This is a genomic window from Agrobacterium sp. ST15.16.024, from assembly GCF_027956545.1.
GTDB lineage: Bacteria > Pseudomonadota > Alphaproteobacteria > Rhizobiales > Rhizobiaceae > Agrobacterium > Agrobacterium cucumeris.
Genome location: NZ_JAQKGO010000002.1, coordinates 456,943 through 513,215, shown reverse-complemented (window position 1 = coordinate 513,215; position 56,273 = coordinate 456,943). Strand labels below are relative to the sequence as shown.

General features: G+C 58.8%; 53 protein-coding genes (2 of these 53 only partly in view). 23 read left to right on the top strand and 30 right to left on the bottom strand.

Translation table 11 applies throughout. From position 1 onward, the window contains the following. A protein-coding gene (locus tag PL640_RS10890; protein ID WP_142841583.1) for a threonine aldolase family protein crosses the window boundary here: on the bottom strand, positions 1 to 112 show its 5' end (the start). It extends 941 nt beyond the left edge of the window; only the first 112 of its 1,053 coding nucleotides appear in the window; its start codon is at positions 110 to 112; its stop codon lies beyond the left edge, outside the window. Positions 113 to 551: 439 nt separating this feature from the next. Here PL640_RS10890 and gltB point away from each other — a divergent pair, with 439 nt between their 5' ends. From gltB to PL640_RS10875, 3 genes are read left to right on the top strand one after another with little or no spacing between them, the layout of a single operon-like run. Continuing rightward, a complete protein-coding gene (gene gltB, locus PL640_RS10885) occupies positions 552 to 5,231 on the top strand; it encodes a glutamate synthase large subunit (protein WP_405049192.1) in 4,680 nt (1,559 codons plus the stop codon). 8 nt (positions 5,232 to 5,239) lie between these two features. Continuing rightward, complete coding sequence (locus tag PL640_RS10880) at positions 5,240 to 5,398, top strand: hypothetical protein (RefSeq protein ID WP_271361854.1); 159 nt, start codon at positions 5,240 to 5,242, stop codon at positions 5,396 to 5,398. Positions 5,399 to 5,413: 15 nt separating this feature from the next. After that, a complete protein-coding gene (locus PL640_RS10875; protein ID WP_046799952.1) occupies positions 5,414 to 6,868 on the top strand; it encodes a glutamate synthase subunit beta in 1,455 nt (484 codons plus the stop codon). Between the two features lie 199 nt (positions 6,869 to 7,067). Here PL640_RS10875 and PL640_RS10870 read toward each other — a convergent pair whose 3' ends face one another. The 4 genes from PL640_RS10870 to PL640_RS10855 form a co-directional block, all read right to left on the bottom strand. Further along, positions 7,068 to 8,423 carry a sensor histidine kinase gene (locus PL640_RS10870; RefSeq protein ID WP_271361853.1) on the bottom strand — a complete coding sequence of 452 codons (1,356 nt, stop codon included), beginning with the start codon at positions 8,421 to 8,423 and terminating at the stop codon, positions 7,068 to 7,070. Beyond that, positions 8,420 to 9,094, bottom strand: coding sequence for a response regulator transcription factor (locus tag PL640_RS10865; RefSeq protein WP_271361852.1), 675 nt, complete (start codon positions 9,092 to 9,094; stop codon positions 8,420 to 8,422). Before PL640_RS10865 ends, PL640_RS10870 begins: the two co-directional genes overlap by 4 nt. Before the next feature lie 203 nt (positions 9,095 to 9,297). Continuing rightward, a complete protein-coding gene (locus tag PL640_RS10860) occupies positions 9,298 to 10,533 on the bottom strand; it encodes an SGNH/GDSL hydrolase family protein (RefSeq protein ID WP_271361851.1) in 1,236 nt (411 codons plus the stop codon). A gap of 62 nt (positions 10,534 to 10,595) precedes the next feature. After that, positions 10,596 to 11,819 (bottom strand): lytic murein transglycosylase, encoded by a 1,224-nt coding sequence (locus PL640_RS10855; RefSeq protein ID WP_271361850.1) that lies wholly within the window; start codon positions 11,817 to 11,819, stop codon positions 10,596 to 10,598. A 195-nt stretch (positions 11,820 to 12,014) separates the two neighbouring features. Between PL640_RS10855 and galU the strand changes: the two genes are divergently transcribed. Continuing rightward, entirely contained in the window at positions 12,015 to 12,902 is an 888-nt protein-coding gene (gene galU / locus PL640_RS10850; RefSeq protein WP_082185327.1) for a UTP--glucose-1-phosphate uridylyltransferase GalU, read from the top strand. A 54-nt stretch (positions 12,903 to 12,956) separates the two neighbouring features. Here galU and uppP read toward each other — a convergent pair whose 3' ends face one another. After that, positions 12,957 to 14,465, bottom strand: coding sequence for a polysaccharide biosynthesis protein UppP (gene uppP, locus PL640_RS10845; RefSeq protein ID WP_142841577.1), 1,509 nt, complete (start codon positions 14,463 to 14,465; stop codon positions 12,957 to 12,959). A gap of 418 nt (positions 14,466 to 14,883) precedes the next feature. Between uppP and PL640_RS10840 the strand changes: the two genes are divergently transcribed. Both PL640_RS10840 and PL640_RS10835 read left to right on the top strand, forming a co-directional pair. Then, positions 14,884 to 15,249: a PAS domain-containing protein gene (locus tag PL640_RS10840; protein WP_142841576.1), complete on the top strand. Its 366-nt coding sequence runs from the start codon at positions 14,884 to 14,886 to the stop codon at positions 15,247 to 15,249. 60 nt (positions 15,250 to 15,309) lie between these two features. Further along, entirely contained in the window at positions 15,310 to 16,305 is a 996-nt protein-coding gene (locus PL640_RS10835; RefSeq protein WP_271361848.1) for a KpsF/GutQ family sugar-phosphate isomerase, read from the top strand. 14 nt (positions 16,306 to 16,319) lie between these two features. Here the strand turns inward: PL640_RS10835 and PL640_RS10830 are convergent, their stop codons facing one another. The 6 genes from PL640_RS10830 to PL640_RS10805 form a co-directional block, all read right to left on the bottom strand. After that, positions 16,320 to 16,784 (bottom strand): NfeD family protein, encoded by a 465-nt coding sequence (locus tag PL640_RS10830; RefSeq protein WP_271361847.1) that lies wholly within the window; start codon positions 16,782 to 16,784, stop codon positions 16,320 to 16,322. A 2-nt stretch (positions 16,785 to 16,786) separates the two neighbouring features. Further along, on the bottom strand, positions 16,787 to 17,794 hold the full coding sequence (locus PL640_RS10825) for an SPFH domain-containing protein (protein ID WP_271361846.1): 1,008 nt from the start codon (positions 17,792 to 17,794) through the stop codon (positions 16,787 to 16,789). Positions 17,795 to 17,853: 59 nt separating this feature from the next. Continuing rightward, positions 17,854 to 18,888 carry a ferrochelatase gene (hemH, locus tag PL640_RS10820; protein WP_271361844.1) on the bottom strand — a complete coding sequence of 345 codons (1,035 nt, stop codon included), beginning with the start codon at positions 18,886 to 18,888 and terminating at the stop codon, positions 17,854 to 17,856. Between the two features lie 351 nt (positions 18,889 to 19,239). After that, positions 19,240 to 21,162 (bottom strand): 5'-nucleotidase C-terminal domain-containing protein, encoded by a 1,923-nt coding sequence (locus PL640_RS10815; RefSeq protein WP_271361843.1) that lies wholly within the window; start codon positions 21,160 to 21,162, stop codon positions 19,240 to 19,242. A gap of 220 nt (positions 21,163 to 21,382) precedes the next feature. Further along, positions 21,383 to 21,757, bottom strand: coding sequence for an outer membrane lipoprotein Omp10 (gene omp10 / locus PL640_RS10810; RefSeq protein ID WP_046799940.1), 375 nt, complete (start codon positions 21,755 to 21,757; stop codon positions 21,383 to 21,385). 149 nt (positions 21,758 to 21,906) lie between these two features. Then, the gene (locus tag PL640_RS10805) at positions 21,907 to 23,352 is read right to left on the bottom strand and encodes a homospermidine synthase (protein WP_271361840.1); all 1,446 of its coding nucleotides are present in this window, start codon (positions 23,350 to 23,352) and stop codon (positions 21,907 to 21,909) included. Between the two features lie 243 nt (positions 23,353 to 23,595). Here PL640_RS10805 and PL640_RS10800 point away from each other — a divergent pair, with 243 nt between their 5' ends. Further along, on the top strand, positions 23,596 to 24,504 hold the full coding sequence (locus PL640_RS10800) for a GGDEF domain-containing protein (RefSeq protein WP_271361839.1): 909 nt from the start codon (positions 23,596 to 23,598) through the stop codon (positions 24,502 to 24,504). On the opposite strand, the gene PL640_RS10795 is transcribed toward PL640_RS10800, so the two are convergent. Both PL640_RS10795 and PL640_RS10790 read right to left on the bottom strand, forming a co-directional pair. Continuing rightward, the gene (locus PL640_RS10795; protein ID WP_271361838.1) at positions 24,501 to 25,136 is read right to left on the bottom strand and encodes an aminotransferase class IV family protein; all 636 of its coding nucleotides are present in this window, start codon (positions 25,134 to 25,136) and stop codon (positions 24,501 to 24,503) included. The genes PL640_RS10800 and PL640_RS10795 overlap by 4 nt on opposite strands. Positions 25,137 to 25,235: 99 nt before the next feature. Next, positions 25,236 to 27,086 (bottom strand): M3 family oligoendopeptidase, encoded by a 1,851-nt coding sequence (locus PL640_RS10790; RefSeq protein WP_271361837.1) that lies wholly within the window; start codon positions 27,084 to 27,086, stop codon positions 25,236 to 25,238. A gap of 169 nt (positions 27,087 to 27,255) precedes the next feature. Between PL640_RS10790 and PL640_RS10785 the strand changes: the two genes are divergently transcribed. Both PL640_RS10785 and PL640_RS10780 read left to right on the top strand, forming a co-directional pair. After that, positions 27,256 to 28,800, top strand: a complete 1,545-nt coding sequence (locus PL640_RS10785) for a sigma-54-dependent transcriptional regulator (RefSeq protein ID WP_271361836.1) — start codon at positions 27,256 to 27,258, stop codon at positions 28,798 to 28,800. 209 nt (positions 28,801 to 29,009) lie between these two features. Beyond that, positions 29,010 to 30,887: a DUF882 domain-containing protein gene (locus PL640_RS10780; RefSeq protein WP_271361835.1), complete on the top strand. Its 1,878-nt coding sequence runs from the start codon at positions 29,010 to 29,012 to the stop codon at positions 30,885 to 30,887. A gap of 84 nt (positions 30,888 to 30,971) precedes the next feature. Here the strand turns inward: PL640_RS10780 and pyk are convergent, their stop codons facing one another. Continuing rightward, on the bottom strand, positions 30,972 to 32,411 hold the full coding sequence (gene pyk, locus PL640_RS10775; protein WP_062653036.1) for a pyruvate kinase: 1,440 nt from the start codon (positions 32,409 to 32,411) through the stop codon (positions 30,972 to 30,974). Further along, complete coding sequence (locus tag PL640_RS10770; RefSeq protein WP_225244082.1) at positions 32,411 to 32,809, bottom strand: DUF1036 domain-containing protein; 399 nt, start codon at positions 32,807 to 32,809, stop codon at positions 32,411 to 32,413. The genes pyk and PL640_RS10770 overlap by 1 nt, the downstream gene beginning before the upstream one ends. A gap of 279 nt (positions 32,810 to 33,088) precedes the next feature. On the opposite strand from PL640_RS10770, the gene PL640_RS10765 reads away from it, so the two are divergent. The 3 genes from PL640_RS10765 to PL640_RS10755 all read left to right on the top strand — a co-directional run bounded on the left by PL640_RS10765 (position 33,089) and on the right by PL640_RS10755 (position 34,611). After that, positions 33,089 to 33,877 (top strand): N-formylglutamate amidohydrolase, encoded by a 789-nt coding sequence (locus PL640_RS10765; RefSeq protein WP_142841565.1) that lies wholly within the window; start codon positions 33,089 to 33,091, stop codon positions 33,875 to 33,877. Positions 33,878 to 33,892: 15 nt separating this feature from the next. Further along, positions 33,893 to 34,198 carry a DUF1244 domain-containing protein gene (locus tag PL640_RS10760; protein ID WP_271361830.1) on the top strand — a complete coding sequence of 102 codons (306 nt, stop codon included), beginning with the start codon at positions 33,893 to 33,895 and terminating at the stop codon, positions 34,196 to 34,198. 155 nt (positions 34,199 to 34,353) lie between these two features. Further along, the gene (locus PL640_RS10755) at positions 34,354 to 34,611 is read left to right on the top strand and encodes a DUF2312 domain-containing protein (RefSeq protein ID WP_006314683.1); all 258 of its coding nucleotides are present in this window, start codon (positions 34,354 to 34,356) and stop codon (positions 34,609 to 34,611) included. Positions 34,612 to 34,677: 66 nt separating this feature from the next. Here the strand turns inward: PL640_RS10755 and PL640_RS10750 are convergent, their stop codons facing one another. The 5 genes from PL640_RS10750 to PL640_RS10730 all read right to left on the bottom strand — a co-directional run bounded on the left by PL640_RS10750 (position 34,678) and on the right by PL640_RS10730 (position 37,453). Next, positions 34,678 to 35,283: a hypothetical protein gene (locus PL640_RS10750; protein ID WP_271361829.1), complete on the bottom strand. Its 606-nt coding sequence runs from the start codon at positions 35,281 to 35,283 to the stop codon at positions 34,678 to 34,680. Between the two features lie 101 nt (positions 35,284 to 35,384). After that, a complete protein-coding gene (gene ykgO / locus PL640_RS10745) occupies positions 35,385 to 35,510 on the bottom strand; it encodes a type B 50S ribosomal protein L36 (protein ID WP_003497670.1) in 126 nt (41 codons plus the stop codon). A 139-nt stretch (positions 35,511 to 35,649) separates the two neighbouring features. Continuing rightward, on the bottom strand, positions 35,650 to 36,735 hold the full coding sequence (locus PL640_RS10740) for a 5-(carboxyamino)imidazole ribonucleotide synthase (RefSeq protein WP_271361827.1): 1,086 nt from the start codon (positions 36,733 to 36,735) through the stop codon (positions 35,650 to 35,652). After that, positions 36,735 to 37,202 (bottom strand): 5-(carboxyamino)imidazole ribonucleotide mutase, encoded by a 468-nt coding sequence (gene purE / locus PL640_RS10735; protein WP_035216131.1) that lies wholly within the window; start codon positions 37,200 to 37,202, stop codon positions 36,735 to 36,737. The genes PL640_RS10740 and purE overlap by 1 nt, the downstream gene beginning before the upstream one ends. A 47-nt stretch (positions 37,203 to 37,249) precedes the next feature. Further along, positions 37,250 to 37,453, bottom strand: a complete 204-nt coding sequence (locus PL640_RS10730) for a YdcH family protein (RefSeq protein WP_006314698.1) — start codon at positions 37,451 to 37,453, stop codon at positions 37,250 to 37,252. Positions 37,454 to 37,688: 235 nt separating this feature from the next. On the opposite strand from PL640_RS10730, the gene PL640_RS10725 reads away from it, so the two are divergent. Continuing rightward, positions 37,689 to 37,865 carry a YdcH family protein gene (locus tag PL640_RS10725; protein WP_142841561.1) on the top strand — a complete coding sequence of 59 codons (177 nt, stop codon included), beginning with the start codon at positions 37,689 to 37,691 and terminating at the stop codon, positions 37,863 to 37,865. Positions 37,866 to 37,975: 110 nt separating this feature from the next. Here the strand turns inward: PL640_RS10725 and PL640_RS10720 are convergent, their stop codons facing one another. Continuing rightward, positions 37,976 to 38,740, bottom strand: coding sequence for a sulfite exporter TauE/SafE family protein (locus PL640_RS10720; protein WP_142841560.1), 765 nt, complete (start codon positions 38,738 to 38,740; stop codon positions 37,976 to 37,978). A 104-nt stretch (positions 38,741 to 38,844) separates the two neighbouring features. On the opposite strand from PL640_RS10720, the gene PL640_RS10715 reads away from it, so the two are divergent. The 7 genes from PL640_RS10715 to PL640_RS10685 all read left to right on the top strand — a co-directional run bounded on the left by PL640_RS10715 (position 38,845) and on the right by PL640_RS10685 (position 45,841). Continuing rightward, the gene (locus PL640_RS10715) at positions 38,845 to 39,498 is read left to right on the top strand and encodes a thiamine phosphate synthase (RefSeq protein WP_142841559.1); all 654 of its coding nucleotides are present in this window, start codon (positions 38,845 to 38,847) and stop codon (positions 39,496 to 39,498) included. 8 nt (positions 39,499 to 39,506) lie between these two features. Beyond that, entirely contained in the window at positions 39,507 to 40,607 is a 1,101-nt protein-coding gene (locus tag PL640_RS10710) for a tetratricopeptide repeat protein (protein ID WP_271361826.1), read from the top strand. 164 nt (positions 40,608 to 40,771) lie between these two features. Beyond that, a complete protein-coding gene (locus PL640_RS10705) occupies positions 40,772 to 41,572 on the top strand; it encodes an inositol monophosphatase family protein (protein ID WP_142841557.1) in 801 nt (266 codons plus the stop codon). Between the two features lie 200 nt (positions 41,573 to 41,772). Further along, a complete protein-coding gene (locus PL640_RS10700; protein WP_142841556.1) occupies positions 41,773 to 42,792 on the top strand; it encodes a flagellar motor protein MotA in 1,020 nt (339 codons plus the stop codon). Between the two features lie 2 nt (positions 42,793 to 42,794). Beyond that, a complete protein-coding gene (locus PL640_RS10695; RefSeq protein ID WP_271361824.1) occupies positions 42,795 to 43,826 on the top strand; it encodes a peptidoglycan -binding protein in 1,032 nt (343 codons plus the stop codon). A gap of 15 nt (positions 43,827 to 43,841) precedes the next feature. Next, positions 43,842 to 44,096, top strand: coding sequence for a hypothetical protein (locus tag PL640_RS10690; RefSeq protein WP_142841554.1), 255 nt, complete (start codon positions 43,842 to 43,844; stop codon positions 44,094 to 44,096). 98 nt (positions 44,097 to 44,194) lie between these two features. Continuing rightward, complete coding sequence (locus tag PL640_RS10685; protein ID WP_271361823.1) at positions 44,195 to 45,841, top strand: FAD-binding dehydrogenase; 1,647 nt, start codon at positions 44,195 to 44,197, stop codon at positions 45,839 to 45,841. Positions 45,842 to 45,846: 5 nt separating this feature from the next. Here PL640_RS10685 and PL640_RS10680 read toward each other — a convergent pair whose 3' ends face one another. Continuing rightward, on the bottom strand, positions 45,847 to 47,646 hold the full coding sequence (locus tag PL640_RS10680) for an ABC transporter transmembrane domain-containing protein (protein WP_271361822.1): 1,800 nt from the start codon (positions 47,644 to 47,646) through the stop codon (positions 45,847 to 45,849). Between the two features lie 260 nt (positions 47,647 to 47,906). Here PL640_RS10680 and rpmE point away from each other — a divergent pair, with 260 nt between their 5' ends. Further along, positions 47,907 to 48,128, top strand: coding sequence for a 50S ribosomal protein L31 (gene rpmE, locus PL640_RS10675; RefSeq protein ID WP_003506183.1), 222 nt, complete (start codon positions 47,907 to 47,909; stop codon positions 48,126 to 48,128). 153 nt (positions 48,129 to 48,281) lie between these two features. Here the strand turns inward: rpmE and rcdA are convergent, their stop codons facing one another. The 3 genes from rcdA to PL640_RS10660 form a co-directional block, all read right to left on the bottom strand. After that, entirely contained in the window at positions 48,282 to 48,797 is a 516-nt protein-coding gene (rcdA, locus tag PL640_RS10670) for a protease adaptor protein RcdA (RefSeq protein WP_137087995.1), read from the bottom strand. A 403-nt stretch (positions 48,798 to 49,200) separates the two neighbouring features. Continuing rightward, complete coding sequence (locus tag PL640_RS10665; protein ID WP_142841551.1) at positions 49,201 to 49,392, bottom strand: DUF1192 domain-containing protein; 192 nt, start codon at positions 49,390 to 49,392, stop codon at positions 49,201 to 49,203. Beyond that, complete coding sequence (locus PL640_RS10660; protein WP_142841550.1) at positions 49,389 to 50,678, bottom strand: MFS transporter; 1,290 nt, start codon at positions 50,676 to 50,678, stop codon at positions 49,389 to 49,391. Before PL640_RS10660 ends, PL640_RS10665 begins: the two co-directional genes overlap by 4 nt. Before the next feature lie 136 nt (positions 50,679 to 50,814). Between PL640_RS10660 and PL640_RS10655 the strand changes: the two genes are divergently transcribed. Further along, the gene (locus PL640_RS10655; protein WP_003497629.1) at positions 50,815 to 50,970 is read left to right on the top strand and encodes a hypothetical protein; all 156 of its coding nucleotides are present in this window, start codon (positions 50,815 to 50,817) and stop codon (positions 50,968 to 50,970) included. A 56-nt stretch (positions 50,971 to 51,026) separates the two neighbouring features. Here the strand turns inward: PL640_RS10655 and PL640_RS10650 are convergent, their stop codons facing one another. The 3 genes from PL640_RS10650 to PL640_RS10640 all read right to left on the bottom strand — a co-directional run bounded on the left by PL640_RS10650 (position 51,027) and on the right by PL640_RS10640 (position 55,379). Continuing rightward, positions 51,027 to 52,052 carry a class I fructose-bisphosphate aldolase gene (locus PL640_RS10650; RefSeq protein WP_271361821.1) on the bottom strand — a complete coding sequence of 342 codons (1,026 nt, stop codon included), beginning with the start codon at positions 52,050 to 52,052 and terminating at the stop codon, positions 51,027 to 51,029. Between the two features lie 191 nt (positions 52,053 to 52,243). Beyond that, on the bottom strand, positions 52,244 to 53,446 hold the full coding sequence (locus PL640_RS10645) for a phosphoglycerate kinase (RefSeq protein WP_142841548.1): 1,203 nt from the start codon (positions 53,444 to 53,446) through the stop codon (positions 52,244 to 52,246). A gap of 67 nt (positions 53,447 to 53,513) precedes the next feature. Further along, entirely contained in the window at positions 53,514 to 55,379 is a 1,866-nt protein-coding gene (locus PL640_RS10640) for a potassium/proton antiporter (RefSeq protein WP_271361820.1), read from the bottom strand. Between the two features lie 421 nt (positions 55,380 to 55,800). Between PL640_RS10640 and PL640_RS10635 the strand changes: the two genes are divergently transcribed. Next, positions 55,801 to 56,061 carry a hypothetical protein gene (locus PL640_RS10635; RefSeq protein ID WP_271361819.1) on the top strand — a complete coding sequence of 87 codons (261 nt, stop codon included), beginning with the start codon at positions 55,801 to 55,803 and terminating at the stop codon, positions 56,059 to 56,061. Between the two features lie 192 nt (positions 56,062 to 56,253). On the opposite strand, the gene gap is transcribed toward PL640_RS10635, so the two are convergent. Then, on the bottom strand, positions 56,254 to 56,273 hold the 3' end of the coding sequence (gap, locus tag PL640_RS10630; RefSeq protein WP_269699015.1) for a type I glyceraldehyde-3-phosphate dehydrogenase. The gene runs 991 nt beyond the window's last position; the window shows 20 of its 1,011 coding nt (coding positions 992-1,011); its start codon lies off the right edge, out of view; the stop codon is at positions 56,254 to 56,256.

The window sequence follows — 56,273 nt, the reverse complement described above, 5'->3', positions numbered from 1 at the left end:
AGAGATCGAGTTCGCTGGTGCCGTAAGCGGCGGCAAAGCGGGTGGATTCCCGCGAAAGCCGTTCGTTGACGGCCGGATGGGCGCCAGCCCAATTGTCTGAAGCAAAAAACATCTCTGAAGGCTTTCCGATAGCTGAGGGTCTGTTTTGGGGCTGCGTGAAGCGATGACGGGGAAACTTCTAGGACCTAACCTTGCGATTGGCAAATCCGGTAATGAAAGCAATAGCTCGGCCGGTTTTGTGACAAGAAAGTTTCGCGCAATAGGTCAGTATCGAAACTTCACTGCAAAAGGACGGTCTGACTAATTGGATTCGCACCCTTGCCAATTCCGCCGGTTTCTGCCAAAATCCTCGTGAATTGAGACAGCTTTGCTGTCCTAAATTTGATCGAGCCGGGTTGAGTGCGATTTTTGCTGGAAGCGAGAATTCGTGGTCGAGCCGGATTTTCGCATGAAACCATGCAAGTAATTTTGCAGGAGGGACAAACATGACGCACAAGCCGCAGGCAGAGATCGCCGCCGCAACCCTGACCACAGACTGTCCCACCGCGGCTGTGGCCGCACCCGTTTCTGCGAAAGCGCGTTTCGCGGGCGGCCTGCCGGAAAAGCAGGGTCTTTACGATCCCGCCAATGAACATGACGCCTGCGGCGTCGGCTTTGTTGCCCATATGAAGGGCCACAAGTCGCACCAGATCGTCAAGGACGGCCTGTTCATTCTGGAAAACCTGACGCATCGCGGCGCTGTCGGTGCCGATCCGCTGATGGGTGATGGTGCCGGCATTCTCGTGCAGATCCCCGACCGTTTCTTCCGCGAGGAAATGGCGGGCCAGGGCGTGACGCTGCCGAAGGCTGGCGAATATGCCGTTGGTCACATTTTCATGCCGCGCGATCCGTCGCGTATCGAGCATTACAAGAAAGTCATCGTCGACGTCATCGGCGAGGAGGGACAGCAGTTCCTCGGCTTCCGTGATGTGCCGGTCGATAATTCTTCACTGTCCAAGGCCCCGGATATTGCCGGGACAGAACCGCACCATGTTCAGGTCTTCATCGGTGCGGGGCGCGAAGCAGCGACCAATGCCGATTTTGAGCGCAAGCTGTTCCTGATCCGCAAGGTGCTGTCCAACCGCATCTACGACGAGGGCGGCGGCAAGGAGACGCAGGATTTTTATCCCGTGTCGCTCTCCTCCTCCACCATCGTTTATAAGGGCATGTTCCTCGCCTATCAGGTTGGCGCTTATTACAAGGATCTGGCTGATCCGCGTTTTGAATCCGCCGTCGCCCTCGTGCACCAGCGTTTCTCCACCAATACCTTCCCGTCCTGGAAGCTTGCGCACCCCTACCGCATGGTCGCCCATAACGGCGAAATCAACACGCTGCGCGGCAACGTCAACTGGATGGCGGCGCGTCAGGCGTCGGTTTCCTCTGCACTGTTCGGCGACGATATTTCCAAGCTCTGGCCGATTTCCTATGAAGGCCAGTCGGATACCGCCTGTTTCGACAACGCGCTCGAATTCCTCGTGCGCGGCGGTTATTCCATGGCTCATGCCGTGATGATGCTGATCCCGGAAGCCTGGGCCGGCAACCAGTCCATGTCGGCCGAGCGCAAGGCATTCTACGAATATCACGCGGCACTTATGGAGCCGTGGGACGGCCCGGCCGCCGTCGCCTTCACCGATGGCAAGCAGATCGGCGCGACGCTTGATCGCAACGGCCTGCGCCCGGCGCGTTATCTCGTCACCGACGACGACCGCATCATCATGGCGTCGGAAGCCGGCACGCTGCCGGTGCCGGAAGAGCGCATCGTCAAGAAGTGGCGTCTGCAGCCCGGCAAGATGCTGCTGATCGATATGGAAAAGGGCTCCATCGTTTCCGACGAGGAAGTGAAGCACGAGCTTGCCGCCAAGCACCCTTACCGCACATGGCTCGACCGCACGCAGCTCATCCTTGAAGAGCTGAAGCCGGTGGAACCGCGCGCGCTGCGCCGCGACGTGTCGTTGCTCGACCGCCAGCAGGCCTTCGGCTACACCAGCGAAGATACGAAGCTGCTGATGTCTCCGATGGCGACGACCGGCCAGGAAGCCATCGGTTCGATGGGTACCGATACGCCGATCTCGGCCATGTCGGACAAGTCGAAGCTGCTCTACACCTATTTCAAGCAGAACTTCGCGCAGGTGACGAACCCGCCGATCGACCCGATCCGCGAAGAGCTTGTGATGAGCCTCGTGTCCTTCATCGGTCCGCGCCCGAACATTCTCGACCACGAAGGTGCTGCCCGCGCCAAGCGTCTGGAAGTGCGCCAGCCGATCCTGACCAATGGCGATCTGGAAAAGATCCGCTCCATCGGCCACACGGAAGACCGTTTCGATACCAAGACGCTCGACTTCACCTATGATGTGGAGCGTGGCGCGGAAGGCATGCCCGATATGCTCGACCGCCTGTGCGAGCGGGCTGAATCGGCCGTACGCGGCGGGTACAACATCATCGTTCTCTCCGATCGCCAGCTCGGCCCTGATCGTATCGCGATCCCGGCACTTCTGGCGACGGCTGCCGTGCATCACCACCTGATCCGCAAGGGTCTTCGCACCTCGGTCGGTCTCGTTGTGGAAACCGGTGAACCGCGTGAAATCCACCATTTCTGTCTGCTCGCCGGTTATGGTGCCGAGGCGATCAACCCCTATCTCGCCTTCGATACGCTGCTCGACATGCACAAGCACGGCGCCTTCCCGAAGGAAGTGTCCGACGATGAAGTCGTTTATCGCTACATCAAGGCGGTTGGTAAGGGCATTCTCAAGGTCATGTCCAAGATGGGCATTTCCACCTACCAGTCCTATTGCGGCGCGCAAATCTTCGACGCCATCGGCCTGTCTTCGGAATTCGTCGAGAAATATTTCTTCGGTACCGCCACCTCCATCGAGGGCGTGGGCCTGACAGAAATTTCGGAAGAGACCGTAACACGCCATACGGCGGCCTTCGGCAAGGACCCGATCCTTGCCAACACGCTCGATATCGGCGGCGAATATGCCTATCGCATGCGTGGTGAAAGCCACGCTTGGACGCCGGATGCCGTCGCTTCGCTGCAACATGCCGTGCGTGGCAACAGCCAGGATCGCTACCGCGAATTCGCCGGCATGGTGAATGACACGGCGCTGCGCATGAACACCATTCGCGGCCTGTTCAACGTCAAGTCAGCGGAAGCACTCGGCCGCAAGCCGGTCTCCATCGATGATGTCGAACCGGCAGCTGATATCGTCAAGCGTTTCTCGACGGGCGCCATGTCCTTCGGTTCCATCAGCCGCGAGGCGCATACGACGCTTGCCGTCGCTATGAACCGCATCGGCGGCAAGTCGAACACCGGCGAAGGCGGCGAAGAATCCGACCGCTACCTGCCGTTGCTCAACGGCAAGCCAAACCCGGAGCGCTCGGCCATCAAGCAGATTGCCTCGGGCCGCTTTGGTGTGACGACGGAATATCTCGTCAATGCCGACATGCTGCAGATCAAGGTGGCGCAGGGTGCAAAGCCCGGCGAAGGCGGTCAGTTGCCCGGCCACAAGGTCGATGCAACGGTTGCCAAAACCCGGCATTCGACGCCGGGCGTCGGCCTCATCTCGCCGCCGCCGCACCACGATATCTATTCCATCGAAGATCTGGCGCAGCTGATCTACGACCTGAAGAACGTCAATCCGGAAGCCGATGTTTCGGTGAAGCTGGTGTCGGAAGTGGGCGTCGGCACGGTTGCGGCCGGCGTTGCCAAGGCCCGCGCCGATCACATCACCGTTTCCGGTTTCGATGGCGGCACCGGCGCTTCGCCGCTCACCTCGCTCAAGCATGCCGGCAGCCCCTGGGAAATCGGCCTTGCCGAAACCCAGCAGACGCTGGTGCTGAACGGCCTTCGCTCACGCGTGGCACTGCAGGTGGATGGTGGTCTGAAGACCGGCCGCGACGTCATCATCGGCGCTCTGCTCGGTGCGGATGAATTCGGCTTTGCCACCGCGCCGCTGATTGCGGCGGGCTGCATCATGATGCGCAAGTGTCATCTCAACACCTGTCCCGTTGGCGTTGCGACGCAGGACCCGGTTCTGCGCAAGCGCTTCAAGGGCACGCCGGAACACGTCATCAACTATTTCTTCTTCGTTGCCGAAGAAGTGCGTGAAATCCTGGCCTCGCTTGGCGTTACCCGGCTGGACGAGATCATCGGCGCTTCCGAACTGCTCGAAAAAGATGAGATGCTGGCGCACTGGAAGGCCAAGGGACTGGATTTCAGCCGCATCTTCCACAAGGTCGAGGCTACCAAGGAAGCAACCTTCTGGACCGAGCGCCAGAAGCACCCGATCGATGATATTCTCGACCGCAAGCTGATCGAGAAGTCGCTGCCCTCGCTCGAAAACCGCGAGCCTGTCGTGTTCGAAGTGCCGATCAAGAACGTCGACCGTTCCGCCGGCGCGATGCTGTCAGGTGCGCTTGCCAAGCGCTGGGGCCATAAGGGCCTGAAGGACGATACGATCCACGTCACCCTCAAGGGAACGGCCGGTCAGTCCTTCGGTGCGTTCCTCGCGCGTGGCATCACCTTCGATCTGGTGGGCGACGGCAATGACTATGTCGGCAAGGGCCTTTCGGGTGGCCGTATCATCGTACGCCCGCCGGAAAACGCCCGGATTGTCGCGGAAAACTCGATCATTGTCGGCAATACCGTGCTCTACGGCGCGATCACCGGCGAGTGTTATTTCCGCGGTGTGGCGGGCGAGCGTTTCGCGGTGCGCAACTCCGGTGCTGTCGCAGTTGTCGAGGGTGTCGGCGACCATGGCTGCGAATATATGACCGGCGGTATCGTGGTGGTTCTCGGCGAGACGGGCCGTAACTTCGCGGCCGGCATGTCCGGCGGCGTGGCCTATGTTCTTGATGAGACCGGTGATTTCGCCACCCGCTGCAACATGGCGATGGTCGAGCTGGAGCCGGTTCCGGAAGAAGACGACATGCTGGAAAAGCTGCACCATCACGGCGGCGACCTCATGCACAAGGGACGTGTAGACGTTTCCGAGGACATGACGCGCCACGACGAAGAGCGCCTCTACCAGCTGATCTCCAACCACCTCCACTACACGAACTCGGCGCGCGCCAAGGATATACTCGACCGCTGGAGCGAGTTCCGTCCGAAGTTCCGCAAGGTCATGCCGGTTGAGTACCGTCGTGCGCTTGAGGACATGGAGCGGATGAAGATGGGCGTGGCAGCGGAGTAATCCGCCGCGTGAAGATACTACACCAACTGGTCTCGCTGTTGATCGCGGTCGCCGTTCCCACGGCGATCTACTGGACGAGCGGCGAGACCGGATTTGAGTTCATCGTATTGGGGGCGGCTTTCGGTTTCGCTTACTGGTACTGGGGCCCGACAGGCGCTCCGCTTTGATGTGAGGACATAAACGTGGGCAAGGTAACAGGTTTTCTGGAAATCGACCGGCAGGTGGGCAAGTATCAGCCCGCATCGGATCGTATCCGCCATTTCCGCGAATTCACCATTCCGATGTCGGATGCCGAAGTGCAGAAGCAGTCGGCACGCTGCATGGATTGTGGCATTCCCTATTGTCACGGCCCGACGGGCTGTCCCGTGCACAACCAGATCCCCGACTGGAACGATCTGGTCTATAACAACAATTGGGAAGAGGCGATCCGCAACCTGCACTCGACCAATAACTTCCCGGAATTTACCGGCCGCGTCTGTCCCGCGCCGTGCGAGGAAGCCTGCACGCTGAACCTCGAAGATGCGCCGGTCGCCATCAAGACCGTCGAACAGGCGATCGCCGACAAGGCCTATGAGCTGGGTTTCATCGTGCCGAAGCCGGCGACGATCCACACCGGCAAGAAGGTCGCCATCATCGGTTCCGGCCCTTCCGGCATGGCGGCCGCTCAGCAGCTTGGCCGCGCCGGTCACGAGGTGCACGTTTATGAGCGTGAATCGAAGGCCGGTGGCCTGCTGCGTTACGGCATTCCGGATTTCAAGATGGAGAAAAACTTCATCGACCGCCGCGTCGAGCAGATCAAGGGCGAAGGCGTCACCTTCCATTACGGCGTTAATGTCGGCGTTGACGTGACCGTCGAGGCGCTTCTGGCTGATCACGATGCGGTGCTTTATTGCGGTGGTTCGGAAACTCCTCGTCCTGCCGGCATCGGCGGCGCGGATCTGCATGGTGTCTACGACGCCATGCCGTATCTCGTGCAGCAGAACCGTCGCGTCGGCCGTGAAAACATCGACAGCGTCGGCTGGCCGGCCGATCCGATCCTCGCCGGTGGCAAGCATGTCGTCGTTGTCGGCGGCGGTGATACGGCGTCCGACTGCGTCGGCACCGCCTTCCGTCAGGGCGCGGTGAAGGTCACGCAGCTCGACATTCGTCCCATGCCGCCGGAAAAGGAAGATAAGCTGGCGGTCTGGCCTTTCTGGGCAACCAAGATGCGCACCTCGTCCTCGCAGGCCGAAGGCGCCATTCGCGAATTTCAGGTGGCGACGCTTGAGTTCGTCGGTGAAGACGGCGTGTTGACCGGCGTGAAGTGCTGTCAGGTGGATGATCGCCGCAAGCCGATTGCCGGCACGGAATTCATCATCAAGGCTGATCTCGCTTTCATCGCCATTGGCTTCTCCGGTCCCTTCACCGATAGCGTGCTGAAGGAAATGAACGGCAAGCTGGCGCTCAACACCGACCGTCGCGGCTCCACCAATGTGATCGCCAACGAAACTGACTACAAAACCTCCGTCGATAAGCTGTGGGCGGCGGGCGACGTTCGCCGCGGCCAGTCGCTGGTGGTCTGGGCGATCCGCGAAGGCCGTCAGGCGGCGCGTGCGATCGATGAAGCCCTGATGGGTGCAAGCCTGTTGCCACGCTGATCGGTTCGATGTGGGCGTAAGCCGCACGAAGAAAAACAAAAGGCCTGTTGTGCGAAACACAACAGGCCTTTCGCTTGACCGGACGACCAAAAATGCGATTGGGGTGTCGCATTCTTGGGGACAGGCAAAATATCGCGCCTGTGAATTACACCGGCATTACGGGTTTTTTCGAAAAGCAGCTTTTTTGAAAAACGGTGTGTCAGCAATAGGGAAGGCTGATACGGAAACAGGCGCCCCCCGTGGGTGAATCACTGATAGTGATCTCTCCGCCATGGTAACGGATGATTTCCTGAACGAGATTGAGACCGAGCCCGGTACCGCGATCTTTCGGCCTCAAACGGTGGAATGCATCAAACACCAGCTCCCGGTCCTCTTCTGGAATCCCACTGCCCTCGTCGCATATGTCGATAACGCGATTGGCGGCGACCTTTATGGTGATCGTTCCGCGATTGCCGCCATGTTCGATGGCATTCTGCACGATATTCATAAGGGCGCGTTGCAATGAGGCGTCATCGGCCAGAGCAAGGATTGGTTCTTCTTCCGGCTCGAAAGAAAGCTCATAGCCTTGGGAGATGGCAAGCGGCGCCATGTCAGCAACGACCGACCTGCACAGGCTGACAAGATCAAGCGGAATAAGCGGCGCTTTCTGTCCGCCGAGACGCTGCAGATCAAGCAATTGTTCGGCCAGAACGGCAATACGGCTGGCATCGGCCAATATCCTGCTCCGGGACGGGCCGTCCAGCAACGTTTCAACGCGGGTCTGGAGAATGGCGACGGGGGTTCGCAATTCATGGGCCGCGTCGAGAATGAAGCGCTTGTGCCGTTCGTAACCATCGTCCAGCCGTTTCAGCGCGCCGTTGACGGCATGCACAAGCGGCTGCACCTCTCTTGGAATATCGCCATCCGGCAATCGATATCCGCGCTTGTCGATATCGATGGTCTCTGCCGTGCGTGCAATGGCGGAGAGGGCGAGAAATTCCCTGCGAATGATCCAGGGAATGGTCACGATCGTGACAATCGACATGAGAATGAGGATCGGCATGATCAATATGTTGGAAAACAGCAGGACGGGGAATGTCATGCTGAACGGTCCGCCTTTGCCGATCATGGCGAATTCACCGGCCGGCCCGGAAACGCGGCGAACGATGGCAATACGCACGACGGCGAGATAGGAATAGGACAACGCCGCCTCGCGTATATCCGAGAGCCTGATATCGCTAAGCTGCTGACCCATGTTGCTGAATGCTTCGGGGACTTGCCCACCCTGTATGACCTCTCCCGTTTCGCTGACGGCGGCGAACCAGAAGTCGGGTGTGCTACTGCGCAATTGCGTGAATTCACTCGTTTCCTTCAGAACCAGCCGGCCATCCTTGTCCCGCACCAGCGCATTGGCGGTAATCTGGGCTGCCTGTGGACTGAGCAGTGCGCTGCTTCCGCCGCCGGTGGACAGATAGGCGACGAAGCCGGCGCTGACGATGAAAAGGCTGCCGATCTGGAACAGCAGTAATTGAATGGTCAGGCGGCGCTTGAGCGATTTTCTCTTGGCCGGTTTCATGATGTCGCTCTCAAAAGATAGCCGACGCCGCGAATGCCATGGACCTCCACCCCCGCATCGGCGGACAGCAATTTGCGGCGCAAACGGGAAATGTGGGAATCAAGGGCATTGGACTGGATTTCATCATCGAAATTATAAACGGCTTCCTCCAGCAGCGAACGTAGAACCGTTCTGCCCTGCCGCCGCAACAGCGCTTCAAGAATGAGCAGTTCCCGCCTGGTCAGGGCAAGAAACTCGCCCGCTATGTGGACTTCACGGGTTTCGAAGCAAAATTCCAGCTTGCCCAGCTTCGCCGTCATCGTCACCGCGCTGGCGGGTCGTCGCATCAGGGCGCGGATGCGGGCGAGAAGTTCTTCGACGGCAAAGGGCTTGGCCAGATAATCATCCGCACCGAGGTTCAGGCCCTTCACGCGGTCGGCAAGTGCGCCCTGCGCCGTCAATACGATGATCGGCGGGGTGACCGGTAAAACGCGCAGATCCTCTATAAGCTGGATACCGTCTCCATCGGGCAATTGCCGGTCGAGCACGACAAGATCGTGGACACCGTCCATGATGGCATGACGGGCAAGGTCGAGCGTGCCGACATTGTCCACGATGATATCGAACCGGTGAAGCGCGGCGGACAGGGCTGCTGCCATTTCGCGTTCGTCTTCAACTAGCAGCAGGCGCATGAATTGGTCTCGGCAAAATCTTGACGCGGCTCACGTGGGCCGTGCATGAAGTAAAAATGACAGCTTTGTGGTGGTAACGAAGAAATATCGCCATACAGAATGCGGCTACAGGCCGCATCTCTGCAGAACTTCCGTTACCTTGCCATTTTCGCATTGCCTAAACATTACGCCCGGCCGCGTTTGTGGTGCCGGTGGAGAAGCGCCTATTGTCGGGCTTGCACATTCTCCGGGACGACCCGATAGTCATCGATGCGGCCCGCCGGCGCATCGGCCATTTCGCCACGCTTGGTCAGCCGTTCACGTGGCGATTCCACCACCGAGACCCGTGTCGGCCCGGCTGTCAAAGGTGCATCGCCCAGCAGCTTGTCGCCGCCATCGAGATTGGGATCGGTAAGGCTGATCGGCTGCGTGCGCACCTGCCCCGCATCGATGCCAAGCGCCGGCAGCGAGGTGAGCGCCGGAAGATTGCTGCCATCTAGCTTCACGAGATCCGGGCCGGCGCTATCGAGGTGTCTGCGCACGAATTTCTCGACGTAGAAGGCGAGCTTGCGCTTGCCGGCCTGTGTCATGCCGATGCCATCAGCCTCGCGCAGACGGGCCTGCTGGCCGTTCATGTCGTAACCTGTGATGACGAATTTTCCGCCTTCATCGACGAATCCGTCCCATACATCCACGAACTCACCGCCATATTTTTCGACATGGCTGCGATAGAGCCGGTTGAAGCCGACAAGATCGGCTGTAAGCGAGGGGGACTGGAAGGCGGGAAGGCCAACCCAGAGCAGTGGCACTTTCGGCCGGCCGGCAAGGGTCAGGAGTTCATCGATCCGCCGTTCATATTCCTTGAACCAGACATTGGTACCGAATTTCTCCCGGATATCGCCGATCTGCATTTGCTGGCGATCGTTCGAGCCCATCATGATGACGATGGTGGCCGGATTGGTCTCGCTTATGAATTGCGGCAGATTGGAAAACCAGTCGTAATAATCCGTGCGGACGAGACCGGAAGAACCATTCGCCCGCACATCGACGGCAATTGCCGGCGAACTGGCAAAGGCATTGACGAGCTCTTCCCCCATGCCGCCGGCCAGGAAGTCACCGATAACGAGAACGCGTCGTGCATTTTCAAGCTTGGCGGCCGGCTCCGGCTTTGCGGTTCGCATCTGAACCACCGAAGGTGCCTTTCGCGCGGGTTGCGGACGTGTGACCGATCTTTCGCGCGGGGCAGAGGGGAAATCCCGCCGGCTGCGGGGCTGGTATTCACGTCCGGATGAGCCATCGCGGCCTACCGGCCTGCCGAACAGCATTTCGAACAGGGTACGCCGCTGTTCCTGGGCAAAGGACTGGGATGGAACGAGCGGCACGCAAAGGGCAGCAGAAAGAATGATGGCGCAGATGCGCCATCCGGTCTTTTTGCTATTCACCGTTGGTTTCCCATTCATAACATCGACCTTTCCGGATGCTTCGGCGGTGGTGAACCCCCGCCGAATTCGCCGGCATATTATCAATTGCGCAGGGCTCTCAGCAATCTCTGCGACGGCTGGCCGTCATTTTCCATGCCCATGCGCGACTGGATGGCGCTAATGGCGGCTTTCGAACCGGAGCCGAAATTACCGTCGATCTCGCCGTCGTAATAACCGAGTTCCTTCATGCGGGTCTGGAGCTCGAATTTTTCGCGAATGTCGAGCGTGCCATCCGGGCGCGGCCATTTCTGCTGCATGCCGCCATAACCGGCAATTTCATCCGCGAGCAGGCCGACGGCCAGCGCATAGCTGTCCGATGCGTTGTATTTCTTGATGGTGAAGAAGTTTTTCATCATCAGGAAGCCCGGACCGTTTGCTCCACCCTGCAATTTCAGCATGGCGCGATCGGAGCCGCGGGTGAAATTCTTGCCGTTCGGGCGGGCAAAGCCGAGCTTTGCCCATTCCGAAATCGTCTTCGTCTGGCCTTCGTAACGTGCGCCGCCGCGCGGCACGGCGGTTTCATAACCCCAGGTCCGGCCGGGTTCCCAGCCGTTCTTGGAAAGAAGATTTGCGGCTGTCGCCAGCGCATCGGGAACCGAGTGCCAGATGTCACGCTTGCCATTGCCGTCGGCATCTACCGCGTAAAGCAGATAGCTGGTCGGAATAAACTGGGTGTGCCCCATCGCGCCCGCCCAGGAGCCGGTCAGCTGTTTCGGTGTGACATCGCCCGCCTGAAGGATTTTGAGGGCGGCGATCAATTGCGTGCGCGCGAACTTGGCGCGCTTGGGATCGGAATAGGCAAGCGTCGCAAGAGCCTGCGGGATGTTGTGCAGCCGCTCCGGCTTTTCGAGAACCGCGCCGTAATTGGATTCCATCGACCAGATGGCGAGAATGATATGCTTGTCGACATTGAAGTTGCGCTCGATCCAGTTCAGGGTCGTCGCATGCTTCATCTTCATCTCGCGGCCAATCCGCACCGTATAGGGGTTGACGCGGGAATCGAGATAATCCCAGACCTGGGTGGTGAATTCCGGCTGAAAGGTTGCCTTGCGCAGCGCATCCGGGTCCGGTTCGCTAACGCCGGCGAAGGCCTTCTGATAGGTCGCCTTGCTGATGCCTTCTTTTGCCGCTGTTGCGTAGAACTGGTTGATCCACTGTCTGAATCCGGCGTCGGCATGGGCCGAAACAGGGGTCAGGGAGATCACCAGGCCTGCAACCATCATGCAGCCGAATTTGCGGACATCTGAAAGGATCATCTTTGTCATCGTCAGTCTTTCGTTCTCTCGAATGTCATTTCGATTGCGAAAACGCATCGGGCATCAGCAGGGATAACAAAAGAACGTCAACAAATTCTTTACCATTAATAGATGGTAGCGTCACCCTTTACAAAACGTTGTTATTTTTGAAATAACAACAGCGTGCGGGGATTGTGATCAAGTTTTATCTCTCAGGAGGGATATGTGGTAGAACAGAAAAAAATTCGGAAGGCCGTATTTCCGGTCGCAGGTCTCGGTACCCGTTTCCTGCCCGCAACCAAGGCGGTTCCGAAAGAAATGCTCACTGTCGTTGACAAGCCGGTCATTCAATACGTCGTCGATGAGGCGGCGGAAGCAGGCATTGAGCATTTTGTATTTGTCACCGGCCGCGGCAAGGCGGTGATCGAAGATTATTTTGATATTCAATTTGAACTCGAACAGATGCTGCGTGAGCGCAACAAGAATGCCGAGCTGACATTGCTGGCCGGCCTTCTGCCCAAAGCCGGCACGGCAAGCTTCACGCGCCAGCAGGTGCCGCTTGGTCTTGGCCATGCGGTCTGGTGTGCTCGCGATATCGTCGGCGACGAGCCTTTCGCCGTGCTGTTGCCGGACATGATCATGCATTCGCAGAAAAGCTGCCTGAAAGGCATGGTCGAGCTTTACGACCAGACTGCAGGCAACGTGATCGCGGTGCAGGAATGCGCTCCCGACCAGACCCACAAATACGGTATCGTTGGTGTGGGCGATGCCGTGGGCGAAGGTTTCAAGATCACAGAAATGGTCGAAAAGCCTGCCAAGGGTACGGCGCCGTCGAATTTCTACATCAACGGTCGTTACATCCTGCAGCCGGAGATTTTCGACATTCTCGAAAATCAGGAGCGTGGTGCAGGCAATGAAATCCAGCTGACGGACGGCATGCTGACGCTTGCCCAGTCGCAGGAGTTTGCCGGCTATCACTTCCGCGGCCAGACTTTCGATTGTGGCGCCAAGGACGGCTTCATCCTCGCCAACGTCGCCTTCGCTCTTGAACGTGGGGATATTCGTCCGGCGATCGAAGAGCCGATCAAGGCGCTGATCGAGGGACTGAAGTAACAGACCAGAACACGACAAAATCCCGGCCTTCGCGCCGGGATTTTTGTTTGGTGATTACCGCTTCAGGACAAGTCCTGCACCGACGCGGAATTCGTTGCTGTCATAAACCGGCGTCCACTGGTAGCTGACGTCGGCGGTCAGGTCGAGATAGCGGTTCAGCCCCCATGTCAGGCCGGCACCTGCCGTATATTCCACGGCATTCTCGATGTCGGAGGAGGGGAATGTGCGGTGCACGATCTGTCCCGTCAAACGTGCGACCAGATTGTTGCGTAATTCGTGGGTAAGCCCGGCATCCAGCCGATAGGAAATCCAGCCGCCCTGCGGACCGCCGGCAAAATCCTCAATCGTCGTGCGCAGGCCGAGATTGACATTCGTTCCGCGCTGCGGCGACCAGTTGAGTTCGCCATCCAGCGTCAAGGCGCCGATGGAGGCAAGACGGTCGTCATCATATTGCTTGCGCAGATAACCGATGGCGGCCTCGCCACGGGTCTTTTCGCCGAGATCGACCTCGGTTCCGATCTTCGCACCATAGGAATTGGAGGAGCGGGCGTAGCCGGAATTATCCAGCCGACTGTCATATTTGGTCTTTCCCGCATTCAGTTCCAGGAACGGGATCAGCGCCGGCGACAATTCGTAACCAATGCGCCCGCGCAGGTTCGCACCGTTCTGGTCGCGATCGCTGAGGCTGATCGGCCGGCCATCAAGGCCTTTCGCATCCGTATAGACCGTGCGGGAGAGATCGAGCGCCGCAAGCCCACGCAGCTTGCCGAAGTCCCGCTCTATCGATGCGCCAGTCGTGAAACGATGCTCACCGCCCTGCACGGCGGCGCCGGTCAAAGCATTGGGGTCCGTCGTGTCTTCGCGGCTGAACTCGTAACCGGCTTTGAGATTGGCCTTCGTCTCTTCGCCGAGATCGAGGCGCAGATCGGCCTCTATCCGCGCCCGGGGCTCTTCGCCATCCTTGTCGCCACCGAAGTTTCTCTCCCAGGCGCCGTCGCCCGTCACGGTCAGCGCGTGGCGGGACCAGTCGCTGGTAAGCGTGCCGCGGATGCCTGTTGTCAGATAGTTGCGTCTGGAGGGACCACCGGTATTTGTCTGTTTTTCCGTGTTGATGGTCTGGCTGATTGCGGGACGCAGCAGGAATGTACCGAGCCGGATGCCGGGGGTCTGGCCAGGCTCAGCTGCTATCTGCGGATTTTCACCGCCATCCACCGTCGGCTCATAGGGGTTTTCAGCCTCGGCATAGGGTTGGCCCGCATCGTCCTGCTGTTCGTAAATCGGGTCGCCGGGATTGTTCGAGGGGCGCCAGAGCTGCTGTGGCGCAGGCGCGGCGGCCGCAGGTGCAGCCTGTTCTGCATCCGCCGCTGCTCCAACGCCCGTTGCCGGGGTGGCCGAAGTTGTTCCGTCGCCGGCGGGAGCGGTGCCGGGCAATAAGGGGGTGGCTGTAACGGTGGTTTGGGCGAAAAGGTTTGTCGTGGTGGAGCAAAGAAGCGTGCAGGCAAGCAACAGGGTTGCTGCTTTCCGCGACGTCTGCAGACGTGTGGCGGCGCCCTTCACATTCATTCCTCTTCACCCGGCGAATTTGGCCGATGCCGGATCGACAATTCGCCAAAACACTTCCCCGGGCCAAATGAATGAGAGGCCGATGAAATGACGTGGACAAACCAGGGACCCGACAGGCGACGCAAGTTTTAACATCGCTTTAACAATAGGTTTTTTATGGTTAACAGTTGATAAAGATCGCTGGGATTTCAGCGTTTTGGCTACCGCGTGAAAATCGGTGAGGCTCGCGCTCACGGTTTGCAATCAGAATTCTGCCAGCCGGAGGAACGGAAAACCGTACCGCAGTGCAAAATATTTCTAATATGATAAGATTTAAACGTTTCAATTTGGCACGGAATCGCCCTATGATTTAAGGGTAATGGGCTTTCTATTGCTTGGTAAATTCTTTGATTTTTATTTTATGTGACAGCGTCGTTTCATGAATTCCGTTTCGAACATCAAGCAGGTCGGTTTTTATTGCTGGGATATTACCAACGACCGATTCTATCTGGATGAGGTCTGTGCGGAACTCTTCGGAATTCCGTTAAGACAGGCGATGCAGGGTATCAGCATTTTTCAAATGCTTGAAAAAGTGCATCTGGATCATCGAAATCGTGTGATCGAGACCGCCTTGATCACCCTGAAGGCGGCAAGCTTTTACAATCAGGAATATGCCGTGCGCCGGGACGATGGTTCGGTGTCATGGGTAAGGACAGTCGGGCGATATCTGGTCGATGAAGAAAACATTCCTTTCAAGCGGCTGGGAACGATCGAGGAAATCTCTCCGCCGGACCTGCGGCACTAAAAAGCAGCACTGGCCGGCTGAAGAGTGGACTTATTCCGGGTGAAAGAGTAACAGTCGGCCATGATTACGCGCGCCGTCAAACTGGTCGAAGACAATGCCATCTCATCCGCTGTGCGGACGATTTCGATGGAGCGGGCTGGTCTTGCCGCCCTTGAGGCCGCTCTCACCAACGGTCTTTCCGAGCCTTTCTGCAAGGCGATTGAGGCAATCGGCCAGTCGAATGGCCGTCTCATCATCACCGGGGTCGGTAAAAGCGGCCATATCGGCGCAAAGCTCGCCGCCACTTTCGCCTCCACCGGCACACCGGCGTTTTTTGTACACGCGGCCGAGGCCAATCATGGCGATCTGGGCATGATCGGTGGTGACGATGTGGTTCTGGCGATCTCCAAAGGTGGTGAAAGTGCTGAACTGCGCAGCATCATCAACTATTCGCGCCGCTTCTCCATTCCGCTGATCGCACTCACCTGTTCCGAGACTTCATCGCTGGCGAAGGCCTCCGATATCGTGCTACTGGTCCCCAATGAACAGGAAGCCTGTCCGCTTGGTCTTGCACCCACCACTTCCACCTTGATGCAGCTGGCGCTGGGCGATGCCCTTGCTGTGGCACTTCTGGAGGCCCGCAATTTCACTGCCGGTGATTTCCGGGTGTTTCATCCCGGCGGCAAACTGGGCGCCAGCCTGACACTGGTCAGCGATATCATGCATACCGGCGATCGTGTGCCGCTGGTGATCAGGGGAACAGCCATGCCGGAAGCGGTCGGCGTTCTCTCCCGTAAGCATTTCGGCTGTGTCGGCATTCTGGATGAGGATGGCCGTCTGTGCGGCATCGTCACCGAGGGTGATCTGGCCCGCAACCTGTCGCGCAACCTCGCCGAATTGACGGTGGACGATATCATGACCCGTACTCCGAAGACGGTCAAAAAATCGGTGCTGGCGACCAGCGCGCTGGCGACACTGGAAAAATTCCATATCGGTGCGCTGATCGTGGTGGATGATGACAACAGGCCGATCGGCCTTGTGCATTTCCACGATCTGTTGAGAATAGGCGTGGCCTGAGGCCACAGGGCTTTCTATCGGTCTATGGGCTCGATCGTCAGCGTGCGGCCGCGTGCTGACGCAATCCTCACGCGGGTTCCGGCCGGGAGGTCTTCGCCATTTACCGGCCACCACGTGTCGTCCAGCCTTATCCGGCCACGTCCTTCGACAATTGGCTCCTGCAGCGTCGCGGTGCGGCCAACAAGGCTTGCCTCGCGCTGATTGAGGAACGGTTCATCGGTGACGGCCCGGTTCCTGCCGAAATATTTCCGGCCGAGCAGGGCAAAGACGACGGAGAGCGCGGCAAACAACACCAGCTGCAATTGCCAGGCCCAATATGCCGCATCCCATAAAAGCAGCGACACCGCGCCGATGACCAGCGCGGCAAGGCCGATCCAGATCAGGAAAACGCCCGGAGCGATAAGCTCGGCGGCCAGCAGCACAAAGCCGACGATCCACCAGCTCCATGGTCCCAGCTCAGTGGCAAGCCGTTGCAGCATCGTTATCTCTCCGATGAGGAACCGAAGGGGGAAGGCCGGGTTGGCGGCACGGAGCGGGTCGGGGCCGGGGCGGATGGCGCATCGCCCTTATCACCAAAAACCTCTCTCGCAATGGTGCCGATGCCGCCGAGTGAACCAATCAGCGCCGAGGCTTCCATCGGCATCAGCACGATCTTGGAATTCTTGGCCGTGCCGATTTCAGCCAGCGCCTCGGTGTATTTCTGGGCAACGAAATAGTTGATGGCGTGAACATTGCCGGCGGCGATGGCTTCCGACACCATTCGGGTGGCATTAGCTTCGGCTTCTGCCAGACGCTCACGGGCTTCGGCGTCCCGGAATGCTGCCTCGCGCTGGCCTTCGGCTTCCAGAATGGCGGATTGTTTTGCGCCTTCGGCGCGCAGAATCTGGGCGTTGCGGGCGCCTTCGGCTTCCAGCACCTGCGCGCGTTTTTCGCGCTCGGCCTTCATCTGCCGCGCCATGGAATCCACGAGATCCTTCGGGGGCGCGATGTCCTTGATTTCGATGCGGGTGACCTTGATGCCCCATGGTCCCACTGCCTCATCGACAACGCGCAGCAGGCGGTCATTGATGGCATCGCGGTTCGACAGCAACTCGTCGAGGTCCATCGAACCCATCACCGAGCGGATGTTGGTCATGGTGAGGTTTTCGATCGCCATCTGCAGATTGGAAATCTGGTAGGCAGCCTGTGCGGCATTGAGCACCTGATAGAAGGTGACGGCATCGGCCGAGACGCTGGCATTGTCGCGGGTGATGACTTCCTGCGTTGGAATATGAAGCACCTGCTCCATGACATTCATTTTCGAACCGATGCTCTCGAAGAACGGCACGATGAGGTTCAGGCCGGGTTCGAGTGTGCGGGTGTAACGCCCGAACCGTTCAACCGTGTAACGATGCCCCTGCGGCACGGTCTTGATGCCGGCAAACAGCACCAGAATAACCAGAACAACCGCCGCTATGACGACGATGTCGAAACCGCCCAATGCAATCATTACTTTCCCTCCAAGGATCAGAACCATCTGGGTTTTACCCCAGTAGCGTTATGGCAAGATTACACCCAGCCTTGCAACTCCTGTCTTACAACCTTTTCGAGAACGTTCATGCCCTCGGCGCTGTCGTTAAGACACGGAATATGGGTGAATTTCTCGCCGCCATTGTGCAGGAAGATTTCTCCGGCTTCACCGGCAATTTCCTCCAGCGTCTCAAGACAATCCGATACGAAGCCGGGGTTCATGACGGCGATGCGCTTGATGCCCTCGGATGCCAGCTTTTCCACGGTCTTGTCGGTATAGGGCTGCAACCACTCTTCCGGCCCGAAACGCGACTGGAAGGTGATCATGAAATTCTTGTCGGTCCGGCCAAGAGCCTCCCGCAGCAGGCGGGCGGTTTTCTGGCAATGACAATAATAGGGGTCGCCCTTTTTGAAATAGGATTGCGGAATGCCGTGGAAGGAGGTGATCAGCATCTCCGGCTCCCAGTCCAGCGTCGCCAGATGGTTTTTGACGGAGGTTGCGAGCGCCTCGATATAGGCCGGATCGTCGTGATAGGGCGGCACGGTGCGAATGGCGGGCTGCCAGCGCAGCTTCATCAGATGTTCGAATGCCTTGTCGTTCACCGTTGCCGTGGTCGATGCGGCATATTGCGGGTAAAGCGGGAAAAGCAGGATTTTTTCGCAACCCTGCTCCTTCAACGCATCGATTTTCGAGGCAATGGAAGGCTGGCCGTAGCGCATCGCCCAGTCGACGACGACGTTGGGCAGATCCGTCAGCGCCTCAGCCATCAGTTCGCCCTGGCTGCGGGTGAAGGTGCGCAGGTAACTTTCGTTACGCTCGTGGTTCCAAATTTCCTCATAGGCCTTGCCAACTTTCTGCGGGCGCTTGTTGAGAACAATGCCGTAAAGGATCGGATACCAATAGAGGCGCGACCACTCGATGACGCGCTTGTCGCTCAGAAACTCCGCCAGATAACGGCGCATCGACCAGTAGTCCGTACCGTCAGGCGTGCCGAGATTGACGAGCAGGACGCCAACCTTGCCGAACGTTATGCGGGGATGGTCTACGGGGAGTGCGGATAGTTCTGTCGCCATGAATGACACCCTGAAACTCGGACTGTTTGCGTGAGAGCTTTTCCGTCTGGAATAGGGGCGGAAAGGCTCAATCTTCTGTCTATGCATACCGGATGCGAACCGTGATGGCTTTTGCCGGAAATGCCCGAGCTATACGCCCGTGCCGTCGATTTGTTCACGTGTTCTAGACGAATTTTTTCAGGATTGAACCACCAACGGGTGTGATTTGCTCATTCAATGAGCGGTCACGCTGCTTTTTGATAATTCGCAGTGCACAACATACTGTTTTTTATGGAAAAATAAGAAGCCGGCCCCTTGGCTGAGGGCCGGCTTCCAGTCTGCGGCAAATTGCCCTGTCTTGCGGCTTCCGGCTTATTGAGCCGGAAGTTCGAGTTCTTCGCCGATCTCGATATGGTTCGGCCGTTTCAGAGTGTTCGCCTTGGCAATTCTGGTCCAAAGCGCGCCGTCGCCATATTTTTCCGCTGCGATCTTCCAGAGAGAATCGCCCTTTTCGACAACATATTTGCTGGCTGCTGCGGCTGCGGCCGCAGGCGTCGGGGCAGCGGGTGCAGCAGGCGCCGGAGTTGCGGTGGTGGCGGGTGCCGGTGTCGTGGCAGCAGGTGCTGTCGCAGTGGGTGCGGGAACTGCCGGTGCCGGCTGTTTTACAGGCGCAACGTAATCCGCCGGCGTTACATCGGTGATACGTCCGTCGGTTTGTGGCTTATAGGGGCTGTTGGCACTGATATAGGTCGCAACCGCATCTTCAAGGCTCGGGCCGAAGTCATAGGGATTAACGGCTTTGGTCGCGAAAACCTTGTAGCCGTCGCCGCCCGAGCGCATGTAGTTGTTGGAGACGACGCCGTAGGTCTTGTCCGGATCGAGCGGCACGAAGCCGTTGCCTTCCTTCACCTCGACGGAAACGACGCGACTGCCGGCAGGCTTGGAACGGTCGAACGAATATTTGAGGCCGGCGACCTGGGCGAAGCGCCCGGCCCCTTCCTCGATTTGGCCGGCGCCATTTTCAAGGGCGGCCACAACGTCGGAGCCTTTCAACTGGAATGTGGCGATGGAGTTCTGGAACGGCAGAACCGTCAGGACTTCGCCCATCGTTACTGTGCCGGCATCGATGGAGGCACGCAGACCGCCGCCATTCTGGATGGCGATGGTGATGCCCTGGTCCTTGACGCGATCCAGCAACGCGTCGGAAACGAGGTTGCCCATCGTGCATTCCTTGGCGCGGCAAACTTCCCGTGAACCGTCGATGGGAGCTTCAGAAGAACCGATTTCCTTTTTCTTCATTTCCTCGAGCGGGCCGGCAAGTTCCGTCACGCGCTTGGTGAAGCCCTCGTCGGGCGTGACGGAAGCGTCGAGAAGCTTCGGTGCGCCTTCGGCGGATTTAACCACACCGTTGTCATCGAAGGTCACCGTCAGGTCACCGAGATATTTCGAATAGGCATAGGCAGTGACGATCGGGACATCGATCCCGGACGGGTTCTTGACGAGAGTGGGATAAGCACCGGCAGCCTTCGGGTCAGTGCTGGAAAGCAGGGTGTGGCTATGGCCGCCGACGATGACGTCGATTCCGTCCACAGCGCGGGCGATTTCCTGATCCTTGACATAACCGACATGCGAAAGCAGCACGATCTTGTTGACGCCCTGATCCTGAATCTCCTTTACGGCGCCCTTCAGATAGGTGACCTCGTCTTCGAAGCTGATCTTGTCGCCAGGGGACGACGTCTCATTGGTGTCGGTCGCAAGCACGGAAACCACGGCAACCTTCTGGCCGCCCAGATCCTTGATGACATAACCCTTGTATTTGTCGGCAAGGATGGAATCGGTCGCTGCCTTGGTGTTTCCGGAAATGATCGGGAACTTCAGCGCATTGATGAATTTCAATAGCTCTTCCGGGCCGTCATCGAATTCATGGTTGCCGATTGCCATCGCATCGAAACCGATGCCGTTCATGAATTCCGCGACCGGTCCGCTCTTGTACTGCGTATAGAACAGCGAGCCCTGGAACTGGTCGCCGGCGTCGAGAACCAGAAGATTGGCGTCGCTGCCCAGTTCACCCCGGCGTGCGTCGATCGCGCTCTTCACGCGGGCAATGCCGCCGAAGCATTCGTTCTTTTCCGTTTCGGCAGCAGAGCAGGTTGAGTCGAATTTGTTGATCGCTTCGATGCGTGAGTGCAGGTCGTTGATGTGAAGAATGTTAAGTTTGTAGTCGGCCAGAGCGACCCCGGCTGAAAGCGTTATTGCGGAAACGCTCAGCATGCCCAGTCCCAAAATTCTTTTCATCGTCCCTCTCTCCTGTCTGAAACATAATACGGGCTTGCCGATCATCATCCGCCCGTGCTCCGATCATTCTTTAATCTGAAAGTATGTCAGGCTTTCAAAGCCGGATGTTTCCATTTAGCGGCCATTGCCGCAAGCGAAATTATGACAGGTGCGCAACAAAGAAAAACGCACGCCGGAAGCGTGCGTTTAAGAAAGCCATCTCGTTGAAAAGGCAGCTATATCAGCCTTGGCGCGTCAGCGAGAACTGGCTGTTGCTGTCTGTCGTGCAGTTCAATTGTGAAGGCGAGACGAGGGCGCAGTTGACGCGCGACTGCGTGTTGCGCACCAGCGATGTCATGTTGATTTCGTAGAGCGTCGGCGAAATCGTCACATAGGTGCCGGAGGCCAGAAGCGTGTTGGTGTCTGTCGAACGGGTGGAGAAGGCGCCATTCTGGAAGGTCGACACGATGCCGTTGCGATCGATCCAGCGGCCATCGACGGCCGGGCCGCGGGAAAGCGAAGGCGCCATCGAGGTCTGCTGCGAGGGACCCGGCGCGACGCATGAAGACACCGCGATGGCGGCACAAAGCAAAGCAGCGCTTGTCTTGAAGTTCATGAGCCTGTTCTCCTGCGATTCGATGAAACTTTCTGTGTTTCGACCATGCCGTGAAGCGTTCCTTATTTCAAGGCAACGTTGCTTGCTCTTGCTGGTTCCTCATATGCCGCATGAAAGCATCCATGTGACAAATATGAGACGTGGCGTCCTCACCGCACCAGAATGTTGCGGAACTGCCAGGGGTCGGAGGTGTCGATATTGTCGGGAAACAGGCCGGGGCGGCCGTCGAGCGGCGTCCAGTCCGTGTAGTGTCCTTCAACCGGGCCCAGATAGGGGCGCTGCACCTCCAAGCATCGGCGATAATCCATTTCATCCGCCTCAACGATGCCGACCTGCGGATTTTCGATGGCCCAGACCATTCCGGCCAGCACCGCTGAACTGACCTGCAGTCCAGTCGCATTCTGGTTGGGGGCGAGCGAACGCGCCTCCTGCAGGCTCAGCCGCGAGCCGTACCAATAGGCATTTTTGTCGTGGCCATAAAGCAGAACGCCCAGCTCGTCGGCGCCATCCACCAGCTCATCTTCGCCCAGCACATGTTGCACCGGTTGCGGAATGCCGCCATTGCCGAAGAGTTCGTGCAGGGAAAGGATGGCGTCGTTGCAGGGGTGATAGGCATAATGACAGGTCGGCCGATAGGTCACGTCGCCATCGTCATTGCGGACGGTGAAGTAGTCGGAAATCGAGATCGCCTCATTATGGGTGACCAGAAAGCCATATTGCGGTCCCTGTCCCGGACACCATGTCCGCACCCGCGTATTGGCGCCTGGCTGGTCGAGATAGATCGCCGCCTTGCTGCCCTTCTTCTGTTTTTTCGCGTTTTTCGGCATCCAGTTTTCATGGGTGCCCCAGCCGAGTTCGGCGGGCTGAAAACCCTCGGCGATAAAACCTTCCACCGACCAGGTGTTCCAGAAAGCGCCGAAGGGTTTTGGGTCCTTTGCCCGCTGCGTATCGCGCTCGGCCACATGCACGCCCTTGACGCCGAGCTGCTTCATCAGCTTTGCCCAGGCTTCCCGGTCATGCGGTTGCGGCTCTTCGATATCAAGGCCGGTATCCTTGGCGAGATTGATAAGCGCCTGCTTCACGAACCATGACACCATGCCGGGGTTCGCCCCGCAGGTGGAAACGGCCGTCGTGCCGCCCGGCTTGCGCGCCTTTTCCTTCAGCATGGTCTCGCGCAGCGAATAATTGGTTCTGGAGGCATTGTCGGCATCGGCGTCGAAATAAAAGCCGGGCCATGGCTCAACCACGGTGTCGATGTAAAGCATGCCGTGTTTGCGGCAGAGCCGCATCAGATCGACGGAGGCGGCATCGACCGAAAGATTGACGCAGAAGCCCTGGCCCTGAACGCCCTTGAGCAGCGGCTTCAGAACTTCCTTGTAATTCTCCTTGGTCAGATGCGTGCGGATGTGGTGAATATTCCTCTCGGCCAGAAACGCGGCGATATCTTCGCGCGGATCGATGACGACGAGCCGGGTCTTGTCGAAATTGAAATGACGTTCGATCAACGGAAGAGTACCGCGCCCGATGGAGCCGAAGCCGATCATGATGATGGGGCCGTCAATATCGCCGTAAATCGGATGGTTTGCGTCCGTCATTCGTCAATTTTCCTTTTTCAGCCAATAAGTAAGCTAGATCACAAAAGCGTGCCACAATAAAGGGCAGGTGGATGACGGACATATGACGGTCGGGGTGAAAGCAGCCATGCACGCGCATTCTGCCTCTTCGCATTTTAGAGACTGCGTTTATAATCAAGTTCTTCTTTTCGTCTTGAGACCAGCTGCTGGGGGGCTTTGGCCGATGACGACAGGGAGTTTTTGCCATCACAGGAGAATTGCCTGTTGAACAGTTTCATCGAGCGTGTCGCAGCGCTTCAAAGTGCCACCCCCGTTCTGATTGCCCTCTACGATTCCGAAGACCGGCTGCGGCATGCCAACCCGTCGTTTCGGGAAAGCTTTCAAATTACCCCGGAAGAATTTCCGACGTGGGCGGATATCATGCGGCTGAACCACCGCCTGCAAACCGGTGTTGTCGTTCGACACAGGGATTTCGAAGGCTGGCTCCTGTCGGCGCAGTCCCGGCGCGGCAAGCTGCCTTATCGCGCCTTCGAAATGGACATGTATGACGGCCGCTGGTTCTGGATGACGGAAACGGTGCAGCAGGATGGCTGGATGCTGTGCATTGCCAGTGACGTGACCGAATTGCGCCAGGGTTACCGTGCGCTGCGGCAGGACCGGGATCTGGCGGTGCGCGCCTCGCAGACGGATGAGTTGACGGGAACGGCGAACCGCCGTTTCGTTTTCGCCAAGCTGGCACTACAGGTGGAACGGGTCGGCAAGGGGCTTGAAGGACCCTTTTGCCTCTGCACGCTCGATATCGATTTTTTCAAGCAGATCAATGATCGTTTCGGCCATAAATGTGGTGATGCGGTGCTTCGCGATTTTGTCGGCATCGCCCATTCCGTCATCCGGCGGGTGGATTGTTTCGGCCGGATCGGCGGTGAGGAATTCATGCTTGTCCTGCCGCGCAGTTCGGTCGCCGAAGGCCGTGAGATTGTCGAGCGGCTGCTGCAAAAGGTCCGTCTTTCAAGACCTCTGGCCGAATTTCCCGATTTCTCTTACAGCTGCTCGGCTGGCATGACGACGTATCGGATGGCGGAAAGCGCCGATGATGTTTTTATGCGCGCCGATCAGGCTCTTTATGCGGCCAAGGAAAAAGGCCGCGACCGGCTTCTGGCGGTGACTGTTTAAACCAGTTCCGCCGCAATCAGCCCTTGCAGCGAATTACCGACGAAGAGCTTCCGGCCGGTAATATCTTCCGGTTTCAGCGCCTGTCCGCGCGCCTTGCGTTCGCGGATCAGGTCGGCACGCAGCACGCCCGGCAGGATGCCGCTGTCGAGCGGCGGCGTCAGCAACTGCCCGTCCGGCATTTCGACAAAAATGCTGGTCGATGATCCCTCGCACAATTCGCCGCGTTCATTGAGCAGGAGAACTTCATCCGCCTCTTCGGCTGAAAACTCGGCGCGGGCGGCATCATAGGGCTCGCGACGCGATGATTTGTGGCGATAGAAGGTATCCGTAGAATCAAGCCTGGTTTTTGTCGCGATACGAACGCGCCAGACCGCATTTGTTTGTACGGGGCTAAAATCGGCCGTCTCGATATCGAGTTCGCCCTTGTAGTTCATAACCAGCCTGACGCAGAGCGGTTTTTCGCCGCCCACCGTCTTCTCCAGCGCCTGAATTGCGTTGGCCGGGGCGCGAAAACCGAGCGCATCGGCCGACCGCAGCAGCCGGCGCATATGCTGGTCGATGCGCTGAAAGCCGGTTTGCGGCTCCCAGCGCAGGGTTTCCCTCAAGGTCAGATCGGCAGGTTTGCGTTTCATTGCCTGTGCTCGTCGCCTGTCATCATGGTCGGTTTCTGCGCCGGCACTATCAACCGGCAAAGCTTGTCCGAAATAGGATAGCCTTGCCGGCTGGCGGGGTTAAGCCTCTTTATTGTCCAGCGCTTCCAGTTCGTCGATCAGTCCTTCGATCATCGAAAGGCCCTTGTCCCAGAAGGAGGGATCGGTGGCATCGAGGCCGAAGGGCTTCAGAAGCTCGGAATGGTGTTTGGTCCCGCCGGCTTTCAGGAGTTCGAAATATTTCTCCTGAAAGTCCGTCTCGGCCTTCTGGTAAACCGCGTAAAGCGAGTTCACCAGGCAATCGCCGAAAGCGTAGGCATACACGTAGAAGGGCGAATGGATGAAATGGGGGATGTATGTCCACCATGTCTCGTAGCCTTCGGAAATGCGGATTGCCGGGCCCAGGCTTTCGGCCTGCACGGAGAGCCACAATTCGCCGATCTGTTCGGAAGTCAGCTCCCCCTGCTTGCGGGCAGTGTGCAGCTTGCGCTCGAATTCATAAAAGGCAATCTGGCGCACGACCGTGTTGATCATGTCCTCGACCTTGCGGGCGAGCATGGCCTTGCGCTCCCTGACATCCTTCGTGTCGTCGAGCAGCTTGCGGAAGGTCAGCATTTCACCGAAGACGGAGGCGGTTTCGGCAAGCGTCAGCGGCGTTGCGCACATCAAGGCACCCTGCTGGCCGGCCAGCACCTGATGCACGCCGTGACCAAGTTCATGGGCAAGCGTCATGACGTCACGCGGTTTGCCGAGATAGTTGACGAGCACGTAGGGGTGGGCCGAAGGCACGGTCGGATGCGCGAATGCGCCCGGTGCCTTGCCGGGACGGGCGGGGGCATCGATCCATTCCTCGTCAAAGAAACGGCGGGCGATATCGGCCATCTCAGGCGCGAAATTGCCGTAGGCCGAAAGCACGGTGTCCTTGGCCTCATCCCATGGAATAATCGTGTTCGATGTATCGGGAAGCGGCGCGTTGCGGTCCCAGTAATTCATCTGCTCCATGCCGAGCCACCTGGCCTTCATGGCGTAATAACGGTGCGAAAGACGCGGATAAGCTTTCTTCACGGCGGCGGCCAACGCATCGACCACTTCGCGCTCGACACGGTTGGCCAGATGGCGGCTATCGGCAATATCCTCGAACTTGCGCCAGCGGTCGGAAATATCCTTGTCCTTGGCAAGCGTGTTGGTGATGAGGGTGAAGACCCGCAGATTATCCTTGAAGGTAGCGCTCAGCGCTTCCGCCGCCTTCTTTCGGGTCTCTGGCTCCGGCTCCTGCAACATGTTGAGCGTCACTTCCAGCGGAAGGCTCGCGCCGTCGATGTCGAAACGCAGATCGGCCATCGTTTCGTCGAACAGGCGGTTGAAGGCAGCAGCACTGGTCATCGATTTTTCGAGGAACAGCTGCTCCAGCTGGTCGTCCAGCTGATGTGGCTTGTCCTTGCGCAAATCCACCAGCCACGGCCGGTAGTGTCCTGCAGCGGCGTCGTTCACCATGCAGGCGTCCATCGTCGCGTCGTCGATGCGGTTGAGTTCAAGCGTGAAAAACAGAAGATGTGCGGAAATATCCGTCAGCTTCGCCTGGGCATCTCCATAAAGCTTGCCGTTTGCCGGGTTCGATGTATCGGAAAAATAGGTCAGTCCGGCAAAGGAGCCGATGCGACCGATAAGATCGTCCAGCGCCTCATATTCCTTCAGCGCAGTACCGATGCCTTTTTCGCCCGTGGCCTTTGCAGCCGCCTCAAGCTTGCCCTTCCACTTATCCTCAAAAGCGGTCGCCATGGCCGCCGCCTTTTCGATATCGCCCTTATATTCCGGTGAATCGCCCGACGGGTAAAGATCCGAGAGCTTCCAGCCGGGCAGGTCTCCGAGCACGGGACCGGAGGTTTCGGCAAGGGAGAATGCGGGTTGCGGGGTGAGGCGATTGAGGGTCATCGAACACGTCCTTCTGATTATGCTTGCGAAGCATATGGGGCCTTTGTTTCCCGCAGCAATGGATAAAATGCAAGCAAATCTCAAAACTGGATGTTCAAGTCTCCCGTGCCAGAGTGCGGCACAAGGGACCGCATGACGCAGGTCCATAAACCGGAAACCGGAGCCAAAAATGACCGCGCATGTTCTCGTGATAGACGATGATCCCGTCCAGCGCCGCCTGCTCAAAAATGCGGTGGAACGTTATGGGCATATGGCCTTGCTTGCCGAAAACGGCAGGGCGGGGCTGGAGCTGCTCAAGCAATATAGCGGTGAGATCAATGTCATCGTCCTCGACCTCATGATGCCGGAAATGGACGGTCTTTCCTTTCTGAAAGCCGTTGGCGAACTCGGCACCGATGTTCCCGTCATCGTTCAGACCGGGCAGGGCGGCATCGATACCGTCGTGCAGGCCATGCGCGCCGGCGCTTTTGATTTCGTCGTCAAGCCAGTCTCGCCGGAAAGGATCGGCGCGGCCATTTCCAATGCCCTCAAACTGGACAGGAGAGAGGCAAAGGCCCGCACGGGCAGGCGTGGACGGAGCAATGCAGTGAATTTTACCGATATCGTTTCCGCCAGCCCGGCAATGCTGAGGGTGATAGAACTGGCGCAGCGCGCCGCCCAGTCCAGTATTCCCGTGGTGCTGGAAGGCGAATCGGGTGTCGGCAAGGAAATGGTCGCCCGTGCCATCCAGTCGGCAGGCGACAGGGCGAACAAGCCGTTCATCACCGTCAATTGCGGCGCCATCCCGCATAATCTGGTGGAGAGCATTCTCTTCGGCCACGAGAAGGGCGCTTTTACCGGTGCTACGGAAAAACACATCGGCAAATTCATGGAAGCGGATGGCGGCACGCTGTTCCTCGATGAAATCGGCGATCTGCCGCTGGACGTGCAGGTGAAGCTGTTGCGTGCCGTTCAGCAGGGCGAAATCGAAACCGTCGGCTCGGCGCGGGTGCAGAAGGTCAATGTCCGGCTGATCTCCGCCACCAACAAGAACCTGATCGAAGAGGTGAAGGAAGGCCGTTTCCGCGAAGACCTTTATTATCGCCTCAACGTTTTCCCGATCACCATTCCGGCGCTGCGTCGTCGCAAGGAAGATATCCCGCATCTGGCGCGGGTTTTTGCCGAGCGTTTTTCCGCCGAACAGAAATTGCCCAATCCCGTCGGCCTTGATGCCAGCGCGCTGGCGCTTCTGACGGCCTATGATTGGCCCGGTAATATTCGCCAGCTTGAAAACGCGGTTTTCCGCGCCGTTGTCCTGTCGCAGGGCGAGGAACTGGCGGATACCGATTTTCCGCAGATCGCGTTGCAGCTGCCGGAGTTCGCAGCGATGGACGATGCGGGTGACGCCATCCGGTCCCCATCCGGGTCGTCGCTGAAGCTGGCCGCCTATTCGCCGCCGCCTCCGCTTGCCGAAAGCCACGCTGTTGTGGAAGAAGCAACGGATGTTTCCACCACCATATACCGGGGCGGAAACCTGATCTCGAGCATGGACGAGGCGGGCAATATTCGAAAGCTGGCCGAGATCGAAGAGGAGCTTATCCGCTTCGCGCTGCGTTTCTATCGCGGGCAGATGAGCCAGGTCGCCAGAAAACTCGGCATCGGCCGCTCGACGCTTTATCGAAAACTGAAGGATTACGGCATCGATCCCGACGATCCCCTTCGAGATGCCGCATGACGCCGCAAATGGCGCATTGCCCGGCAGATCGTGAAATTTGTTAACTTCTGAGCAAGGATATCCGCTTACCGTCTATAAACCTCTTGTTAGTGGCTGATTCACTATATAGAGGAAGGTTGCATGTGTGTGGCAATTTTGCCATCGTGTCACCGTATTTGACGTTCATTTGAGGCAATGTGACATAAATTGTCTTCCAGGCGGGGATCGAATTGCCATATCTGCATCGCAATAACGCGCTTTCGACAAAGATTGCGCGCGGCTTGATCAAGGATATATGCACGAAGCTGTCGGCGCGCGCTGTCACCTTTGCCTGCCTGATGCTCGCCGCCATGCCTTTCGTGGGTGTTTCGGCGACGGAAGCCGCCGCCGAAACGCGCAGCCTCAAACTGTATTATATCCACACCCGCGAGAAGGCGGTCATTACCTTCAAGCGCAATGGAAAATACGACCAGAAGGGCCTGCAGGAGCTGAACCGCTTCCTACGCGACTGGCGTCGCAATCAGCCGACGCGCATGGACCCGCGCCTTTTCGATCTCGTCTGGGAAGTCTATCGCCGCAGCGGCGCGACCGATTATATCAATGTCGTCTCGGCCTTCCGTTCGCCGGAGACCAACGGTCTTTTGCGTTCGCGCACCAAGGGTGTCGCAGAAAAAAGCCAGCATATGCTCGGCAAGGCCATGGATTTTTACATTCCCGGTGTGAAGCTTTCGACCCTGCGTGAAGTAGGCATGCAGATGCAGATCGGCGGCGTCGGCTTTTATCCGAGCTCGGGCTCTCCCTTCGTGCACATGGATGTCGGCGGCGTTCGCGCCTGGCCGCGCATGAGCCGCCAGGAACTCGTGCGTATCTTCCCGAAAGGCAACACGCTGCACGTTCCATCCGACGGCAAGCCGCTTCCCGGTTATGAGCAGGCGCTGGCGGATTACAAGAAGCGCGTCAACTCCTCCTCCGTTCAGGTTGCATCCAGCGCCGGTGCCGGCCCCGCTTCCTCTGGTGGTGGTGGCAAGCGCAAGACGCTGTTGCAGGCGCTGTTTGGCGGTGGTGGTGATGAGGATGAAGATCCCGATAGCATCGCAGCGCCGGCGCCGGCGGAACGCCCGGCCGTCGCTCGCCCGGCAACGCCGCAGCAGGCAGCACCTGAGCCAGAACCGACGATTGCGGTTGCTTCCGCCCAAGCTCTTCCGGGCGTGAACGATGCACCGCTGCCGACGGCTCGCCCCGCCTTTGGTAATCAGCCGCCGGCCAATACCGGTCTTGCCACTGCACTTTACTCCCCGGCTCGCAATGCCGCGCAGGATGCCCTGCAGGCCGCGACGACGCCAACGCCGGCTTCCGCTCCGGCCGAACGCCAGCAATTTGCCGATCTGGCTGAAGTCTCCGTGCCCGTGCCCACACTTCTCGGCCCGCGCGGCATGAGAGGCGATGCGGAAGGATCGATCCTGACGGCTTCTGCCGATGGTGCGACCCCTGCGGCAACCGGTGAGCTTGCCTCTGTTCCGGTTCCCGCCAATCGCCCGGCCGTGGCTGAAGCCCTTCTTGCTGCCGCCAATGCCGATCCGGAAGGCGAAGACGATCTCGCCGAGGCGCGGCAGGATACGCTTTCTCCGACGGTGGTTGCAGCGCTTGAACAGAGCGGTCAGGCCGCGCGTTCGCAGGTCCAGTCCGCTGCCATGCCGACCGCCGCGCCCTTCCCTGCTGCCGTCAACCACAAGGTCACCGTTGCACCGGCTGAAACCGCCAAGGCGGAGCCGCAGGAAGGTTTCGGCGATGCCTTCGATCTGAAGCCTGCCATCAATGGCGGCCTCACTGCCGGCTTGCCGACCAAGGGCTCGCGCCCGAGCAAGCAGGATGCTGCCGTTTCCCACCAGGCGATGGTCGGCGGTGGTCGCCTGACGCAGGATTCGATCTCTGACTGGGCGCTCAACCAGAACAAGGGTACGACCGGACGCTCGGTAAAGGCGCCGCGGGTTATCGCCAACCGCATGCTCAGCCACGACATGTCGGCTTCGGCCACGTCGGCAAGCTTCAAGCCGGGTGCGGCAGCAATCGAGTCCAGCCGCTTCAGCACACCGGTGAAGATGCACTAAACCCTGTTTTTTCTGATAGGGCCAAAAGCCCAAAAAAAACCCCGCCGTTGCCGGCGGGTTTTTTAATTCCTGGATATTCGTTTATCAGACGCCGCTCTGGCCGTCCGAGCCGATATAGGCGATACGCACCATATTGGTGGCGCCGGGGGTGCCGAGCGGCACGCCGGCAGAGATGATGATGCGGTCGCCCGGCTTGCCGAAACCTTCGGAAACAACAATGCGACAAGCGCGGTTCACCATGTCGTCGAGATCGCTCGCATCACCGGTGACGACGCAGTGCAGGCCCCAGACGACCGACAGGCGGCGTGCGGTCTGGATGATCGGCGAAAGGGCAATGATCGGCACCTGCGGCCGTTCGCGTGCTGCACGCAGACCCGTCGTGCCGGACGAGGTGTAGGTAACGATCGCCGACAGTTTCAGCGTTTCGGCGATCTGGCGGGCGGCGAGCGAAATGGCGTCGGCGCCTGTCGGCTCCGGCTGGGCGCGCTGCGCATAGATGATGTTGGAATAATGCGGATCCTGTTCCACGGTGCTGGCGATGGAAGCCATGGTGGACACGGCTTCGACCGGATAATCGCCGGAGGCGGATTCAGCCGAAAGCATGATGGCGTCAGCGCCTTCAAAGACGGCGGTGGCGACGTCGGATACTTCCGCGCGGGTCGGAACGGGCGCGGTGATCATCGATTCCAGCATCTGCGTGGCGACGACGACCGGCTTGCCGGCGCGGCGGCAGGCGCGCGTCAGCTGCTTCTGGATGCCCGGAACGGCTTCAAGCGGCATTTCGACACCAAGATCGCCGCGTGCGACCATCAAGGCGTCGGAAAGCTCGATGATTTCCTCGATGCGCTCGACGGCCTGCGGCTTTTCGATCTTCGACATCAGGCCAACGCGGCCGCGCGCGATCTTGCGCACTTCGGCAAGGTCTTCAGGACGCTGGACGAAGGAAAGTGCAACCCAGTCCACCTCGTTGGTGGCGAGAACGGCATCGAGATCGACGCGGTCCTTATCGGTGAGGACGCCGACGCCGAGCAGGGTGTCGGGAAGGCTGATGCCCTTGCGGTCTGAAATCTTGGTGCCGGAAACAACAGTCGTGACGATGCTCTTGCCGTCGCATTTTTCAGCGCGCAGATGCAGCTTGCCGTCATCGATCAGCAGGCGGTGGCCTGGCTTGACCGCTTCGAGAATTTCAGGATGCGGCAGGAAAACGCGGGTGTTGTCGCCGGGCGTGTCGTTGTTATCCAGCGTGAAGGTCTGGCCTGCAACGAGATCGACCTTGCCTTCGGCGAACTTTCCGACGCGCAGCTTGGGACCCTGCAGGTCGGCAAGAATGCCGATGGGGCGACCGTTACGGCTTTCGACCGAGCGGATACGCTGAATGAGCGTCCGCATCACGTCATGGCTCGCATGGCTCATGTTGATCCGGAAGAGATCGGCGCCGGCGAGATGCAGCTTTTCGATCATCGCCTCTTCCGAAGAGGCGGGGCCGAGAGTTGCAAGAATTTTGACTTTGCGGTTACGCTTCATCAGTTTTGATTTCCCTGTGTGCCTGGCGTATCGGAAAGCTGGACCATCCAGCTGCCCTGTCTGCCCGTGTCATATTCCTTGAAACCCATTCTCTGGAAGCTGCGGGCATAACAATCATCTACGCCGCCGATCTTGAACTCGTTTTCCGCCACGCACATGTTGACGTCACCGGTCCAGCGGCCGCCATGGGCGGCATCTTCGGCATAAAGATAATAATAACGCGATTGCAGCTCACCCTCGATCAGCGTCGCGCAGGTCGAGGAGGGGACCTGCCACCAGCCTTCACTGACCCAGCCCTCCTGTGCCCGATAGCCGATTGCGACCCCCACGAGATTTTGCGTGCTGTTGCAGACGCGAAAATCCGCATGCGCGGTTTCCACGAACACAAACGGGGTCATAAACAATGCCGCTGCGGAAAAAAGACGGGCAAGGTGCCTGATGTGGCGAGGACGAGCGAGAGATGACTGAGTCACGGCTTCCATCCGGATTCCATGGTTATAATGAACACACTTCTTGGCGTGGCCGCCAAAGAAAGTCAACGCGAGTTTAATCGATTATATTGTTCGTGGGATCGTGAGTGCGGTAAGGTAGATGGCTGTTCTTCCGCCGAAACTTGCGCCCGGCCTCAAGCCATGCCATCAAGCTTTTCTCCTCAATCCTGCCCCAGAAAATCATCGATGAACGACTTCATACCTTATGAAATCATAGAAGGCGAATATGACAAAGGCATGGTTCTTCTGGCGGACCATGCGATGAACCTTCTGCCGGCACACTACGGCAAACTTGGCCTTCCGCAAACCGCTTTTCATCGCCATATCGCATTTGATATCGGCATAGAAGGGTTGACGCGGTCGCTCGCGGCCCGTCTTGGCGTGCCGGCGGTGCTCGGACGGTTTTCGCGGCTGCTGATCGACCCGAATCGCGGCGAGGATGACCCCACCCTCATCATGAAAATTTCCGACGGGGCAATCATTCCCGGCAATCACCCGATTTCGGATGAGGAATGGCAAAGACGCATCGAGATTTTTCACCGCCCGTATCACAATGCCGTTGACCGCGTGCTGACCGGCGTTGCCGAAGCCTCGGGTGAAGCGCCGCTTGTCCTGTCGCTGCATTCCTACACGCCCTTCTGGAAGGAAACGCCGCGCCCCTGGCATGCGGCGGTTCTGTGGGACACGGATAACCGCGTGGTTGACCCGCTCCTGGCGCATCTGCGTGCGACCGGCGACATTCTCGTCGGCGACAACGAGCCCTATGACGGGGCGTTGAAGGGCGATACCATGTATCGCCACTGCATGATGAAGGGCATACCGCATGCGCTTCTGGAGGTTCGGCAGGATCTGATCGCGGATGAGGAGGGGATTGCGGCTTGGTCCAACCGTCTTGCTCCCATTTTCGCCGCAATGAACGACGATCCGGTTTTGCATGAATATCAGCTGTTCGCCTCCCGCACCGGCCCCTATTGAGCCTGGAGTTGCCCCATGACGAAAGAGAACGACACACAGCAGATCGAGTTCGAGGCGGCTGCCTTCCGCCGTCTGGTGCAGCATCTTCGTGAGCGCCACGATGTGCAGAATATCGATCTGATGAATCTTGCGGGCTTCTGCCGCAATTGCCTTTCCAACTGGTATCGGGAAGCGGCTGAGGCGGCTGACGTTCCGCTCAGCAAGGATCAATCCCGGGAAATCGTCTATGGCATGCCCTATGATGACTGGAAGGAAAAATATCAGGCGGAGGCGAGCGACGCCCAGAAAGCCGCCTTTGAGCAGAACAGACCGAAGGAATAACCCCCGATCGACGGAAACGACTTGACGTGAAGCCCGGCAATGGGCAGTTCACAGGCCTGAATTTGTGCCGCCCGGCTGGCGGCGACCGGCGAAAGTTTTAGCCCGGATACAATGAACAGGGCTCACGCGAAAGAGCCGCCACTACGAAGGATGATATGATGGACGAAACGAGCACCACCGAAACCGTCGCCGCCGCCGAACTGCGCCAGTTCATCGAACGCGTCGAGCGTCTCGAGGAAGAAAAGGCTGCCATTCAGGGCGACATCAAGGATGTCATGGGCGAGGCGAAGGGTCGTGGTTACGATACCAAGGCGATCCGCACCATCATCCGCCTGCGCAAGAAGGATGCCAACGAGCGCATCGAGGAAGAAACCATCCTGCAGACCTATATGGCGGCACTTGGCATGGAATGATCGGCTGACGGTCACTCAATAAAAAATCGCCGCTTTTGCGGCGATTTTTGTTTGGCCCCTTGGAACTCAGCCGCGTGTGCCGGCAAGCTTCTCGGAAAGATCGATGGCCTGTTTGCGGGCGTCCTTGTCAGCTGGATAAAGCGCCAGATAACGCTCCCATGCCTTCAGCGCCAGCTCCTCGCGGCCAGACGCTTCGAGGATGTTGGCAAGGCTCGCCAGCGCTGGAAAATAACGCGGCTCCTTTTCCAGCGTCAGGTTGATATCCGCCATCGCCTTGCGGGTGTCGCCATCGGCAAAATGCACCATGGCGCGGCGATAGGGCGCCTGCACATAACCCGGATCGAGCAGAATGATCTGATCGAGAAAATCATAAGCCGCGGCGTTGCGCTTTTCGTCGGAGGCTTCGCCTGCCCATTGCATCAGGAGATTGATCGTCGCGCTGCCGGAATCGTTCCATTCGGACGCAATCTGGTTGGCGATGCTGCGCGCCTTGACCGCATTTCGCTCTTTTTTCAACGATGCAAAAAGCGTGTCGATGGTTCCGGCCGGTGAAGGCGCGGCTTGCGTGGCCGCAGGCGTTTGTCCATCCGCGGCATGAGCGATGGAGGTCAGTCCTGATAACAGGAGACCCTGAGCGACGATAATAGCCATGCAAAAACGATTTGGGCGCATGGGCTAAAGATTAACCCGCCTGCGCCCAATATCAAATGCAAAGTTTTGCTCTGTCAACAAAGTGATCCGCGACATTGATCGCGAACCGCAGTCGCAGTCAATCAGCCCTGACGAGCCTTGAAGCGCGGGTTCTGCTTGTTGATGATGTAGACGCGGCCCTTGCGGCGAACCAGGCGGTTATCGCGGTGACGGGCCTTAAGCGCTTTAAGCGAATTCTTGATTTTCATTTTACTGGTCCGCAGTTTTGCACGGCTTTTACCGTGCTTATTCAAACAATCAAAAGCGCGCAACGGGGCGCGCTCTTTTCGGTTGGCAGGCAAATACCCGTTTGACCCCTGCCTGTCAACACTTGCAGGTGTTTTTGCCTTAAAAGACTGAGGCTTTTCCTGTGTGCAAAAGCTCGGTCACGTGGCCCATCTTGCGGCCGGGACGTGCTTCCGTCTTGCCGTAGAGGTGCACGAGACAGTCTTTTTTCGACAGCCATGTAGGAACATCATCAATGTCGTCACCGATGAGGTTGGTCATGACGCAATCCGAATGACGGGCCGCGCTGCCGGGCGCAAGGCCGGACACTGCCCGTATATGTTGCTCGAATTGCGAGATCACACAGGCGGCTTCGGTCCAGTGGCCGGTATTGTGCACGCGCGGCGCCATTTCATTGGCAACCAGAGAGCCATCGGACAGCACGAAGAATTCGATGCCGATGACGCCGACATAATCCAGCGCCGCCAGAAGCTTCTCCGCAGACTGGACGGAAACTGTCGCAGCCGCTTTCGAGAGCGCTGCCGGCACGGTCGATGTGTGCAAAATGCCGTTCAGATGGACGTTTTCAGCCGGATCGTAGCAGACGACGGTGCCGTCCCTGAAGCGAGCGGCGATAATCGATATTTCCCGCTCGAAGGCGACGAAGCTCTCAAGGATGAGCGGCACGCCACCGAGCGCTTCGAAAGCACCCGTGCTGTCCTCGCCACCGCGGAACAGGCGCTGTCCTTTGCCGTCATAGCCCATGCGGCGGGTTTTCAGCACGCCCTTGCCACCAAAAGCTGCCAGTGCGGCCTCCAGTTCTTCCTGGCTGTCGATGGCGCGAAAATCGGCCGTCGGAATGCCGCAACCGTTGAGGAAGCGCTTCTCGGTCAGCCTGTCCTGCGAGGCGTTGAGCGCCTGTGGCGGCGGATAGACGGGAACGGAGGCGGCGAGCGTTTCGGCTGCCGCCACAGGCACGTTCTCGAATTCATAGGTCACGACATCGCAGCGACGGGCGAGTTCCGCAAGGGCGCTTTCATCGTCATAATCCGCGACGATCTGGTCGTTGCAAACCTGGGCGGCCGGGCAATCAGCCTGCGGCTCCAGCACGATGGTGCGGTGGTTGAGGCGCGCGGCCGCCATTGCCAGCATGCGGCCAAGCTGCCCGCCGCCAATGATGCCGATGGTCAGATCATTCATCTTCGCCATCACTGGGCGCTGTCCATCGGATATTCGGCGACGGCTGCCGACTGGCGCGCGCGCCATGCATCCAGCCGGTCGGCCAGATCCTCGTCACTGAGCGCCAGAACCGCAGCCGCCAGAAGTGCGGCATTGATGGCGCCTGCCTTGCCGATGGCAAGTGTACCGACGGGAATGCCGGCCGGCATCTGCACGATGGAGTAGAGGCTGTCCTGTCCGGACATGGTCTTGGACTGTACCGGAACGCCGAAGACAGGCAGCGGCGTCATGGCGGCCGTCATGCCCGGCAGGTGGGCGGCGCCGCCAGCACCTGCGATGATGACCTTGAAGCCTTCGTCTTTGGCGCCATTGGCGAAATCATAAAGCCGGTCCGGCGTGCGGTGGGCGGAAATGATGCGCGCTTCATATTCGACATCAAGCGCATCAAGCGTATCGGCGGCGTTCTTCATAGTCTCCCAGTCCGACTGGCTGCCCATGATGATGGCGACGGGGGGTGTTTCTGCTGTCACGTGATTTCTCCGGATCAGGCGATGATATCGGGAATGACCTGATCTTCGATCTGGGTCATCTTGTCCTTGACGGCCAGCTTCTTCTTTTTCATGCGCTGTATCCGCAGCGCATCGCAGCTGGTCTGGATCATCGCGTTGATCGCCGCGTCATAGTCCTCATGCTCCTGGCGCAGCCGCGCCAGCGTGAGCCTGATGTCCGCCTGGTCCTGATCGGGCATCTTGTCATCCCCATTTTATGCCAGCCGGATAGCCTCCGGCGCGTATGTCATCGTTCACGAGCCTCTATCATCAAATCGCGGTAACGGGAAGTTATCCCTTGCGACCAAATTGCCCACTTATTGCCTTCATTTCGCCTTCGACAATATCGTTAATCCATGTCACATTGTCGTCGCAAACCTGAAACTCCAGCGATGGAGAGCTGGAGGTAGGTTTAAAAAAGGAAGGACGTGCCGCATGACCATTCAGGCTCATATTGCATCGCTCGAAAAGAAACACGGCGCTCTGGAGGAGCAGCTCGAAAGTATTCTTGCTTCCCCGTCTTCGGACGATACGGAGATTGCCGACCTCAAACGTCGTAAACTGCGCCTGAAGGATGAATTGCAGAGGCTCAGAGCCTCCACTAGGCATTGAATGGAATAAGCTACACCGCAGCCTTTGATGAAATGAAGGACTGACGGTTTGTTCTCTTTCGGCCCCGGCAGCACCTGTGGTGCAGTCGGGGCTTTTTATTGGCTGGCAGGCTAAAGCGGCAACCCGTCCCATAGCAGCTTCGATGCGGCGACAAGCGCCATCGTATACATGAGCGGATAAAACACGGATGGTTTCATGTATTTCACCACTTTGGCGCCAGCGAGTGTCGCCAGCATCGCCACGGGCAGCAGGCTTGCCGATGTCTTGAGGTTGGTGGCGTCAAGCGCGCCCAGCGCAAAATAGGGGATGAGCTTGATCGCATTCATGATGGCGAAGAAACGCACGCTCATGCCGGTATAGGTTTTGGGATCGAGTTTTAGCGGCAGGACGTAGATCTGGAAGGGCGGCCCGCCCGCGTGGGCGACGAAACTTGCATAACCCGACAGGCTGGACCAGAGCGTCGCGGCCGCCGGTCGTTGCGGTTTGGCCGGAATTGCCTGGCCCCTTCGGCTTTTGAAGCTCTCGTAAAAATAGCGCATGACGAAGAGGATGGTTACCGAGGCGACGACAAGGCGCATGGCGTCTGCCGATATGAGGCTGGAGGTGGCCCAACCGAGCGTGATGCCGGCGATTGCGCCCGGTAACATGATGAGGAGCGTTTGACGATGGTTATGGTGCCGCCACGCCCAAAGCGCCACGAGATCCATGACGATCAGGATCGGCAGGAAGATCGCCGCCGCCTGCACGGGCGGTATCGCCAGTGCCATAAGCGGCACGCCCATCAGTGCCAGCGCACCGCCCAGCCCACCCTTGGAAAGGCCGACAAGCACGACTGCGGGAATGGCGACGAGAAAAAAATGAAAATCGGTCAGCATGGATGGATGGTTGATCCTTTCGCCGGTCCGGTTTATCGGATTTATCATATCAAAACGAGTGCAGATCGCTCCGGAAGTGTCTTCTGCCTGAAATGGACGAACCGATGACCATAGTTGAAGACCGTTGCCGCCTTGTCCTGATCGTCCCGCAATCGGGCGATGCGCAAAAGCAGGCGGCAGATTTGGAAGACGCATTGCGGGGCGGCGATGTGGCCTCCGTCATCATTCCGCAATACGATCTGGATGACGCGTCTTTCCAGAAGTGGGCCGAACTCATTGTGCCGACCGTTCAGAAAGCGGGTGCTGCCGCTCTCATCGCCGGCGACAGCCGTGTCGCCAGCCGGGTGAAGGCGGACGGCCTGCATGTGGCTGGTAATGCCGAGGCGCTTGCCGAGGCCGTGGAAAACTTTACGCCGAAACTGATCGTCGGCGGCGGCAATGCGGACGACCGCCACAAGGCTCTGGAGATGGGTGAGGCCAACCCGGACTACGTCTTTTTTGGCAAGCTGGAAGGTGACATCAAGCCGGAGGCCCATCCCAAAAACCTGGCGCTTGGCGAGTGGTGGGCGTCGATGATCGAAATCCCGGCCATCGTCATGGGCGGCACGGATCCGTCCTCGGTGGTTGCCGTGGCTGAAACCGGCGTGGAATTTGTGGCGATGCGCAGCGGCGTTTTCGACAATGACGCCGGTGCCGCCCAGGCGGTTTCTGAAATCAACGCTTTGCTTGACGAAAAAGCGCCACGGTTTGGCGGTTGATACAGGCGATGTTCATGCGCTCGGTTCCTTTCTGCTTTTCCGTTTCGCTGCTGGCGCTTGCTTTTGGTGCACCGGCGGGCGTTGCCTTTGCTCAATCCGGGCCGCAAAGCGAGAGCAATGCGCTCTCCCGCCAGATGGAAGATGAGGCGCAGCCTTCCCGTCAGGGCAGGGTGCAATCCGAGGAGCAGAAGGATCTGCAGCCGTCGCAGGGCGTCAATGTCTATCAGCGCATGGGCGCAGACCTGCCGGCACTGCCGCCTGAGAAGGAATTCAAGGGCAGGATAGATGAGGCCTACGGGCATTTCCAGCGCGGCGAATATGTGCAGGCGCTCGACAAAGCGCTGAGCCGCGCGCAAAACGGCGATGCGTCCGCGCAGACGCTGGTGGCCGAAATGATGTCGCGCGGCCTCGGTATCGCCCGCGATGAGAAGACCTCGGCCTTCTGGTATCAGCAGGCGGCGCAGGGTGGCGATCCCGTCGCCATGTTCAAATTCGCCCTGATCCTGATGGAAGGCAAATTCGTTACCCGCGACAAGGTCAAGGCCGACGATTTCATGCGCCGGGCGGCGGAAGCCGGCAATGCGTCCGCCCAGTTCAACTGGGGGCAGATACTGGTTTCGGAAAATCCCGGCGCCAAGGGCCTGCTGATGGCCATGCCATTCTATGAAAAATCCGCCGAGCAGGGCATTGCCGACGCGCAATATGCGGTGTCGCAGATTTACTGGTCGGTCAAGGATGTGCCGGCAGACAAGAAGGCCAAGGCGCGGGACTGGCTGATGCGGGCCGCAAAGGCAGGATACGATACCGCGCAGGTCGATCTCGGCATCTGGCTGGTCAACGGTTTCGGTGGCGAGAGAAATCTGGAAGAGGGCTTCCGCTGGCTTTATGGCGCGGCGCAGCGTGGTAACGTCATTGCGCAGAACAAGGTGGCGCATCTTTACATTCAGGCGCTCGGCACCCGGCCAGATCCGGTGGAGGCGGCCAAATGGTATGTACTCTCCCGCCGTGCCGGTCTGAAGGATCCGGCTCTCGAGGATTTTTATCTTGGCATCACCGACGAGCAGCAGAGAAAGGGGATAGAGGCCGCAAATCGTTTCCGCCCGACGTGATGCAGGCCCGATCTTCCGGTGCCGGCTGGCCGGTGCGGGCTTTTTGCCTTGAATTTCCGCGCGTTTTGTGGTCTTGAACCGAAAACTTTCAATTCAAGAAAATAATGACGTGCCTGCCCGATGCGCTTTCGGGCGGTTCGCAAGCTTTCCAGGAAACAAATTCGATGGCCCGTTCAGCCCTTCTCAATGTCATGGTTCAGGCCGCCATCAAGGCGGGTAAGTCTTTGTCGCGTGACTTCGGTGAAGTGCAGAACCTTCAGGTTTCGGTCAAGGGACCGAGCGATTTCGTCTCGCAGGCGGACCTGAAAGCCGAAAAGATCGTGCGCGACGAGCTGATGAAAGCCCGCCCCACCTACGACTTTCTGGGCGAGGAAGGCGGCGAGGAAAAGGGCACGGATGGCGCGCATCGCTGGATCGTCGATCCGCTTGATGGCACCACCAACTTCCTGCACGGCATTCCGCATTTCGCCGTTTCCATCGCGCTCGAGCGCAATGGGGAAGTTGTCGCCGGCGTGATCTTCAATCCGGCCACCGACGAACTCTACACCGCCGAGCGTGGCGGCGGCGCGTTTCTCAATGATCGCCGCATTCGCGTTGCTGCGCGTAAAGCGCTGACCGATTGCGTCATCGGCTGCGGCGTTCCGCATCTTGGCCGCGGCAATCATGGCAAATTCCTCGTCGAGCTTCGCCACGTCATGGGCGAGGCCGCCGGCATCCGCCGCATGGGCGCTGCAGCACTCGATCTCGCCTATGTGGCAGCGGGCCGTCTGGATGGCTTCTGGGAAGCCGAGCTTTCTCCGTGGGATATGGCAGCAGGTCTGGTGCTGATTCGTGAGGCCGGCGGTTTCGCTTCCGACATCAAGGGCGGCACGGATATCTTCGGCAGCGGCACCGTTGCAGCCGGAAATGAATATATCCACAAGTCGCTTGTGGAAGTCGCCAACCGCCCGATACCGGGCCGCTGATCGATTTCGGCAGAAAACCTGCCGTTTAATGCAAGTTTCAGGCGCCCGGCGAACCCTTGCCGGGCGTTTTTGTTTTTCTGCGCACGGTCCGCTTCCGGTTTTGTAAAATGCCTGTGACGAAAGACCGGCTTTTCGCTTCAAATCGTCGCAATTTTCAAATAGCTTCCGCTAGATACGTGACCGAAGGGAATGCGAACGTTATGGCGGATTCGGAGTTACTTGATCTCGGCGTCGAGAAACCGGTGACCACGCGGCAATACAGCCACAAGCTGTCCAGCCCCACACCGTTTCTGTGGACGATGGTTCTGTTTCTGATCCTCGTCGGCTTCCTGGCGGCCATTCTTTACCGGCAGGCGCACACCGCCTTCATGACCAATCCCGGTCTCAACGGCTTCATTCTCGGCGTTTTGGCCATCGGCATCATTCTGGTGTTTACCCAGACCATGAGCCTGCGCTCTGAAGTGCGCTGGTTTAATGCCTTCCGCGCTGCCGGCAGCGTCGAAAAGGTCGGCCGTGCGCCCAAACTGCTTGCCCCCATGAGCACGCTGATCGGCAAGCGCGGCGAGGTTAGGCTTTCCACCGTCACGCAGCGGACCATCCTCGATTCCATAGGGACGCGTCTTGATGAATCGCGTGACACATCGCGTTATCTCGTCGGCCTTCTGGTGTTTCTCGGTCTGCTCGGCACCTTCTGGGGCCTGATCGGCACCATCGGCGCCATCAGCAATGTCATCCAGTCGCTTGATCCGAGCGCCGGCGACAGCAATGATATTCTAAGCTCGCTCAAAGCGGGTCTCACAGCACCGCTTGCCGGCATGGGAACGGCGTTTTCCTCATCGCTTCTCGGTCTTTCGGGTTCGCTGATCCTCGGTTTTCTCGATCTTCAGGCTGGCCGCGCCCAGAACCGCTTTTATACACAGCTTGAAAACTGGCTGTCTTCTGTCACGGATACGACGGTGGAGGGCCCAAGGGAATTCAAGGCTGAAGCCGGCGCCATGGTCAGCACCGAGCGTTCGCTTGCGGCCATGACCAGCCTTGCCGAAGGCATTCAGGGCCTCGTCAAGAATATGCGCAGCGAACAGCAGATGCTGCGCGACTGGATCGAGGCGCAACAGGAAGAATCGAAATCGCTTCGTCGCACGCTCGACCGGCTGTCGACGCGCATTGACAGCGAAACAAAATCCTCCGGACGCACCCGGCACGATAACGGGAGCGAGTAGCCATGGCGCTTGCGCGCAACCGCCGCCGCGACAGGGGTGTGGATTATTGGCCGGGTTTCGTCGATGCGCTGTCGACGCTGCTCATGGCCATCATGTTCCTGCTGACCGTCTTCGTGCTGGCGCAGTTTGTCCTGTCGCGGGAAATTACCGGCAAGGACGAGGTGCTGACGCGCCTCAACAGCCAGATTGCCGAATTGACCGAACTTCTGGCCATGGAAAAGGGCAACAAGCAGGATATTGAGGACGCGCTGGCAAGCCTGCAATCGACGCTCGCCTCGTCGGAAAATGAGCGTTCGCGCCTGCAGGCGCTTCTCGATGCGGGATCGGGCAGCAGTGCCAACGCCAATGCCCGGATCGGCAGCCTGACCGGCGAGCTGGATGACCAGAAGCAGGCCAACTCCCGTGCGTCTGCGCAGATCGAATTGCTCAACCAGCAGATTGCGGCGCTGAGGGCGCAGATCGCTTCAGTGGAAGCCGCCCTGCAGGCATCGGAAGCCAAGGACACCTCGTCTCAGGTCAAGATCGCCGATCTCGGCCGCCGCCTCAATCTCGCGCTGGCACAGCGGGTGCAGGAACTGAACCGCTATCGTTCGGATTTCTTCGGCCGGCTGCGCGAAATCCTCTCGGATCGCGAAAATATCCGCATCGTCGGCGACCGTTTCGTCTTCCAGTCCGAAGTGCTGTTTCCTTCCGGCGGAAATGACCTCAATCCAGCCGGGCAGGCGGAAATGGAGAAGCTGGCGGCCGCGCTTATCGATCTCGCCAAGGAAATCCCGGCCGAGATCAACTGGGTCCTGCGTGTGGATGGCCATACGGACAATGTTCAGCTTTCCGGTTCCGGTCGTTTCCGCGACAATTGGGAACTTTCCTCGGCGCGCGCCACCTCGGTGGTGAAATTCCTGATCTCCAGGGGCGTGCCGGCAAACCGGCTGGTTGCCGCTGGCTTTGGCGAGTTTCAGCCGATTGCCGAAGGCGATACGCCGGAAGCCCGCCAGCAGAACCGTCGTATCGAACTCAAGCTCACCGAACGCTAGTCCTACGGAGAACATATGACATTCTCAGATGAGCCTTATGCTGTAGCACAACTGGCAATGTCACAATTGAAGTCGGCCATCTATCTTTTGTTGAAAAGCGACAAGAGTGAGGGAATGAAGAATTCCGAGATCGGCCGTTCACTTGGAATCTACACGGGCCACGTAGAGCACGAAGGCCATATTTCACGTACTTTGCTGTCCATCATGGAGGCAGAGGGTGTGGTAGAGCAGAACAAAGAAACGAAGCTTTGGTCACTCAAGAAATTTTAGTCCGCACTGCTTTCAACATCTCCCACATGCGGCCATTGTGCGTTAATTTACAGTTTACGTTCGCGTAAAGGTAATTCCGTCATGTCTGGGAGGGGTTGATGGAGCGATATGATGTGATCATCGTCGGTGCGGGGCTTGCCGGGCTGGTGGCGGCGACTGAGGCGGTCGAACGAGGACTGAGCGTCTGTGTCGTGGATCAGGAAGGCGAGCAGAACCTTGGCGGACAGGCCTTCTGGTCGCTGGGTGGTCTGTTTTTTGTTGATAGCCCCGAGCAGCGTCGGATGCGGGTGCGCGACAATCTCGATCTCGCAAGGCAAGACTGGTTCGGTTCGGCCGGTTTCGACCGTCCCGAGGATCATTGGCCGCGCCGCTGGGCGGAAGCCTATCTGAATTTTGCGGCTGGCGAGAAGCGCGAATGGTTGCACCGGATGGGCATGCGCTGGTTTCCCGTGGTCGGCTGGGCTGAACGCGGCGGAGCGCTTGCCGATGGTCACGGCAACTCCGTTCCGCGGTTTCATGTCACTTGGGGAACCGGCCCTGGCGTGCTGGCGCCTTTTGTCAAAAAGGCGAAGGCCATGGCGGCAAATGGTCGGCTCACCTTTCGTTTCCGCCACCGCGTTGACCATCTGGATATGACCGATGGCCGGGTGACTGGCGTTTCCGGCGCGGTCCTTGCAACGGATCCGGTGTTGCGTGGGCAACGGAGCAGCCGCGAAGTTGAGGGTGATTTCACCCTTTCGGCCTCGGCGGTTATTGTCAGTTCCGGTGGCATTGGCGGTGATCAGGAGCTGGTAAGGCGTAACTGGCCGGTGGAGCGGCTGGGCAAGCCTCCGGCAGATATGGTCTGCGGCGTGCCGGCACATGTGGATGGCCGCATGATCGCGATCACCGAGGCGGCGGGCGGCGCCGTCATCAACCCAGATCGCATGTGGCATTACACGGAAGGTGTGAAGAACCACGACCCGATCTGGCCGGGTCACGGTATCCGCATCCTGCCCGGCCCCTCATCCTTCTGGTGCGATGCGGATGGAAACCGTCTTGCCGCCCCCGCCATGCCGGGCTTCGATACGCTCGGCACGCTAAAAATGCTGGGCGAGCGCGGCAGCGGTCATAGCTGGTTCATTCTGACCAAGGCGATCATCAAGAAGGAATTCGCGCTTTCCGGCTCCGAGCAAAATCCGGATCTGACGGGCAAGGATGTGCGGCTGCTGCTCAAACGGTTGGGCAAGGAGCCGCCGGGACCGGTGCGGGCTTTCATGGAGCGCGGTGAGGATTTCGCTGTCCGCGACACGCTGGAGGAGCTTGTGGCGGCGATGAACGCCATCAGCGGCGACGAGCGGCTGGATATCGATCATATCCGCCGGCAGATTGAAGCGCGTGACCGGGAAATCGTGAATGGTTTCAGCAAGGATGCGCAGGTGACCGCAATCCATGGCGCACGCCGTTATCTCGGCGACAAGCTGATGCGGACGGCGAAACCACACCGCTTGCTCGACCCGGCGATGGGGCCGTTGATCGCGGTGCGCCTGCATGTGCTGACGCGCAAAACGCTTGGTGGCCTGCATACCGACCTTGAGGCGCGGGTGCTGGATGCTGCCGGTGAGCCGGTGCCGGGACTTTATGCCGCCGGTGAAGTGGCCGGTTTTGGCGGCGGCGGCATGCATGGCTATAATGCGCTCGAAGGCACATTTCTTGGCGGCTGTCTGTTTTCAGGCCGCATTGCGGGGCGCAGCGTACTGGCTTAAACGGCTCAGGCCTGGGCGCGCAGCTCATCCGGGCTGGTCTGGAATTGCAGCCGGGCCAGTCGTGCATAAAGGCCATTCTGGCGAATGAGGCTCTGATGCGTGCCTTCCTCGATGATGCGGCCGCCATCCATCACCAGAATGCGGTCGGCTTTCAGCACGGTGGCCAGGCGGTGGGCGATGACGATGGTTGTGCGCGTGTTCATCAACTCATCGAGCGCCTTTTGCACCAGCGTTTCGCTTTCCGCATCGAGCGCCGAGGTCGCTTCGTCGAGAAGCAGGATCGGCGCGTCGCGTAAAATGGCGCGGGCAATGGCGATGCGCTGGCGCTGGCCGCCGGAAAGCGTCACGCCGCGCTCGCCCACCTGCGTGTCATAACCATCGGTGAGGCGTTCGATGAAACTGTCCGCCTGCGCGGCGACGGCGGCGGCGCGGACCTCTTCGCGGGTCGCCTCCGGCCGACCGAAGGCGATATTATCGTGAATGGAGGAGGCAAAGATCGCCACATCCTGCGGAACGATGGACAGGTGCGCGCGCAGATCGGTCAGGCTGACATCGCGAATATCAGCGCCATCGACCGTGATGCGGCCCTGTTGCGGATCGTAAAACCGCATCAGCAGCGAAAACACCGTGCTCTTGCCAGCACCGGATGGGCCGACAATAGCCACCGTCTCGCCGGCGCCGACCTTGAACGAAAGGCCGGAAAGGGTCGGGCGTCCCGCCGCCAGCGGATAGACAAAATCGACATTTTCGAATTCCGCCTCGCCTCGCGGCGGCTCAACCATGGCAACAGGCGCTGCGGGTTCGATCACGGGCGACCGCTCATTCAGCAGCTCGGAAAGCCGTTCGGCAGCGCCACCCGCCTGTGCCAGCTCACCCCAGACTTCCGAGAGCTGGCCAAGGCCGCTGGCGGCAATCACCGAATAAAGCACGAACTGGCCGAGTGTTCCTGCCGTCATGCCGCCGGAAAGGACGCTCTGCGCGCCATACCAGAGAATGCCGACAACGCTTCCGAAGACCAGCGCAATGGCGACGGCGGTGAGGATGGAGCGGGCGCCGATCGCTGCGCGTGCACCCTGATAAGCCGCTTCCACGGAGGCGCCGTAACGGGCATTCGCCAGCGCTTCGGCATTGAAGGACTGTACGGTGCGGCTTGCGGCAATCGTCTCGGACGCATAGGCGGCGGAATTGGCCAGCGTATCCTGCGTCGTGCGGGAGCGGGCACGAACAGACCGTCCGAAAGCGATCAGCGGAAAAACGATGAAGGGAATGGCGAGCAGCGCGAGGCCGGAAAGGCCGGGGCTGGTATAGATCATCATCACCACTGCGCCACAACACATGATGATGTTGCGCAGCGCCACCGAGGCCGATGAACCGAAAGCCGAGCGGATCTGCACCGTATCTGCGGTCAGCCGCGAGGTCAGTTCACCGGAGCGGTTACTATCGAAAAACTGTTGCGATAATGTAGTGAGGTGGGCAAAGACATCGCGGCGCAGATCAGCGACAACCCGCTCACCAATCGTCATGACATAATAATAACGCATGGCGCTGGCGAGCGCGAGCAGGACGGCAATCGCCAGAAGCACCGCGAAATAGCTGTTGATCATGCCGCCATCCGGCGTCTGGAAACCGTGGTCGATGATGCGGCGAACGGCAAGCGGCAGGGCCAGTGTGGTGGCGGAAGAAAGAACAAGCGCAAAAAGGGCCGCCGCCATCAGGCCGCGATAACGCCTGAGATAGGGGAACAGGCTGAGAAGCGGTTTCAGGCTTCTCTGTTTTGCCGCTTTCTGCTCTTCTATGTCTGCCACGTGCCTGATGCTCCTCGTTCCATGCCATTTTCGGCCTTTTAGGGAGAAGATTTCCGACGTGCGGTAAAATTTCTGCCCTGGCGGCCATCTCCTTTCACAAGGGTATGGCAGGCTCTTGTTATCTCGGCGACCTTCATGTATAGGCTCCGCATCGAATTGGGAAGCCATAGCCCATCTGGTCTATGGCTTCATTTATTGAAATGGCTCAATTGACGCAATTGCGGCAATGGACCGCACGTCACTTAACCAGGAAGATTGTCATGAAGGCTGATATCCATCCCGCTTACCACACGATCAAGGTGGTCATGACCGATGGCACCGAATACGAAACCCGCTCCACCTGGGGTTCGGAAGGCGCTGTCATGAACCTTGAAATCGACCCCAAGTCCCATCCGGCATGGACGGGCGGCAACCAGCAGCTTATGGACCGCGGTGGTCGTGTTTCCAAGTTCAACAAGCGTTTCGGCGGCCTCGGCCTCTGATCCACTTGCGGACGGATCGTTTAAAAAAGCCCGGTTTTGCCGGGCTTTTTTGTTGCCCTGTTTTGGTGGCGGCATTCACTCGACATAATACCAAAACAAAAAAGCAGGCCGATGAGCCTGCTTTTCAAATTGTCCGGATAAGGTCGTCTTTTCTCAGTTGATGGAGAAAGCCGTGCGCAGGAGATTGAGCTGCGCCTGCACGCTGTTTTCGTTGTCCGGCACCTTGGTGGCTTCGGACGGACGGTATATTTCGCGGTCGAGAAGGGCGATGCGGTTCTGGAGACGCAACGACCGTTCGATGAGGTCACGGAAAGATTCCGGCAGGTCGTTCCAGCCGGGCGCATTTCGGTCGACATTGAAGCTGTCGAGACGCACCTTGCTCTTTTCGCTCAGAACCTGGTCCCGCGTCATTTCGCCATTGTTGACGGCGCGCTGCAAAAGCAGCCAGGAGGCCATCTGCATCAGGCGAGTGGTGAGGCGCATCGATTCTGCTGCGTAAAGGACCGATGCCATGCGTGGCAGAACCTTCGAGGCAACGCGGCCGGCGCCATCGAGATAGCTTGCCGTTTCCTCAACCAAAGTCATGCCCTCAGTATAGAGGGTTTTGAACTGGTTGGAAGCAGCAGCGCGCCCCGCAAAGCTTATGGTATTTAAAACCTGTTCCGACATTTCTTTAAATCCCTGCTCACGCACCACACTGTCAGGCAACGAAGACTCGGATGTTTTGTTCCGGCCTTTTAGTGTTTTCAGGATGGTATCTTTACCCGAAATGCGCAAGGCAATTATTAAAGAAGGGTTAATACCCACAGTTTTACCGAAAACGGTGCGCGGTAAAAAAAGAGCCGCGAAAGCGGCTCTCAAGGTAAAACAGGGAGAAAAATCAGACCAATTCGCCGTATGGAGAAGATGCCTGAGGTCCAGAAGAACTGGACATGTATAGTAATCTCTCAGAAAGCTTAATTTTTGGTTAATGGTAAACGAAAGACTGCGCCAGAATATTCATTCCCGTTTACCATCAACGCTGCAGCTTGCTGCCGAAGAGCGTTGCCTGCGGGTTTTTCTTGAATTTCTGTCAGGATCGGAAGAGGTTTTCCGCCGCCAGTCGGCCGGCGGATTTTCGGGTCCTCTCCTCCTCCAGCCGGGTGATTTCGGCCTGCAGAAGATCGATACGGCTACTCAGCTCATCGACTGAAAGAAGGCTGAGATCGCTGCCGATCTCATGCGCCACGGGTTTTTGCGGGCGGTCATCGTCAAAGAGGCTCATATGCCTGCTCCTTTTTCCACATAGTCGCCATCGTCTTCGGAATATTGCGGCGCGCGCGGGTCAAGCGCAATACTTTCCGGCGTAACAAGCGGTGAAGGTGTGGTTGGCATCATCGTCGAGAAATTGTCTTTCTCGTCGGTTGAAAGGGCGGCGCGCTGACGGCTTCTGATGATGGCATATGCTGTGATCAGCACGTGGGCCACGGCCGTGACCAGAAACAGGGCATAGGGACCGGAATAGGTCATGACCGCGCCGCCGAGTGTCGGGCCGATAATGGTGCCGATACCGTAAAGCAGCAGCAACCCGCCGGAGACCTTCACGAAGTCTTCCGAGGCGGCATAGTCGTTGGCGTGGGCCACGGCAATGGGATAGAGCGCGTTGGCAGCGGCACCATAAACGGCGATCATGGCAATCAGTACATAGACATCATGTGGTTGTACCGCCGCGACGGCAAGGCCCGCGACCGCGCCGAGCCCGGCCAACCCGGCCAGTACGTAACGGCGATCTATCCGGTCCGAGAGGCGACCCGCCGGAAACTGCGCCAGCGCGCCAACGAAAATGGTGACGGAGACCATGATGGCGATCATGGTCGGGTCAAGACCGGCCCGTGCGCCGAAAACAGCGCCAAGTGTACCATAAGCGCCGTTGGCGATGCCGATCATCAAAATGCCGACGAAAGAGACCGGTGAATTGCGGTAGAGCGCCGGTAAATCCAGACTGACCTTCTGCAAGGGTTGGGGGCTCGCCGCCTTGGAAAGCGTGGCTGGCAGAATGGCGATGCAATAGATGATGCCGCAGATCATGAACAGCGAGGTATTGCTGATGTCGCCCATCGGCACGATCATCTGCCCCGCCACGACGCCGAGCAGCGTTATGGCGATATAGAGCGAAAAGATCATGCCGCGGCTCTCATTGGTGGCGCGCTCGTTAAGCCAGCTTTCGATGATCATCGAGGTGCCGGCGGTGCAGAAGCCGGTAAGTGCGCGCAGGGCAATCCACCAGACATCATCGACGATCAGGCCGGTCATCAGCACCGTCAGGCAGATCAGCGCGACGAAGGAGCCGAAGGCCCTCACATGGCCTGCACGGCGAACGATGGCGGGCGCCACGAAGCAGCCGATGACGAAGCCGGCCGCCCAGGAGGTGCCGAGAAAGCCCAGGATTTCATTGGAGTAACCTTCCGCCGAACCGCGAACCGGCAGCACGAGGCCCTGAAGGCCGTTCCCGAGAAAAAGAAACAGAGTGCTGGATAAAAGAGCGAATACGGGTAGAAGATTTCTGCTCATGAAGACACTCTCATGCGTTCGGACGGACGGTCGGACAGGCCATAGAACGGGATTACCCGAATGAGTTGCACTCTTCTGGTGAACGGTAAAAATGTCCAGCCTGTGACGATGCAGAAATAAAGAAAAGGCTCAATAAATGACAAAGGCGATCGGGCTTTTTTTACTGCTGGCGATGGTGGTCCAGATCATCCGGCCTTTGGGTCTGCCGGGCCTTAAGAAAAGAGGCGATTGCTGGAAGATAGCGGTGGCCGCCTTTGTCATCTGGTCGGCGACGCTTCTGCTGCGCCCGTAAAGAAAAAGCCGCCCAGCGGGGCGGCTTTGATTGTTCTGACTGCCTGTCGAATGGCCTTATGCGGCCTTTTCGAGTTCCAGTTTCCAGTTGCCCTTGGCGGCAAGGCTGTTCATGGCGGCGCGGTGCGTGAAGGCGCGCTGGCCGGCAGCGACATTCTCCTGTTTGCCGCCCCAAGTCTTGAGTGCGGTGTCCTGGAGCGCGCGGCCATACGAATAGGTCAGCGACCAGGGCAGGTCGTAACCGGAATTCATGGCGGAGAGATGCGCGGTCGCTTCTTCGGAGGACTGGCCGCCGGAAAGGAAGGCGATGCCCGGGACGGCGGAAGGCACGGTGGCCTTCAGAACCTTGACGGTCTTTTCCGCCACTTCCTCGACCGAAGCCTTGCGGGCCTTCTTGCCGTCGATGATCATGTTCGGCTTGAGGATCATGCCTTCAAGGTTGACGCGGGCGTCGAACAGATCCGCGAACACGGTCTGGAGGACCCATTGCGTGACTTCCGCACAGCGATCGATGTCGTGCGTGCCGGGTTCGCCGTCCATCAGCACTTCAGGCTCCACGATCGGGACGATCTCCGCCTGCTGGCAGAGAGCGGCGTAACGGGCGAGCGACTGGGAGTTAGCCTTGATCGAACCCCAGCTCGGACGCTGCTCACCGATGGTGATGACGCCACGCCACTTGGCGAAACGGGCGCCGGCCTCATGGTACTTGCGCAGACGCTCGTAAAGACCGTCGAGGCCTTCGGTGATGAATTCATGCGGGTGGAAGGCCATCGGCTTTGCACCGATATCCACCTTGATGCCCGGCAGGCTGCCGGCGGCCTTGATGATGTCAACGAAAGGCGTGCCATCGGCAGCCTTCTGGAACAGGGTTTCTTCGTAAAGGATGACGCCTGAGATGTATTTCTTCATGGCGTCGTCGGAGCGGAACAGCATCTCGCGATAGTCGCGGCGGGCGGTCTCGGTGGACTCCAGATTAATGCTGTCGAAACGCTTTTTGATCGTTCCTGTGGATTCGTCGGCGGCGAGCAGGCCCTTGCCGTCGGCGACCATTTTGATTGCAATGTCTTCGAGACGTTCGGTCATTTGCTATTCTCCCAAGGCACAATAAATTCCCGATAACAGAAGTTCCAGGGCAGGGAAATGGCACGCTAACTCATTGAAACGATTGAAATGATTTCAATCGTTTGAAACTTTTCCTCCCATGTGCACTTACCAAAAAACAAGGCCGGGCAAGCAGGGCTTGTCCGGCCTCGTGTCAGGCAAGTGAAATGAGTTTACTTGGCAGCGGTCAGGATGGCAACGCCCGGCAATTCCTTGCCTTCCATCCATTCGAGGAAGGCGCCGCCTGCCGTCGAGATATAGGTGAAATCGTCGGAAACACCGGCATGGTTGAGTGCCGCGACTGTATCGCCGCCACCGGCGACGGAAACGAGTTTGCCCGATTTCGTGCATTCGGCGGCGTGTTTTGCCGCTGCAACGGTCGCCGCATCGAAAGGCTCGATTTCAAAGGCGCCGAGCGGGCCATTCCAGACGAGTGTTTCCGCGCGGGAAATCCAGGCCTTGATGCTTTCAACCGATTTTGGCCCGACATCGAGAACCATGGCGTCAGCGGGGATGGCGTTGATATCGACCGTTTCATTGGCCGCACCGGCCTTGAACTCGCGGGCCACCACGCCATCTTCCGGCAGGACGATCGCGCAGCCGGATGTCGCGGCCTCGATCATGATCTGTTTTGCGGTTTCCGCCAGATCGTGTTCGCACAGCGATTTACCGACCTGCGCACCGCGGGCGGCAAGGAAGGTGTTGGCCATGCCACCGCCGATGACGAGCGCATCGACCTTCTTGACGAGGTTCATCAGGAGATCGATCTTGCTCGACACCTTGGCGCCGCCGACGATGGCGACCACCGGACGGACCGGCTGGCCAAGGCCCTTTTCCAGCGCCTCAAGCTCGGCCTGCATCGTGCGGCCGGCATAGGCGGGCAGGTGGCGCGCCAGGCCCTCGGTGGAGGCATGGGCGCGGTGAGCGGCGGAGAAGGCGTCGTTCACATAGATATCGCCATTGGCGGCCAGTGCCTCGACGAATGCCGGATCGTTCTTTTCTTCGCCCTTGTGGAAGCGGGTGTTTTCCAGAAGCAGGATATCGCCATCGTTCATCTTCGCGACCGCGTCCGCTGCCGGCGCGCCAATGCAATCGGTCGCGAAGGAAACGGCGTGATCCAGCACTTCCTCGACGGTGGGGACGATCTGCGACAGCGACATGTCGGCCACCGGTTCGCCCTTCGGCCGGCCGAAATGGGCAAGCAGGATGACTTTCGCGCCCTTGCCGGACAGTTCCAGAATGGTCGGTGCAACCCGCTCGATACGGGTCGCATCCGTTACTTTGCCATCCGCAACCGGCACGTTGAGATCAACGCGGACGAGAACGCGCTTTCCGGCAATGTCGTTAAGGTCGTCGATGGTCTTGAAAGCGGGCATGGGTCGATCCTGATTTGTTGCGAGTTCGGCACGGACCATACTATGCCTGATTGCCGACGCAAGCCGGTTAGCCCTCATTTTCTCTCACGACGTTCGAAGGTGCGGCAGTGTCTTCGATGGCGTTGCCGGAGCGCGATTGACGCCGTTGCGCCAGGTGGTCGCGCACCCGGCGGATGATCTCGCCGAAGCTGATGAAGATCGGCAGGCTGGTTGCCGGCTCGACTGGTTCCAGTGAGATACCGATGCCGGTGATGGCCTCATGTTCGTCCAGCGTCCGGACGATGAGGACAATGGAGCCGAGGCGGACGCGGTCGGCATAATCGGCTTTTCCGGAAAGGCGCGCCTCGATCAATTCCGCAATGCTCATCGCCTGTTCGGCCTGAGAAATCAGGCCGGGACCATAGGCCGCATCCAGCTCCTTGGCCGGTCGGGCGGGGGAGATAAGGAAGGTGCCGAAGAAATCGGCATCGTCATCGGCAACCGGCAGGGCGCTGGCGAACAGCCGGTCGATCAGCCGCGAGTAACCGGGTGCAATGAAAAGATAGACGAGGTCGTTTTCCCGCAGCCGGCCGGCATATTGGTAACGGATCGACTTGCCGTCGCGCACCACCAGCGAAGGCATCGCCCAGCGTGGAATGCGCTCGCCCTGCATGATGGCGCTGCCCTTGGCGACACGGTAGGAGATCAGTTCGTGATTGGCGGTGCCGGGAAGGTCGACTTCCAGCTTGTCGACGTCGCCCATGCGCGGCGGCACGATTAGCCCGAGCCTTGTCGCCACCGGCTTGATCGTCCAGCCCTGCACCAGGAGCGATACCAGAACGATGATGAAGGCGGCGTTGAAATAGATCTGCGCATCATCCAGCCCGCCAAGAATGGGCATGATGGCAAGCAGGATGGAAACCGCGCCACGCAGGCCGACCCATGCCACGAAGGATGTTTCCTGCTGGGTATAGCTGAAGGGCATGAGGCTGAGCCACACCGCGAGCGGGCGGGCGACGAAGATCAGGAAAAGTGCCAGCAGCACGGCCGGGATGGCGATTGCCGGAAATTGCGACGGCGTGGCGAGAAGGCCGAGCATCAGGAACATGATGATCTGCGCAAGCCAGGTCAGCCCTTCATGGAAACGCCGTATGGTCTCCTTGGCGAAAATCCTGCGGTTGCCGGCAACGATACCCGCCACGTAGACGGCGAGAAAGCCGCTGCCGCCGATTGCCCCGGTGAAGGAAAAGACCAGCAGCGCCAGCGCCAGCACGAAGATTGGTGCCAACCCGCGGTCGGCTGCGAAGCGATTGACCACCGTAGCTATCATGAGGCCGCCGAGCAGGCCGAAAATCACCCCAAGGCCCATTTCTTCGATGAACAGTAGCAGGAAACCGCTGTCTATGCCTGCCAGCCCCTGACCCTTGGCAATGATTTCGACCAGAGCGACGGTCAGAAATATGGCCATGGGATCGTTGGTGCCGGACTCCACTTCCAGCGTTGAGCGCACCTGATCGCGGATGTGAATGCCACCGATGCGCAGCAGGAAGAATACGGCCGCCGCATCCGTGGAGGCGACGATGGCGCCGAGCAACAGTCCCTCCAGCCAGGAAAGCCCGAGCAGCAGTGCGGCCGCTCCGGCGAAAAACACGGAAGTAAGGATGACGCCGACTGTGGCGAGTGCGACGGCGGGTGCTGCCGAAAGCCGGAAGGATTGTATCGACGTGCCAAAACCGGAATCGAAAAGGATGACGGCAAGCACAAGCGAGCCGAGCATATAGGCGAGCGGATTGTTGGTGAATTCGATGCCGAGGCCATCCACGCCCGCGGCAAGGCCGATCATCAGAAAGAGCAGCAGCAGCGGCGCGCCGAACCGGAAGGCGATGAGGCTGGAAAAGGCTGCGACGAGAACCAGAACAGTTGCCACCAGCAACAGAAGATAAAATGATTCCACGTCCACCGCCTCATTCAAACCGCGTTGGCCGCCGCAATGAATGCTCTGCGCGTCTGCAGCCAATGCGCCACGGGTTGCGGTCTGTCAGCGCTTCAGTCGATGGCGTTGAAAGGCGACGCAAGGCGGGGTGTATCGAATGATACGGCAGGGCCGAAGTGCATTGCGCACGACCGTTGTCCCTGTGTTTCTTGTCGGTCTCAAAATGGACCAGACAAAGGCAGGAAATGGGAATTTTTTCGGCGAGCGAGCGAAGGTGCGCCGCTTGAAGCAACGTCTGTTCTGCGTCGGGAGCTTTTGCTTGGGATGAATAGGCAGATTGCCGAAATAGATTCGTCAGCCGTGTTTTCACGTAACATAGCGATAATCCAGCTGCGCTAGTTGTCACCTCCGAATTGCTTTTCATCATTACCGGAGCGATCGGATGAAACGAATATCCATCATTATATTAGTGGCGGCAGGCTCGATTATTTCGGGTTGCTCCAGCACTGAGCAGACAGCTGAAAACATGGCCGCCCAACGCGAACGCTGTCGGGTATTTGGTTACCCTGAAGGTTCGCGTGATTTTGCAGACTGCATGATGAAGCTTTCGATGCAGCAAAGCGAACTGCGGCAGCAGACTTTCGATACGATCTGGAGCAATGCCGGCGACCGTGGCCCGGTCATCATCAACAATAAAAGATGACGGATGCGATTGTCTCATCCGTCGTATTGGGGAACGGCCAGTTTTTCGGCCGGCGACCGTTTTCGATCCGAAGCGTCCCCGCCTTGCTTCAGGATCGGCGCCGGCGGGATCCCTCAATCCCGCCGGCTTTTTTTCGGCAAACAAAAACCGGGAGGATTGCTCCTGCCGGTCTTTTGATGGAGCGATTTATGCTCAGATGGTCTTCGCGAAGG

What these genes read in the sequence shown, in the direction of transcription:
- PL640_RS10855 (WP_271361850.1), bottom strand. Translation starts at nt 11,819, where the DNA reads ATGACAAAGATGATCCTTTCAGATGTCCGCAAATTCGGCTGCATGATG.
- PL640_RS10795 (WP_271361838.1), bottom strand. Translation starts at nt 25,136, where the DNA reads ATGAAACGCAAACCTGCCGATCTGACCTTGAGGGAAACCCTGCGCTGG.
- PL640_RS10840 (WP_142841576.1), top strand. Translation starts at nt 14,884, where the DNA reads ATGAATTCCGTTTCGAACATCAAGCAGGTCGGTTTTTATTGCTGGGAT.
- PL640_RS10715 (WP_142841559.1), top strand. Translation starts at nt 38,845, where the DNA reads ATGACCATAGTTGAAGACCGTTGCCGCCTTGTCCTGATCGTCCCGCAA.
- PL640_RS10665 (WP_142841551.1), bottom strand. Translation starts at nt 49,392, where the DNA reads ATGAGCCTCTTTGACGATGACCGCCCGCAAAAACCCGTGGCGCATGAG.
- PL640_RS10695 (WP_271361824.1), top strand. Translation starts at nt 42,795, where the DNA reads ATGGCGCTTGCGCGCAACCGCCGCCGCGACAGGGGTGTGGATTATTGG.
- PL640_RS10645 (WP_142841548.1), bottom strand. Translation starts at nt 53,446, where the DNA reads ATGCCCGCTTTCAAGACCATCGACGACCTTAACGACATTGCCGGAAAG.
- ykgO (WP_003497670.1), bottom strand. Translation starts at nt 35,510, where the DNA reads ATGAAAATCAAGAATTCGCTTAAAGCGCTTAAGGCCCGTCACCGCGAT.
- PL640_RS10860 (WP_271361851.1), bottom strand. Translation starts at nt 10,533, where the DNA reads ATGAATGGGAAACCAACGGTGAATAGCAAAAAGACCGGATGGCGCATC.
- PL640_RS10785 (WP_271361836.1), top strand. Translation starts at nt 27,256, where the DNA reads ATGACCGCGCATGTTCTCGTGATAGACGATGATCCCGTCCAGCGCCGC.
- rcdA (WP_137087995.1), bottom strand. Translation starts at nt 48,797, where the DNA reads ATGTCGGAACAGGTTTTAAATACCATAAGCTTTGCGGGGCGCGCTGCT.
- hemH (WP_271361844.1), bottom strand. Translation starts at nt 18,888, where the DNA reads ATGGCGACAGAACTATCCGCACTCCCCGTAGACCATCCCCGCATAACG.
- PL640_RS10650 (WP_271361821.1), bottom strand. Translation starts at nt 52,052, where the DNA reads ATGACCGAACGTCTCGAAGACATTGCAATCAAAATGGTCGCCGACGGC.
- rpmE (WP_003506183.1), top strand. Translation starts at nt 47,907, where the DNA reads ATGAAGGCTGATATCCATCCCGCTTACCACACGATCAAGGTGGTCATG.
- PL640_RS10770 (WP_225244082.1), bottom strand. Translation starts at nt 32,809, where the DNA reads ATGACCCCGTTTGTGTTCGTGGAAACCGCGCATGCGGATTTTCGCGTC.
- PL640_RS10765 (WP_142841565.1), top strand. Translation starts at nt 33,089, where the DNA reads ATGAACGACTTCATACCTTATGAAATCATAGAAGGCGAATATGACAAA.
- PL640_RS10825 (WP_271361846.1), bottom strand. Translation starts at nt 17,794, where the DNA reads ATGATTGCATTGGGCGGTTTCGACATCGTCGTCATAGCGGCGGTTGTT.
- PL640_RS10730 (WP_006314698.1), bottom strand. Translation starts at nt 37,453, where the DNA reads ATGCCCGATCAGGACCAGGCGGACATCAGGCTCACGCTGGCGCGGCTG.
- PL640_RS10740 (WP_271361827.1), bottom strand. Translation starts at nt 36,735, where the DNA reads ATGGCGAAGATGAATGATCTGACCATCGGCATCATTGGCGGCGGGCAG.
- PL640_RS10700 (WP_142841556.1), top strand. Translation starts at nt 41,773, where the DNA reads ATGGCGGATTCGGAGTTACTTGATCTCGGCGTCGAGAAACCGGTGACC.
- PL640_RS10705 (WP_142841557.1), top strand. Translation starts at nt 40,772, where the DNA reads ATGGCCCGTTCAGCCCTTCTCAATGTCATGGTTCAGGCCGCCATCAAG.
- uppP (WP_142841577.1), bottom strand. Translation starts at nt 14,465, where the DNA reads ATGAATGTGAAGGGCGCCGCCACACGTCTGCAGACGTCGCGGAAAGCA.
- PL640_RS10685 (WP_271361823.1), top strand. Translation starts at nt 44,195, where the DNA reads ATGGAGCGATATGATGTGATCATCGTCGGTGCGGGGCTTGCCGGGCTG.
- PL640_RS10750 (WP_271361829.1), bottom strand. Translation starts at nt 35,283, where the DNA reads ATGCGCCCAAATCGTTTTTGCATGGCTATTATCGTCGCTCAGGGTCTC.
- PL640_RS10655 (WP_003497629.1), top strand. Translation starts at nt 50,815, where the DNA reads ATGACAAAGGCGATCGGGCTTTTTTTACTGCTGGCGATGGTGGTCCAG.
- PL640_RS10760 (WP_271361830.1), top strand. Translation starts at nt 33,893, where the DNA reads ATGACGAAAGAGAACGACACACAGCAGATCGAGTTCGAGGCGGCTGCC.
- PL640_RS10790 (WP_271361837.1), bottom strand. Translation starts at nt 27,086, where the DNA reads ATGACCCTCAATCGCCTCACCCCGCAACCCGCATTCTCCCTTGCCGAA.
- PL640_RS10660 (WP_142841550.1), bottom strand. Translation starts at nt 50,678, where the DNA reads ATGAGCAGAAATCTTCTACCCGTATTCGCTCTTTTATCCAGCACTCTG.
- pyk (WP_062653036.1), bottom strand. Translation starts at nt 32,411, where the DNA reads ATGAAGCGTAACCGCAAAGTCAAAATTCTTGCAACTCTCGGCCCCGCC.
- omp10 (WP_046799940.1), bottom strand. Translation starts at nt 21,757, where the DNA reads ATGAACTTCAAGACAAGCGCTGCTTTGCTTTGTGCCGCCATCGCGGTG.
- PL640_RS10835 (WP_271361848.1), top strand. Translation starts at nt 15,310, where the DNA reads ATGATTACGCGCGCCGTCAAACTGGTCGAAGACAATGCCATCTCATCC.
- PL640_RS10710 (WP_271361826.1), top strand. Translation starts at nt 39,507, where the DNA reads ATGTTCATGCGCTCGGTTCCTTTCTGCTTTTCCGTTTCGCTGCTGGCG.
- PL640_RS10720 (WP_142841560.1), bottom strand. Translation starts at nt 38,740, where the DNA reads ATGCTGACCGATTTTCATTTTTTTCTCGTCGCCATTCCCGCAGTCGTG.
- PL640_RS10635 (WP_271361819.1), top strand. Translation starts at nt 55,801, where the DNA reads ATGAAACGAATATCCATCATTATATTAGTGGCGGCAGGCTCGATTATT.
- purE (WP_035216131.1), bottom strand. Translation starts at nt 37,202, where the DNA reads ATGGGCAGCCAGTCGGACTGGGAGACTATGAAGAACGCCGCCGATACG.
- PL640_RS10755 (WP_006314683.1), top strand. Translation starts at nt 34,354, where the DNA reads ATGATGGACGAAACGAGCACCACCGAAACCGTCGCCGCCGCCGAACTG.
- PL640_RS10830 (WP_271361847.1), bottom strand. Translation starts at nt 16,784, where the DNA reads ATGCTGCAACGGCTTGCCACTGAGCTGGGACCATGGAGCTGGTGGATC.
- PL640_RS10690 (WP_142841554.1), top strand. Translation starts at nt 43,842, where the DNA reads ATGACATTCTCAGATGAGCCTTATGCTGTAGCACAACTGGCAATGTCA.
- PL640_RS10865 (WP_271361852.1), bottom strand. Translation starts at nt 9,094, where the DNA reads ATGCGCCTGCTGCTAGTTGAAGACGAACGCGAAATGGCAGCAGCCCTG.
- PL640_RS10725 (WP_142841561.1), top strand. Translation starts at nt 37,689, where the DNA reads ATGACCATTCAGGCTCATATTGCATCGCTCGAAAAGAAACACGGCGCT.
- PL640_RS10805 (WP_271361840.1), bottom strand. Translation starts at nt 23,352, where the DNA reads ATGACGGACGCAAACCATCCGATTTACGGCGATATTGACGGCCCCATC.
- PL640_RS10870 (WP_271361853.1), bottom strand. Translation starts at nt 8,423, where the DNA reads ATGAAACCGGCCAAGAGAAAATCGCTCAAGCGCCGCCTGACCATTCAA.
- PL640_RS10815 (WP_271361843.1), bottom strand. Translation starts at nt 21,162, where the DNA reads ATGAAAAGAATTTTGGGACTGGGCATGCTGAGCGTTTCCGCAATAACG.